This is a genomic window from Alicyclobacillus mali NBRC 102425, assembly GCF_001570745.1.
Classification (GTDB): domain Bacteria; phylum Bacillota; class Bacilli; order Alicyclobacillales; family Alicyclobacillaceae; genus Alicyclobacillus; species Alicyclobacillus mali.
This window is the reverse complement of record NZ_BCSG01000011.1, coordinates 1-56,834: the sequence shown is the minus strand read 5'-3', so window position 1 is coordinate 56,834 and position 56,834 is coordinate 1. Positions and strand designations below refer to the sequence as shown.

The 56,834-nt window shown below is 61.0% G+C and carries 65 protein-coding genes (1 of these 65 running past the window's edge); 61 read left to right on the top strand and 4 right to left on the bottom strand.

From position 1 onward, the window contains the following. Window positions 1-129, top strand: the 3' end of a protein-coding gene (locus tag AMA01_RS05030) for a hypothetical protein (protein ID WP_067848280.1). 1,263 nt of this gene lie to the left of the window's left edge; the window shows 129 of its 1,392 coding nt (coding positions 1,264-1,392); the start codon falls outside the window, past its left edge; it ends in the stop codon at window positions 127-129. Window positions 130-213: 84 nt separating this feature from the next. Here the strand turns inward: AMA01_RS05030 and AMA01_RS13895 are convergent, their stop codons facing one another. Further along, window positions 214-375, bottom strand: a complete 162-nt coding sequence (locus AMA01_RS13895) for a hypothetical protein (RefSeq protein WP_169793483.1) — start codon at window positions 373-375, stop codon at window positions 214-216. Window positions 376-507: 132 nt separating this feature from the next. Between AMA01_RS13895 and AMA01_RS05025 the strand changes: the two genes are divergently transcribed. The 29 genes from AMA01_RS05025 (at window position 508) to zapE (ending at window position 26,941) form a co-directional block, all read left to right on the top strand. Continuing rightward, entirely contained in the window at window positions 508-1,041 is a 534-nt protein-coding gene (locus tag AMA01_RS05025) for a hypothetical protein (RefSeq protein ID WP_067848277.1), read from the top strand. Between the two features lie 279 nt (window positions 1,042-1,320). Beyond that, window positions 1,321-3,966: a valine--tRNA ligase gene (locus AMA01_RS05020; protein ID WP_067848274.1), complete on the top strand. Its 2,646-nt coding sequence runs from the start codon at window positions 1,321-1,323 to the stop codon at window positions 3,964-3,966. Window positions 3,967-3,980: 14 nt separating this feature from the next. Further along, window positions 3,981-5,279 carry a bifunctional folylpolyglutamate synthase/dihydrofolate synthase gene (locus tag AMA01_RS05015; protein ID WP_067848271.1) on the top strand — a complete coding sequence of 433 codons (1,299 nt, stop codon included), beginning with the start codon at window positions 3,981-3,983 and terminating at the stop codon, window positions 5,277-5,279. A gap of 15 nt (window positions 5,280-5,294) precedes the next feature. Next, window positions 5,295-6,686 carry a UDP-N-acetylmuramate--L-alanine ligase gene (gene murC / locus AMA01_RS05010; RefSeq protein ID WP_067848268.1) on the top strand — a complete coding sequence of 464 codons (1,392 nt, stop codon included), beginning with the start codon at window positions 5,295-5,297 and terminating at the stop codon, window positions 6,684-6,686. A gap of 268 nt (window positions 6,687-6,954) precedes the next feature. Then, window positions 6,955-7,944: a 3D domain-containing protein gene (locus tag AMA01_RS05005; RefSeq protein WP_067848265.1), complete on the top strand. Its 990-nt coding sequence runs from the start codon at window positions 6,955-6,957 to the stop codon at window positions 7,942-7,944. Between the two features lie 188 nt (window positions 7,945-8,132). Further along, window positions 8,133-9,959 (top strand): phospholipase C, encoded by a 1,827-nt coding sequence (locus AMA01_RS05000; protein ID WP_067848262.1) that lies wholly within the window; start codon window positions 8,133-8,135, stop codon window positions 9,957-9,959. 147 nt (window positions 9,960-10,106) lie between these two features. Continuing rightward, on the top strand, window positions 10,107-11,075 hold the full coding sequence (locus AMA01_RS04995) for a hypothetical protein (RefSeq protein WP_067848260.1): 969 nt from the start codon (window positions 10,107-10,109) through the stop codon (window positions 11,073-11,075). 228 nt (window positions 11,076-11,303) lie between these two features. Continuing rightward, a complete protein-coding gene (radC, locus tag AMA01_RS04990; RefSeq protein WP_067848257.1) occupies window positions 11,304-12,005 on the top strand; it encodes a RadC family protein in 702 nt (233 codons plus the stop codon). Window positions 12,006-12,021: 16 nt separating this feature from the next. Continuing rightward, window positions 12,022-13,056 carry a rod shape-determining protein gene (locus AMA01_RS04985; protein WP_067848254.1) on the top strand — a complete coding sequence of 345 codons (1,035 nt, stop codon included), beginning with the start codon at window positions 12,022-12,024 and terminating at the stop codon, window positions 13,054-13,056. A gap of 23 nt (window positions 13,057-13,079) precedes the next feature. Beyond that, a complete protein-coding gene (gene mreC / locus AMA01_RS04980; protein WP_067848251.1) occupies window positions 13,080-13,946 on the top strand; it encodes a rod shape-determining protein MreC in 867 nt (288 codons plus the stop codon). Then, window positions 13,943-14,464 carry a rod shape-determining protein MreD gene (mreD, locus tag AMA01_RS04975; protein ID WP_067848248.1) on the top strand — a complete coding sequence of 174 codons (522 nt, stop codon included), beginning with the start codon at window positions 13,943-13,945 and terminating at the stop codon, window positions 14,462-14,464. Before mreC ends, mreD begins: the two co-directional genes overlap by 4 nt. A 91-nt stretch (window positions 14,465-14,555) precedes the next feature. Continuing rightward, on the top strand, window positions 14,556-15,248 hold the full coding sequence (locus AMA01_RS04970; protein ID WP_067848246.1) for a septum site-determining protein MinC: 693 nt from the start codon (window positions 14,556-14,558) through the stop codon (window positions 15,246-15,248). A 5-nt stretch (window positions 15,249-15,253) separates the two neighbouring features. After that, window positions 15,254-16,048, top strand: coding sequence for a septum site-determining protein MinD (minD, locus tag AMA01_RS04965; RefSeq protein WP_067848412.1), 795 nt, complete (start codon window positions 15,254-15,256; stop codon window positions 16,046-16,048). Window positions 16,049-16,108: 60 nt separating this feature from the next. Next, window positions 16,109-16,972, top strand: coding sequence for a peptidoglycan DD-metalloendopeptidase family protein (locus tag AMA01_RS04960; RefSeq protein ID WP_067848243.1), 864 nt, complete (start codon window positions 16,109-16,111; stop codon window positions 16,970-16,972). Between the two features lie 29 nt (window positions 16,973-17,001). Beyond that, a complete protein-coding gene (locus AMA01_RS04955) occupies window positions 17,002-17,874 on the top strand; it encodes a site-2 protease family protein (protein ID WP_231862825.1) in 873 nt (290 codons plus the stop codon). A gap of 105 nt (window positions 17,875-17,979) precedes the next feature. Further along, entirely contained in the window at window positions 17,980-18,294 is a 315-nt protein-coding gene (gene rplU, locus AMA01_RS04950; protein WP_067848239.1) for a 50S ribosomal protein L21, read from the top strand. Then, the gene (locus AMA01_RS04945; protein WP_067848235.1) at window positions 18,291-18,611 is read left to right on the top strand and encodes a ribosomal-processing cysteine protease Prp; all 321 of its coding nucleotides are present in this window, start codon (window positions 18,291-18,293) and stop codon (window positions 18,609-18,611) included. Before rplU ends, AMA01_RS04945 begins: the two co-directional genes overlap by 4 nt. A gap of 58 nt (window positions 18,612-18,669) precedes the next feature. Beyond that, the gene (rpmA, locus tag AMA01_RS04940) at window positions 18,670-18,975 is read left to right on the top strand and encodes a 50S ribosomal protein L27 (RefSeq protein ID WP_067848409.1); all 306 of its coding nucleotides are present in this window, start codon (window positions 18,670-18,672) and stop codon (window positions 18,973-18,975) included. Window positions 18,976-19,068: 93 nt separating this feature from the next. Continuing rightward, the gene (locus AMA01_RS04935; protein WP_067848232.1) at window positions 19,069-19,527 is read left to right on the top strand and encodes a Spo0B domain-containing protein; all 459 of its coding nucleotides are present in this window, start codon (window positions 19,069-19,071) and stop codon (window positions 19,525-19,527) included. 4 nt (window positions 19,528-19,531) lie between these two features. Next, window positions 19,532-20,812 carry a GTPase ObgE gene (gene obgE / locus AMA01_RS04930; protein ID WP_067848229.1) on the top strand — a complete coding sequence of 427 codons (1,281 nt, stop codon included), beginning with the start codon at window positions 19,532-19,534 and terminating at the stop codon, window positions 20,810-20,812. Window positions 20,813-20,856: 44 nt separating this feature from the next. Beyond that, window positions 20,857-21,345, top strand: coding sequence for a Mov34/MPN/PAD-1 family protein (locus tag AMA01_RS04925; protein ID WP_307188450.1), 489 nt, complete (start codon window positions 20,857-20,859; stop codon window positions 21,343-21,345). Between the two features lie 116 nt (window positions 21,346-21,461). Further along, the gene (locus tag AMA01_RS04920) at window positions 21,462-22,418 is read left to right on the top strand and encodes a GspE/PulE family protein (protein WP_067848227.1); all 957 of its coding nucleotides are present in this window, start codon (window positions 21,462-21,464) and stop codon (window positions 22,416-22,418) included. A gap of 49 nt (window positions 22,419-22,467) precedes the next feature. Beyond that, on the top strand, window positions 22,468-23,448 hold the full coding sequence (locus tag AMA01_RS04915; RefSeq protein WP_067848403.1) for a type II secretion system F family protein: 981 nt from the start codon (window positions 22,468-22,470) through the stop codon (window positions 23,446-23,448). A gap of 20 nt (window positions 23,449-23,468) precedes the next feature. Then, window positions 23,469-23,837: a competence type IV pilus major pilin ComGC gene (locus tag AMA01_RS04910; RefSeq protein ID WP_156468411.1), complete on the top strand. Its 369-nt coding sequence runs from the start codon at window positions 23,469-23,471 to the stop codon at window positions 23,835-23,837. 1 nt (window position 23,838) lies between these two features. Continuing rightward, window positions 23,839-24,315, top strand: coding sequence for a pilus assembly FimT family protein (locus AMA01_RS04905; protein ID WP_067848223.1), 477 nt, complete (start codon window positions 23,839-23,841; stop codon window positions 24,313-24,315). After that, window positions 24,303-24,650, top strand: coding sequence for a hypothetical protein (locus tag AMA01_RS13890; protein ID WP_067848220.1), 348 nt, complete (start codon window positions 24,303-24,305; stop codon window positions 24,648-24,650). The genes AMA01_RS04905 and AMA01_RS13890 overlap by 13 nt, the downstream gene beginning before the upstream one ends. Before the next feature lie 4 nt (window positions 24,651-24,654). Next, the gene (locus AMA01_RS14245) at window positions 24,655-25,059 is read left to right on the top strand and encodes a hypothetical protein (protein ID WP_195868092.1); all 405 of its coding nucleotides are present in this window, start codon (window positions 24,655-24,657) and stop codon (window positions 25,057-25,059) included. A gap of 427 nt (window positions 25,060-25,486) precedes the next feature. Then, complete coding sequence (locus AMA01_RS04890) at window positions 25,487-26,005, top strand: shikimate kinase (protein ID WP_230088268.1); 519 nt, start codon at window positions 25,487-25,489, stop codon at window positions 26,003-26,005. A gap of 15 nt (window positions 26,006-26,020) precedes the next feature. Beyond that, window positions 26,021-26,941: an AFG1/ZapE family ATPase gene (zapE, locus tag AMA01_RS04885; protein ID WP_067848218.1), complete on the top strand. Its 921-nt coding sequence runs from the start codon at window positions 26,021-26,023 to the stop codon at window positions 26,939-26,941. 4 nt (window positions 26,942-26,945) lie between these two features. Here the strand turns inward: zapE and AMA01_RS04880 are convergent, their stop codons facing one another. Both AMA01_RS04880 and AMA01_RS04875 read right to left on the bottom strand, forming a co-directional pair. Further along, entirely contained in the window at window positions 26,946-27,848 is a 903-nt protein-coding gene (locus AMA01_RS04880; protein ID WP_067848215.1) for a YqhG family protein, read from the bottom strand. Beyond that, window positions 27,845-29,563 (bottom strand): DEAD/DEAH box helicase, encoded by a 1,719-nt coding sequence (locus AMA01_RS04875; protein WP_067848212.1) that lies wholly within the window; start codon window positions 29,561-29,563, stop codon window positions 27,845-27,847. Before AMA01_RS04875 ends, AMA01_RS04880 begins: the two co-directional genes overlap by 4 nt. 110 nt (window positions 29,564-29,673) lie before the next feature. Between AMA01_RS04875 and gcvT the strand changes: the two genes are divergently transcribed. The 3 genes from gcvT to gcvPB are packed head-to-tail and all read left to right on the top strand — an operon-like array spanning window position 29,674 to window position 33,599. Continuing rightward, complete coding sequence (gene gcvT, locus AMA01_RS04870; protein WP_067848209.1) at window positions 29,674-30,777, top strand: glycine cleavage system aminomethyltransferase GcvT; 1,104 nt, start codon at window positions 29,674-29,676, stop codon at window positions 30,775-30,777. 6 nt (window positions 30,778-30,783) lie between these two features. After that, window positions 30,784-32,139: an aminomethyl-transferring glycine dehydrogenase subunit GcvPA gene (gcvPA, locus tag AMA01_RS04865; RefSeq protein ID WP_067848206.1), complete on the top strand. Its 1,356-nt coding sequence runs from the start codon at window positions 30,784-30,786 to the stop codon at window positions 32,137-32,139. Continuing rightward, window positions 32,136-33,599: an aminomethyl-transferring glycine dehydrogenase subunit GcvPB gene (gene gcvPB / locus AMA01_RS04860; RefSeq protein ID WP_067848203.1), complete on the top strand. Its 1,464-nt coding sequence runs from the start codon at window positions 32,136-32,138 to the stop codon at window positions 33,597-33,599. Before gcvPA ends, gcvPB begins: the two co-directional genes overlap by 4 nt. Here the strand turns inward: gcvPB and AMA01_RS04855 are convergent. Next, window positions 33,584-34,162 carry a histidine phosphatase family protein gene (locus tag AMA01_RS04855; protein ID WP_067848200.1) on the bottom strand — a complete coding sequence of 193 codons (579 nt, stop codon included), beginning with the start codon at window positions 34,160-34,162 and terminating at the stop codon, window positions 33,584-33,586. The genes gcvPB and AMA01_RS04855 overlap by 16 nt on opposite strands. A gap of 100 nt (window positions 34,163-34,262) precedes the next feature. On the opposite strand from AMA01_RS04855, the gene aroQ reads away from it, so the two are divergent. The 28 genes from aroQ (at window position 34,263) to spoIVB (ending at window position 56,558) form a co-directional block, all read left to right on the top strand. Continuing rightward, complete coding sequence (gene aroQ / locus AMA01_RS04850; protein WP_067848197.1) at window positions 34,263-34,703, top strand: type II 3-dehydroquinate dehydratase; 441 nt, start codon at window positions 34,263-34,265, stop codon at window positions 34,701-34,703. A gap of 27 nt (window positions 34,704-34,730) precedes the next feature. Continuing rightward, window positions 34,731-35,288, top strand: a complete 558-nt coding sequence (efp, locus tag AMA01_RS04845; protein ID WP_067848195.1) for an elongation factor P — start codon at window positions 34,731-34,733, stop codon at window positions 35,286-35,288. Window positions 35,289-35,574: 286 nt separating this feature from the next. Further along, the gene (spoIIIAA, locus tag AMA01_RS04840; protein ID WP_067848192.1) at window positions 35,575-36,582 is read left to right on the top strand and encodes a stage III sporulation protein AA; all 1,008 of its coding nucleotides are present in this window, start codon (window positions 35,575-35,577) and stop codon (window positions 36,580-36,582) included. After that, entirely contained in the window at window positions 36,579-37,091 is a 513-nt protein-coding gene (locus AMA01_RS04835) for a stage III sporulation protein AB (protein ID WP_067848189.1), read from the top strand. The genes spoIIIAA and AMA01_RS04835 overlap by 4 nt, the downstream gene beginning before the upstream one ends. 41 nt (window positions 37,092-37,132) lie before the next feature. Beyond that, window positions 37,133-37,336, top strand: coding sequence for a stage III sporulation protein AC (gene spoIIIAC / locus AMA01_RS04830; RefSeq protein WP_067848186.1), 204 nt, complete (start codon window positions 37,133-37,135; stop codon window positions 37,334-37,336). A 9-nt stretch (window positions 37,337-37,345) separates the two neighbouring features. Continuing rightward, a complete protein-coding gene (spoIIIAD, locus tag AMA01_RS04825) occupies window positions 37,346-37,732 on the top strand; it encodes a stage III sporulation protein AD (RefSeq protein WP_067848391.1) in 387 nt (128 codons plus the stop codon). A 13-nt stretch (window positions 37,733-37,745) separates the two neighbouring features. Continuing rightward, window positions 37,746-38,969, top strand: coding sequence for a stage III sporulation protein AE (gene spoIIIAE / locus AMA01_RS04820; RefSeq protein WP_067848183.1), 1,224 nt, complete (start codon window positions 37,746-37,748; stop codon window positions 38,967-38,969). After that, entirely contained in the window at window positions 38,966-39,499 is a 534-nt protein-coding gene (locus tag AMA01_RS04815; RefSeq protein ID WP_067848180.1) for a stage III sporulation protein AF, read from the top strand. Before spoIIIAE ends, AMA01_RS04815 begins: the two co-directional genes overlap by 4 nt. Then, complete coding sequence (locus tag AMA01_RS04810; RefSeq protein WP_067848177.1) at window positions 39,496-39,960, top strand: hypothetical protein; 465 nt, start codon at window positions 39,496-39,498, stop codon at window positions 39,958-39,960. Before AMA01_RS04815 ends, AMA01_RS04810 begins: the two co-directional genes overlap by 4 nt. A 24-nt stretch (window positions 39,961-39,984) precedes the next feature. Then, window positions 39,985-40,545 carry a SpoIIIAH-like family protein gene (locus tag AMA01_RS04805; RefSeq protein ID WP_067848174.1) on the top strand — a complete coding sequence of 187 codons (561 nt, stop codon included), beginning with the start codon at window positions 39,985-39,987 and terminating at the stop codon, window positions 40,543-40,545. A 223-nt stretch (window positions 40,546-40,768) separates the two neighbouring features. Continuing rightward, entirely contained in the window at window positions 40,769-41,233 is a 465-nt protein-coding gene (accB, locus tag AMA01_RS04800) for an acetyl-CoA carboxylase biotin carboxyl carrier protein (protein ID WP_082743969.1), read from the top strand. A 42-nt stretch (window positions 41,234-41,275) separates the two neighbouring features. Next, window positions 41,276-42,619 carry an acetyl-CoA carboxylase biotin carboxylase subunit gene (accC, locus tag AMA01_RS04795; RefSeq protein WP_067848171.1) on the top strand — a complete coding sequence of 448 codons (1,344 nt, stop codon included), beginning with the start codon at window positions 41,276-41,278 and terminating at the stop codon, window positions 42,617-42,619. Window positions 42,620-42,687: 68 nt separating this feature from the next. Beyond that, window positions 42,688-43,134: an Asp23/Gls24 family envelope stress response protein gene (locus tag AMA01_RS04790; protein ID WP_067848168.1), complete on the top strand. Its 447-nt coding sequence runs from the start codon at window positions 42,688-42,690 to the stop codon at window positions 43,132-43,134. After that, complete coding sequence (gene amaP / locus AMA01_RS04785; protein ID WP_067848166.1) at window positions 43,131-43,685, top strand: alkaline shock response membrane anchor protein AmaP; 555 nt, start codon at window positions 43,131-43,133, stop codon at window positions 43,683-43,685. Before AMA01_RS04790 ends, amaP begins: the two co-directional genes overlap by 4 nt. Beyond that, on the top strand, window positions 43,682-43,912 hold the full coding sequence (locus AMA01_RS04780; RefSeq protein WP_067848162.1) for a DUF2273 domain-containing protein: 231 nt from the start codon (window positions 43,682-43,684) through the stop codon (window positions 43,910-43,912). Before amaP ends, AMA01_RS04780 begins: the two co-directional genes overlap by 4 nt. Window positions 43,913-43,918: 6 nt before the next feature. After that, the gene (gene nusB / locus AMA01_RS04775; protein WP_067848159.1) at window positions 43,919-44,416 is read left to right on the top strand and encodes a transcription antitermination factor NusB; all 498 of its coding nucleotides are present in this window, start codon (window positions 43,919-43,921) and stop codon (window positions 44,414-44,416) included. Then, the gene (locus tag AMA01_RS04770; RefSeq protein WP_067848156.1) at window positions 44,406-45,395 is read left to right on the top strand and encodes a Kae1-like domain-containing protein; all 990 of its coding nucleotides are present in this window, start codon (window positions 44,406-44,408) and stop codon (window positions 45,393-45,395) included. Before nusB ends, AMA01_RS04770 begins: the two co-directional genes overlap by 11 nt. A 118-nt stretch (window positions 45,396-45,513) precedes the next feature. Further along, window positions 45,514-46,527, top strand: coding sequence for an NAD(P)/FAD-dependent oxidoreductase (locus AMA01_RS04765; protein WP_067848153.1), 1,014 nt, complete (start codon window positions 45,514-45,516; stop codon window positions 46,525-46,527). 80 nt (window positions 46,528-46,607) lie between these two features. Then, window positions 46,608-47,462, top strand: a complete 855-nt coding sequence (locus AMA01_RS04760) for a bifunctional 5,10-methylenetetrahydrofolate dehydrogenase/5,10-methenyltetrahydrofolate cyclohydrolase (RefSeq protein WP_067848385.1) — start codon at window positions 46,608-46,610, stop codon at window positions 47,460-47,462. After that, window positions 47,459-48,868 carry an exodeoxyribonuclease VII large subunit gene (gene xseA, locus AMA01_RS04755; protein WP_067848150.1) on the top strand — a complete coding sequence of 470 codons (1,410 nt, stop codon included), beginning with the start codon at window positions 47,459-47,461 and terminating at the stop codon, window positions 48,866-48,868. Before AMA01_RS04760 ends, xseA begins: the two co-directional genes overlap by 4 nt. Further along, window positions 48,819-49,058, top strand: a complete 240-nt coding sequence (gene xseB, locus AMA01_RS04750) for an exodeoxyribonuclease VII small subunit (protein ID WP_067848147.1) — start codon at window positions 48,819-48,821, stop codon at window positions 49,056-49,058. Before xseA ends, xseB begins: the two co-directional genes overlap by 50 nt. A 21-nt stretch (window positions 49,059-49,079) precedes the next feature. Further along, window positions 49,080-49,964 (top strand): polyprenyl synthetase family protein, encoded by an 885-nt coding sequence (locus tag AMA01_RS04745; protein ID WP_231862826.1) that lies wholly within the window; start codon window positions 49,080-49,082, stop codon window positions 49,962-49,964. Window positions 49,965-50,717: 753 nt separating this feature from the next. After that, on the top strand, window positions 50,718-51,326 hold the full coding sequence (locus AMA01_RS04740; protein ID WP_067848141.1) for a hypothetical protein: 609 nt from the start codon (window positions 50,718-50,720) through the stop codon (window positions 51,324-51,326). Further along, entirely contained in the window at window positions 51,323-52,162 is an 840-nt protein-coding gene (locus AMA01_RS04735; protein ID WP_067848139.1) for a TlyA family RNA methyltransferase, read from the top strand. Before AMA01_RS04740 ends, AMA01_RS04735 begins: the two co-directional genes overlap by 4 nt. Further along, window positions 52,159-52,659 (top strand): hypothetical protein, encoded by a 501-nt coding sequence (locus AMA01_RS04730; protein ID WP_067848135.1) that lies wholly within the window; start codon window positions 52,159-52,161, stop codon window positions 52,657-52,659. The genes AMA01_RS04735 and AMA01_RS04730 overlap by 4 nt, the downstream gene beginning before the upstream one ends. A 66-nt stretch (window positions 52,660-52,725) precedes the next feature. Further along, complete coding sequence (locus AMA01_RS04725) at window positions 52,726-53,523, top strand: NAD(+)/NADH kinase (RefSeq protein ID WP_231862824.1); 798 nt, start codon at window positions 52,726-52,728, stop codon at window positions 53,521-53,523. Window positions 53,524-53,537: 14 nt separating this feature from the next. Continuing rightward, a complete protein-coding gene (recN, locus tag AMA01_RS04720) occupies window positions 53,538-55,211 on the top strand; it encodes a DNA repair protein RecN (protein WP_067848129.1) in 1,674 nt (557 codons plus the stop codon). Between the two features lie 96 nt (window positions 55,212-55,307). Then, window positions 55,308-56,558, top strand: a complete 1,251-nt coding sequence (gene spoIVB / locus AMA01_RS04715) for a SpoIVB peptidase (protein WP_067848126.1) — start codon at window positions 55,308-55,310, stop codon at window positions 56,556-56,558. Window positions 56,559-56,834 lie beyond the last annotated feature (276 nt).

The following is a 56,834-nucleotide window of genomic DNA, read 5'->3' as shown; positions in this document are numbered from 1 at the left end:
CGTTGCGGCTGTTTGCCGAGCGAACTCGAGCGAGCCAACCCGTGGTTGCAGGGGCAGCCGGAGCCAGGCATGGCGCTATTGGTTCCCGAGCGACGCGCGATGATTCAGAAAGTTGTACAGCTCAATTGAGCAAAGTGCCCTACCTGTGAGAAGGAACGGGCGGGAATCGTGGCTGAAGTCGCGGTTCCCGCGTTTTTTGTGCGATCTCGACAGTCATGGGGCGCCGATGAACATGAGGAAAAAGACGAGAAACAAGAGCATGAGGATCAGGAGATCGAGCGCGCTTGGCCAGAAAATGGCCCTGAAAAACAAAAGCAAAATCGCGAGTGCGAGCAGCAGCTTCACGAAGCGGAGCAAGTTTTGGAACAATCCCACGGAGTCGACCTCCTCACTGAGCCGATACATGTATATGCGGCCCGTGGACGGAGTGGTCTTCGAGTATGCAGAAGCCGCCCGATTTGATAACATAGGGTCGTCCACATTCGCGGCACGTCTGGAGGAAGTCGGTTGGAGTCGACAGCGAACGCTTGGAAAACGGGCGTGTGGCGCGGTTGGTACTGGCGGTTCGACCTGTTGACGGTCGCCGCGGTCGCAGCGCTGGAGTGCGTCGTGTACTACGCGTCCGGAGGCAAGTACTCGTTTTTCTTCTCGGCGGAGCTCGGCACGCTCATCGCCGTGATCGCGGTGGTGCAGCGTGCCAAGGAGAAGCGGAGCCTGAACGGCCTGGTTGTGGCCGCCGTGAGCTATTTGCTGGGCTTTTTGTTTCAGTACACGCTCGGCTACGCGGAGACGCGCACGATTATCGCGCACGGAGAGGAACGCGCTTTTCTCTTGCAGAACGCGATGACCTTTGCCATCGCCCTCGTCTTCGCCTGGGTGTACGGCTGGAGCACGGACTGGTCGGAACGGCGCAGAGCGCAATTGGCGTCCGAGCGAGCCCAGAAAGAGTCGGATACGCGGGCGGGAGGGGACGAGCGGCCACGTGTGCGCATTCACCGGAAGAAAAAGCGCCGTGGGCGCGGCCGGCGGCCGAAATCTTGACAACGGATTCCGAGGTTGCGTACTATACGTACCAGATCCCATACGCCAAGGCGAAGAAGGGAAGGAGTAGGGCGTCGCCGGTTGTCCAGAGAGGGCGGGCAGAGTGCTGAAACCGCGCCCCTTCCGGCCGCTTGAAGGTCGTCCCGGAGCCGTACCGGTCATCCCGTTATCGATGTTCGAGTGCCCCGGGCGGTTTGGCGCGGGGAATTCAGGTGGTATCGCGGAGCCCTCCGTCCTGAAGGACTGGGGGCTCTTTTTCATGAGACGAGGAGGATTCACATGAGCGAACGAACGCTCTCCACGGTGTATGATCCCAAATCCGTCGAATCGCGTATTTACGAAGTGTGGGAGCGCGGCGGCCACTTCGCGCCTCGCCAAGGCACCCGGGGGACCTTTTCGATTGTCATGCCTCCGCCGAACGTGACAGGCGTTCTCCATCTCGGCCATGCGCTCGACACGACGCTCCAGGACATCGCCACGCGTTTCCGCCGCATGCAGGGCTACGAGACCCTTTGGGTGCCCGGCACGGATCACGCCGGGATCGCCACCCAGGCGCGCGTGGAGCAGGCGCTGCGCGAGCAAGAAGGGAAGTCGCGTTACGATCTGGGGCGAGAGGCGTTCGTGGAGCGGGTCTGGGCGTGGAAGGAGCAGTACGGCGGTACCATCACGAGCCAGATCCGGTCGCTCGGCGCCTCGTGCGACTGGTCACGCGAGCGGTTCACGATGGATCCAGGGCTGTCGCGCGCCGTTCGCGAGGTGTTTGTGCGGTTGTATGAGGAAGGTCTCATCTATCGCGGCAACCGCATCATCAACTGGTGCCCTCGCTGTCGCACCGCGCTCTCCGACATCGAGGTGGAGCACATTGAGGAGCCAGGAGTCCTGTATCACGTCCGTTATCCGCTCGAGGATGGCTCGGGCCATCTCGTCATCGCCACCACTCGCCCTGAGACCATGTTTGCGGACGTGGCCGTCGCCGTGCATCCGGATGACGAGCGCTACGCTTCGTTCGTCGGCAAGACCATTCGGCTTCCGCTGGCGAATCGGTCCATTCCCGTCATCGCGGACAGCTACGTCGAGCGAGATTTCGGCACCGGTTGCCTCAAGATCACGCCCGCGCACGACCCGAACGATTTCGAGGTCGGCGAGCGGCATGGGCTGCCGGCGCTCGTCTGCCTGGATCAGGATGGTCGCCTGACCGATCTCGCCGGTCGATTCGCAGGTCTCTCGCGCGAAGAGGCTCGCGAACGGGTGGTCGAGGCTCTGCGCGAAGAGGGCTACCTCGTCCAGGACGAACCGCTCGATCACGCCGTGGGTCACTGCGAGCGCTGCGGCACAGTCGTCGAGCCTTATCTGTCGGAGCAGTGGTTCGTCCGCATGGAGCCGCTCGCGCGAGACGCCTTCGAGCGCGCGCGCCGAGGAGAGCTCCGGTTCCTGCCGGACCGATTCATGAAGGTGTTCGAACAATGGCTCACGAACGTGCGCGACTGGTGCATCTCCCGCCAGCTGTGGTGGGGCCACCGAATCCCGGCTTGGTACTGCGCGTCGTGCGGGCAGGTGTCCGTGTCCAGAGACGATCTCGACCATTGCCTCCACTGCGGATCGGCGGACGTGTCGCAGGACGAGGACGTGCTTGACACCTGGTTCTCCTCTGCGCTCTGGCCGTTTTCGACCATGGGATGGCCCGAGCATACGCCCGATCTGGCGCGCTTCTACCCGACGAGCCTGCTCGTCACAGGCTATGACATCCTGTTCTTCTGGGTGGCGCGCATGGCCTTCATGGGCGTGCACTTCACGGGCCAGATGCCGTTTCAAACGGTGCTTTTGCACGGCCTGCTGCGGGACGCGAAGGGCCAGAAGATGTCGAAGTCGAAGGGCAATGGCATCGATCCGATGGACGTGATCGACAAGTACGGCGCGGACGCGCTCCGCTTCATGTTGGCGTCCAACACCGTCCTCGGCAACGATCTTCGCTTTTCGTGGGAGAAGGTCGAGGGCGCCCGGAACTTCCTGAACAAGCTGTGGAACGCCGCGCGATTCGTGCTGATGAATCTCGAAGACGGCTTCTCCCCGTTGCCGCTCGACGCCCAGTCGCTCGATCTCGCCGATCGCTTCATCCTGCACCGCCTGGCCGACACAATCCGCCGGGTGACTTCGGCGCTTGAGGCCTACGACGTGGGCGAAGCGGCGCGCGCGGTTTACGAGTTCACGTGGGACGAGTTCTGCGACTGGTACATCGAATTCGCGAAAATCAATTTGTACGGCGATAGCGCGGACAAGAAGCGACAGACCCAATCGGTTCTGATCACCGTCCTGTCGCGCGTGTTGATGCTTCTTCACCCGTACATCCCGTTCATCACGGAGGAGATCTGGCAGGCGCTGCCGAACACTACAGGTAGGTTGATCGACGCCGCGTGGCCAGAGGCGGCGGATCTGCCGCAGGACCAGGCAGCCGTGGAGCAGATGCGCGTGGCGATGGACGTCATTCGCGCGGTGCGAAACGTGCGCTCGGAGCTTCAGATTCCGCCGAAGACCTCGGTCCCCATCGTCATTGCGTGCGATTCGGAACGCGTTCGGGGCGTGGTGGACCAGGTCACGGAGATGATTTCCCGCTTCTGCAACGCGGAGCGCGTGGAAGTGGGGGCCGGGATCGACGCGCCCAAGCAGGCCGCGGTCCAGGTGGTCACCGGGGCGAAGATCTACATCCCGCTCGCAGGTCTCATCGATATGGACGCGGAGCTTGAGCGGTTGAAGAAGGAAGCGGGTCGCCTCAAGGGCGAGGTCGAACGCTTGGAGAAAAAGCTCGCGAATGAGAACTTCGTGCAACGCGCGCCGCAGGAGGTCGTCGCCCAGGAGCGGGAGAAGCTCGCAGATTACCGGGCAAAGTTGTTGACGGTCGAGGAACGCATGGCGTCGCTTGAGGGTTAAAGGGCGGAACGCACATGAACTACGCGGAGGCCGTTCGCTACATCGGCGCGCTCCGGCGGTTCGGCATGAAGCCTGGCCTTGATCGGATGCGTCGGATTTTGTCGAAACTGAATCAACCCGAAGACGGTTTGTGTTTCTATCACGTCGCCGGCACGAATGGCAAAGGCTCCGTCTGCGCCATGCTTGCGGCCATGCTCACGGCGCTCGGGCGGCGAACCGGTCTGTACACCTCGCCGGGATTGGGCGGCTTCAACGGGCGGGTCGCTATCGATGGCAAGCCCATTTCGGAGGAGGAGTTCGCGGAGCACGTGGACGCCGTGCGGCGCGCCGCGGACGCCTCCGATCCGCCGACGGAGTTTGAGGTGCTGACCGCGGTCGCGCTGCTCGCGTTTCGGTCTGCGGACGTCGAGCGCGTGGTCTGGGAGACGGGGCTCGGCGGTCGTTTGGACGCCACGAACGTTGTGTGGCCACATGTCACAGGCATCACCAACGTGTCCTACGATCACGTCGACATCCTCGGCCCGACGCTTGTCGATATCGCGCGCGAAAAGGCGGGGATTGTAAAGCCAGGCGTGCCTGTAGTCACCGCGTGTGCGGATGCCGCGTACCGTGTCATAGAGCGCACGGCGGCACGGCTGGGTTCGCGGCTCGTGAGCGTCGGGCGAGACGTGCAGTTCACCGCGGTGAAGGCGGGGTTTCAACTGGAAGGCGCCTATCGCGGGTTGCACCGGGATGCGCCCAGCGTTCGCCTCGGCCTCGTCGGTGAGCATCAGGCGCAGAACGCCGCGGTGAGTCTTGCGATGCTGGAAGTCGGGGAAGGCCAGCTCGCGAGCGACGATTGGGAGCGGGCAATCCATTCGCTTGGAAGCGTGCGGTGGCCGCTTCGGTGCGAGGTGTTCCGGTTGGCCGGCCGCCTTGTCGTGATCGACGGCGCGCACAACGAAGAGGGTGCTCGTACGCTCGCCCGCGCGTTGCATCGCCTGGGGAGTGAGACGGGAGACAGCGGGTGGCGCATGATGTTCGCGGCGTTCGCCGACAAGGACGTCCGCGGCATGTTAGCGCACATGCTGCCGTTGGCGAGCGAGGCGCTCGTCATGCGCTCGCCACATCCGCGGGGCGCGGACCCAGGGGCGTTGGCCGCCGTGGCACAGGAGATTCGGCCTGATCTTACGATTCGCGTCATGCCCTCGATCGATGGCGCGATTGAAGAGGCGATGAAGGGCAAGGGACCAATCGTCATCTGGGGAAATTTGTATATGACGGAGTTGGCGCGGAACACTATCATTGCACTTGGAGCAGAGGAATGGCAGTAAAGGACGGTGAGGCGCGTGCGCGGTTCGGAACATGTGCACTTCGTCGGGATTGGCGGCTACGGCATGAGCGCCATCGCGAGAGTGATGTTGGATCTGGGATATCGGGTTTCAGGGTCGGATGTGTCTCGTCACGAGCTGACGGAGAAGCTCGCCTCGCGCGGAGCCATGGTGTATTACGGGCATCGTCCGGAGCACGTGGAGGGCGCGGACATCGTCGTGCACAGCACAGCGGTCAAACAGGACAACGTGGAACTCGAGGCTGCGCGGTCGCAAAACATCCCGGTCATTCACCGGAGTGAAATGCTGGCCCGCTTGATGGACGATCGCGTCGGCATCGCCGTCACCGGCGCGCACGGCAAGACGACCACGACCTCCATGATTTCCTTCGCGATGGAACAGTGTGGCCTGGACCCGACGTTTGTCGTCGGCGGTGTGGTGTCGGATCTCGGGGACAATGCGAAAGCGGGCAAGGGGCCGTTTGTCGTGGCGGAAGCGGATGAATCCGATGGATCGTTTCTCCATTATCGTCCGGCCATCGCGGTCGTGACGAATGTGGAGGCGGATCATCTGGAGCATTACGACGGCAAGTTTGAAAACCTCGTGCGAGCGTACGAGACGTTCATCCGCCAAATCCCGCCGGAGGGCCTGCTGGTCATGTCCTCGGACGACGCGAAACTCCGCGAACTGCGCTCCGCGGCCCGGTGCCGAGTCGTGACCTACGGATTTGCGGAGGACGCCGACATCACCGCGCGGAATGTGGAACTGAGCGATCGCGCCTCACGGTCCGACGTGTTGGTGAACGGGGAATGTGTCGGAACGCTCCAATTGGCCCTTCCGGGCAGACACAATGTCGCAAATGCGCTTGCCGCCATCGCCGTCTGTATGGAGGTCGGGCTATCGTTCGAGGTTGTCGCGGTTGCGCTGTCGCGCTTCCACGGCGCGAAGAGGCGCTTTCAAGTGGTGGCAGACCTGGGCGGCGTTCTGATTGTCGACGACTATGCGCATCATCCGACGGAGATCCGCGCCACCATCGCCGCTGCGAAATCTACGGGCAGGCGGATTGTTGCGGTGTTTCAGCCGCAGCGGTACACGCGCACGTTCTTCTTGTTCGAGGAATTCGCGAAGGCGTTCGGAGAGGCGGACGAGGTCATTCTCTGTGACATCTACTCGCCAGCCGGCGAACGCAAGATCGAAGGCGTGTCCGCGGCGAGGCTCGCGAGCGAGATCGCTTGCATGAGCAATGCCAACACGCGCTACATCCCCACGCACGACGACGTGATTGAGTATCTGGCGCAGCACGTGCGCCCGGGCGACTTGGTCCTGACCATGGGCGCGGGCGACGTCTGGAAGGTCGCGAAGGGTTTGGCGGACCTTCTGCAGGTTCCGGAAAAACAGGCGCTCGTCTGAGGCATGCGCGGGCGACGGGGCGGCGGGGTCGGCGAAGCCGGCTGCGCCGCCCTTGTCGATTTTGCACGAAAATCTCTGTGCCCTCGTCGACATGTTTCCTGTCCATCCGCCATAGCCTTTTCTATAGACTAGAGTCAAGCTTCAGGCTGCTGAGAAAGCGGCGGCGAATGCGCTTACAGAACGTGGTTTGCAATCCCGCCGCAATCTCGTTATACTGTCCGCAGCCCAATCCCCTATCCGTAAGAAAAAAACGGAAAGAGGTGAGGGAGTGCGTCTACCAAAGTCGAAAGCCGTGGTGGCGGCCGTGACGGCGGCAGCCGTCGGCTTCGGAGGTGCGGGCACGGTCGTTGCGAGCACCTACAAAACCATCACGGTGTCAGACAATGGGCAGCGCAAGGTGTTGCGTGGGTTTTCGACCGGAACCTTGGAAGAATTCCTGGAGCAGCACGGAGTCCACATCGGCAAAAGGGACCGCGTCAGCCCGGCACTCGATAGCTCAGTCGTCAATGGCGAGATGGTGACCATCGAAAGTCCCAAAGAAGTGACTTTGGACGTCGAGGGGAAGACGGAGACGGTCTTCACATTCGCCAAGACCGTGGCAGAGTTCTTGCAGGGCCAGCACATCGAACTTACGCCGAAGGATCGGATGAACGTCAAGGCGACGGACGCCATTCGGCAAGGCGAGACCATCGAGATTCACCGGTACGTGACCGAGACCACCACCGAGACGCAGGATATACCGTTTCAGACCATACGTCGCACCACGAGCGAGCTTGTGCAAGGACATGTCCAGTACGTGACGCACGGTGTGAAAGGGTTGCTGCAAGTTCAGACGACGCGCGTCTATCGGGATGGCAAGTGCATTGCCACACGGGTGGTCAAAAGGATCGTGCGGGAACCTGTCGATGCGGTCGTAGAGGTCGGGACGGCCGAACCAAGGCCCGTGCAGGCGACGCTGGCCACGAGGTCGGCCAACCCCAACCCCGGGCTCATCCGCGAAGCCATCACGGTGATGGCCACCGCGTACGTGGCGGGTGGGACCACGGCAACCGGGGTGCCAGCCGAGCCTGGCGTCATCGCGGTGGACCCTCGCGTGATTCCATTGGGTTCACGGGTGTACATTCCGGGGATTGGCGTCTGCATTGCCGCCGACACGGGATCGGCCATCGTCGGCGACCGGATCGACATTTGTATGGCCTCGCTCTCACAAGCGGACGCTTGGGGGGCACGCACCATCACGGTGTACGTTCTGGGGTAAAAAGCAATCGGCATAGGGGTAAGGGTGATGCGGGGGGCTGAGTGCCCCCTTCTTTTTTGTGTCATTGGAGCAATCATGGCTGCTGAACACCAAATCTTTTCTCCCTCTTCACGTGAGATTCATATTCTTTCAACAATTCCCGGTTACATTCGGCTCGTGTGACCAATAGGGGAGGGGGTTCACCCACTGTGAAAGCCAGACGATGGTCTCCTGTTTTGGCGGCGTCTGTGGCCATGCTGACGGCCATGGCACCGCAAGCGCTCGCCAGCGACACGGTCTCGCCGACCGCCACGACTGCGACGCCGATTCAGCACCTCGTGGTCATTTTCGACGAAAACGTATCCTTCGACCACTACTTTGGCACATATCCGAATGCCGCCAATCCCGCAGGCGAGCCGCCCTTCTACGCCGCCCCTGACACGCCGAGTGTCAATGGCCTTTCGGGCAGCCTGCTCACCAACAATCCGAATGGCACGAACCCGCAGCGCCTGGACCGTTCTCAGGCCGTGACCCAGGACATGAATCACAACTACACGCCGGAGCAACAATCGGTCGACGGCGGCCGCATGGACAATTTCATCAACACCGTGGGCCGGGGGAATCCCATCGATCTCGACTACTACGACGGAAACACGGTCACGGCGCTGTGGTACTATGCACAACACTTTGCGCTGAACGACAACGCGTACTGCACGCAGTACGGGCCGTCCACGCCTGGCGCCATCAATCTCATCTCGGGCGATACCGCGGGGGCGACGGTGTATTCGTCCAATCAGACGACGGGTACGGCGCAAGTGTTACAGCCGGGCAGCAAAAATTTCCCGACCAATGCGGTCACCCAGAATGGCGTGGATATCGGTGACATTGATCCCTATTACGACAGCGCCTCCAAGGGTATGACCATGGCCATGTCCGGCAAAAACATTGGGGACCTTCTGAACGCAAAGGGTATCACGTGGGGCTGGTTCCAGGGCGGTTTCGCCAATCCCAATGCGAAGGACAACAACATCGCCGGCACAGACGAGACAACCGACTACAGCGCGCACCACGAGCCGTTCCAGTATTACGCATCCACTGCCAATCCCAATCATCTGCCGCCATCCAGCGTGTCGATGATCGGCCACACAGATCAGGCGAACCATCAGTATGACATCACGGACTTCTTCATGGCGCTTCAGAACGGAAACATGCCAGCGGTGAGCTTCCTCAAGGCGCCCGAATACGAGGACGGCCACGCGGGTTATTCGGATCCGCTGGACGAGCAGCGCTGGTTGGTCCAGACCATCAACCAGATTGAGGCGTCGCCGGACTGGTCCTCGACCGCCATCGTCATCACGTACGACGATTCCGATGGTTGGTACGATCACGTCATGCCGCCGCTGGTCAACGGTTCGAACGATCCGGCTGTCGACGTGCTTGGAGGGAAGCCGGTGCTGCAGAACGGCACGGACCGTGCCGGCTATGGCCCTCGCGTGCCCTTCCTGGTCATTTCGCCGTACGCCAAGCACAACTTCGTCGACAACACATTGATCGACCAGACCTCCGTATTGAAGTTCATTGAACAAAACTGGGGCCTCGGTTCGCTCGGACCTGCGTCGTATGACACGCTGGCGGGATCGCTCATGAACATGTTCGACTGGCACCTGAACAATCCGCCAGTGTTTCTGGATCCCACGACGGGTGAGCCCGTGACGCCGGACGCGCAGCCGCAGGTCGTCCGCGGTGTGACCTATCTCAGTCTCAATCACTACGCGCAGAATCTGGACGTCGTCCTGCGCGAGGCAAACCGCGTGGCTCGCTTCACGTACCAGGGACACGATGTCGCGATTGACGAGCGATCCGGCAAGGTCTCCGTCGATGGTGAACCGGTTCACTTGAAGGCGCCGCTGATGCGCTCAAACGGTGTGTGGTTGGTGCCAGTGGACGAGATCGATCCGCTCATCGGAGCTGAGATGCACACGTACACGTATGGCAATCTCACGTTCTACCTCTTTTCCCCGCAGCAAGCCGATTGAACCTCTCGCCCCTCGGAGGCGTCCCTAAGACACAGGGTTCGCGCCGAGGGGCATGCCCCTATTGAATCTCGTAAAACTCGCATACCTCCGACCGCCGGCACATAGACTAGCCGTGATGATGACGTGAAGCGGCGGGAGGCGGAGGCGTTGAACGCATCGAACCCCATTCATGGTCCCGAAAGTCGCAAGCCGCCATTACACACAGTCCGCGTCCGGATGGGGACGCAGAGCTGGACCCTCTCAGGCGAGGGCGCCGCGGCCCCACAGGCCGAAGAACCGGTGCTGCGCATCGAGCGCCGGCGCGCACCTATCACGCTCACCGCGATGCGCGCGCGCATTGAGGAGACGCGATCGACGGGGATGCCCGCTGCGGGCTGGGACCGCGTCAAGCGCGCCGTCCGCGACTGGATTCTTCCGCAAGGGGAAGCTCGTTTTCGAGCGGGACTGAAGACCGGTCTCGCGAGCGGGATGATGCTCGGAACCGTGGCGCTCGCGGGATTTCATCAGTTTGCTGCGCCTCCGGATCATGTGCCGACTGTTCAAACCGAGATGCGCGGGACATCCGCCTTTGTTGAGGCGCGATCAGCCACGCCCATCGCGTATCCGGGCTTGTCCGTTGAGGTCGCGGTGCCGCGAGGATCATCGAAGGCTTCCCCGTGGCTGGCGCTCACGCTGGTCGGCATTCAGCACTGGTTGCAAGCGGAGCATCTGCGCCCGAGTGACTACCAGCTGCAGGCAGTCGAGGTGCGCGCCGGTGATTCGATGGTTCCGGGTGTCTTCCCTCAAAGGCTGATCCGCCAAGACGAGGACGCTCTCGGGTTGGCGGAGAGCGGGCTGTTGGCGGCCATCTCCTGGGCGGCTGACGGGGGGAGGCAGGTCGATGCGGAGCGAGCTCTCCAGAACGCACTGGCCATCCCGGCGAGCGTGTGGCGCGCCTGGCCGGGCGGCGAAGGCGGCGTGGGGGCTGACTTGCATCAGAAGCTTCAGGGGCTTCTTGCGGACGTTCGCGTTGGCAATGCGCGCGATTCGGAAGCCTTGGCGGTGCAGGCGTTGAACGACTGGCTCCGATTGTGTGGATGGCCCGGTGTAATCGAGTTGTCGAAAATGAGCCATTGACGAATGCTGTCGAACATGTTCACAATAGTACCGTCGCAGTGTGGTCATGTCGCAAACACGTGGAGCGCATTGCGGCTCTGTTGCGAGGTTTCGTAGCTGTTTCGATCCGTCCGGACCGCCGGACCCTTTTTTTGGGTCTTCAACTTCCGTACCACCCTTTTTACCGAAGCCGTTTGTCCCATCCTGCTCGTTTCCGTATGCTCATGCCATCAATGCAGACGAGGTGAGATGGGCATGGATTGGGATGTCTGTGTTGCGTCGGAGTTGGAGGATGGGCCGCGCGAGCGCCTGATGCGTCTTGGGCCGGGCGCGTTGCGCGTGGACGAGCTGCTGGCCTGCATCATGCAGTCGGGCAACGGAAAGCAGAACGTGTACGAAATTGCCCAGTCGCTTTGTCGCCATTTGGGCGATCTGGACCGGTTGGCGGATCTCGAGGTGGCGGAACTGCTCAGCGTTCCCGGAATCGGGCCTGCCAAGGCCGTGCAAATCGCGGCGGCGGTCGAGTTGGGCAGACGTGTGGTGCGAAAGCCGCCCAGTGACAAACGGCAGATTCGCACTGCGGAGGACGCCGCAAAGTATGTGATGGATCGACTGAGGTATCTTAAAAAGGAACATTTTGTAACGCTTCTTCTGGACACGAAACACCGAGTCCTGGCTGAGGATATGTCGTCTGTGGGCAGCCTGGATGCTTCCATTGTACATCCGCGCGAGATCTTTCGCCGTGCGATCCGCATCAGCGCTTCGAGCATCTTGTGCATACATAATCACCCCAGTGGCGACCCATCTCCTAGCCCTGAAGATATTGCGGTCACAAGGCGTCTCGTCGAGGCGGGGCGGGTGCTCGGCATCGAGGTGCTGGACCACATCGTGATAGGCGATGGGCGATTTGTGAGTTTGCGCGCGGAAGGGTATATGGATTCCACTTCATGAGAGGAGCCACCGTTGAATGTTTTCCGTAAGGGATATGGGTGTCGATTTGGGTACGGCAAACACGCTGGTGTACGTGAAGGGCAAGGGAATCGTGGTGCGCGAGCCTTCGGTCGTCGCGATTCGCACCGATACTGGCAGCATTGAGGCCGTAGGCGCGGAGGCCAAGCAGATGATCGGGCGGACACCAGGCAACATTGTCGCGGTGCGGCCGATGAAGGACGGCGTGATCGCCGATTTTCAGACCACATCTGCCATGCTTCGCCACTTCATCCGCCAGGCGATGAAGACAAAATCGTCTTGGTCCGGGAAGCCCCGGGTGATGATCAGCGTTCCTTCCGGCATCACCGCCGTGGAGAGGCGCGCGGTCGAAGATGCGGCGCTCGAGGCTGGCGCCAAGGACGCGCAGGTCATTGAGGAGCCGATGGCCGCCGCTATCGGCGCCGGACTGCCCGTCGGCGAACCGACGGGATCGATGGTGGTCGATATCGGGGGCGGCACCACGGAGGTGGCCATCATCTCGCTCGGCGGCATTGTGACGTCGAAGTCCATCCGCGTGGCTGGGGACGAGATGGACGAGGCCATCATCCAATACGTGAAGAAGACGTACAATCTGATGATCGGCGAGCGAACGGCAGAGGACCTCAAGATTCAGATTGGCGCGGCCGACGATCTCGACGAAGAACGCTCGATGGAGATCCGCGGACGGGACCTTTTGACCGGTTTGCCGCGCAATGTGACCATCACATCTAAGGAGATCAGCGAAGCGCTGTCCGACACCGTCCTGGCGATTGTGGACGCAGTGAAGGTCACGCTGGAGAAGTCGCCACCGGAACTCGCCGCCGACATCATGGATCGCGGCATCGTGCTCACAGGCGGGGGAGCGCTGTTGCGCAATCTCGACAAGCGACTGGCTCGTGAGACGGGGATGCCCGTGCTCGTCGCGGAGAATCCGCTCGATTGTGTGGCCGTCGGCACGGGGAAGGCGCTGGACAATTACGACGTGTATCGCAAACGCTCGGCCGTCATGCGGCGCGCCCAAGGGCGAGCGTAAGGTGACAGGGAAGAGGGATATTCGTGTCCCGATACTTGACAAGTCGCCGGTTGTTCCTGATCCTCGGGAGTCTCATTGTCCTCATGATTATCGCGGGACTGACGCTGTCGCAGACGGGACGCCGCGCGACGTTTCCAGAGCGCGTGTTGATGGACATCCAGAGCGCCGTATCTGGCGTGGTATATCGGCCCGTGAGCAAACTGACCGGGTTTTTCGCGGGTCTCACCGACCTTCGTCAGATGTACGAGGAGAACGCGGCGCTCAAGCAAGAAATGGAGAATTACCAAGCTCTGCGCGCCGAACTGGCGGACGCTCAAGCGGAGAACCAGCGCCTGCAGACCATGCTTCATTTCTATCGGAAGACGGTCAATCAGTTGCACGAGATTCCTGCCGTGGTGGTGGGCCGCGAGCCCTCACAGTGGAACTCCTCGCTCACCATTGATGTGGGCACAGCCAACGGCGTTCAGCCGAACATGGCTGTGGTGGCGCCTGACGGGAGCCTCGTCGGGCGCGTGGACACGGTGAGCTCGCACAGCGCCAGGGTGGTGCTCATCACCGACACGGAACTGGGCGATGGCGTGTCCGCGCTTGTGGAAGCGAGCCACATGCAGCCGTTTGGTGTCGTCACTGGCTCGACCACCAATCCGGGCGAGCTGGATCTGGACTTTCTCGGGCAGATCATTCAGCTTCCCTCTTCCCAGCTGGTGGGAGACGAAGTCGTGACGTCCGGGCTTGGTGACGTGTTTCCTCGTGGTCTCGTGATTGGCACCATTACAAAGGTCGTCTACGGAGCGCATAACACGGCCAAATCCGCCATTGTGCAACCGTCGGCTCAAATGGATTTCTTGCAGGACGTGTTTGTCGTGCGTGAACAGGGGAGTTCGCCGTGAAGGCCGCCATCGCGTTCGCGTCTCTTTGGGTCGGATTGATCCTCCAGGCCACACTGTTCGAGATTCCGCCGATGAACGCGATTCACCCGGATTTCGTGCTGGTGATACTGGTCCTGCTCGCGCTGTTTCGGGGTCCGAATCTGGCGATGATTTTCGGGATCGCGATTGGGCTTATCCAGGACGTGTGCTATGGGCCGTTCATCGGGCTCAACGCGTTCGCGTATGGCCTGGCGGCGTATATCGCTGCGGCGGTCTTCAGCCAGTTCATGCAGAAAAATCTCGCCATCGCCTTTTTGACCACGATGGCTCTCAGTTTTGTGCATTCGTGGTTGACGTACGGTTTCATGCGCTTGTTCGAGCTGACCAGCGACTCCATTCAGTTTGCCCTATCTGCCTCGCTACAGGGGATGATCGTAAACGGCGTGTTGGCACTCGCCCTCTATCCGCTGTACCGATCTTGGTTCAACCGCCCTCGCAGGCGTCGATACGATTCGTTGCACTCTGCGGATTCGCCCTGAACTCGCTGATTTCACCGACGGGAAGGAAATCGGCGAATTCAGGGCGAATATTGCCTGTTGGGCGATCGCGCCATCCTGGAGGGAGCAGCCGTTGATTTTAGAGAGTGAGCCGCTGATGGATCATAGGCCGCCGGTGACCGTGAAGGGGACGCGCGAGGGATTGACATTTCTGTTGGACGAGCGAGCGGACGTGGAGCGCATGTGCGCGTACTTGGAGACCCTCATCACGGGCGAAACCGGCAAACTGTTCGAAGGACCGACTGTGGATGTATACGTCGATTACGGCAAGCGATTGTTGACCCCCCAGGAGACGTGGCGCATCCTCGATGTGTTCCGCAAGCGAGACAACTTTCTGTTAAAGGCCTGGGGCAGCGCCCCAGAAGCGCGAGAGATTTCGCGTCGTCAACAGGGAGTGCGTGCACAACATATCTATCACGGCTTGGTGCGGTCAGGACAGCCTGTTTCCTTTGACGGAGATGTCGTGATTATCGGCGACGTGAACCCGAGCGCCGTCGTGGAAGCGACAGGGGACATTTACGTGTTCGGTCGCCTGTTGGGCATCGCGCACGCGGGCGCGGGGGGCGATGAATCGGCGATTGTCGCGGCCGCGGAGTTCGCACCCATGCAGATCCGCATCGCGGATGTGGTCAGTCGTGCTCCGCAAATGCGGGCGACGATGGAATACGCGTATCTAGAGGGGCGTGAGATGCGCGTGGCGGAGATGAAGTACTTTCTTCCGTGGCATAAACTGCGAAAACGTTCCGGGCGTGAAGAGCGAAGGTGATGCGAGTGGGCACCGCAATTGTGATGACATCTGGAAAAGGCGGCGTGGGCAAGACCACGACCACGGCCAATGTGTCGACGGCGCTCGCCCTTCTTGGGAAAAAGGTGTGCATGGTGGACGCCGACATTGGACTCCGTAACCTTGACGTCGTGATGGGGTTGGAAAATCGGATCATTTACGACATCGTCGATGTGGCCAACGGTGATTGTCGGCTTGAACAGGCGCTCATTCGCGACAAGCGCTTCGAACACCTCGTCTTGCTGCCTGCCGCCCAGACGAAGGACAAGCGGGCGCTTTCCGTTGAAAAGATGGTCGAATTGGTGAGCGAGCTCAAGCAGTCGTTCGACTTCGTGATTATCGATTGTCCTGCTGGGATCGAAGAAGGGTTTCGGGTGGCTGTTGCGCCCGCCGAGATGGCGATTGTCGTGACGACGCCCGAGCACACCGCGGTTCGAGACGCGGATCGCGTGCTCGGCTTGTTGGAGCGGGACAAGGTCGGGGAGCCGAGGCTCATCGTCAATCGTATCCGACCGGACATGGTGAAGCGCGGGGACATGTTGGATATTGACGAGATTGTTCAGGTGCTGGGTTGTGATTTGCTCGGTGTGATTCCGGATGACGAACGAGTGATACGAAACAGCAACCGCGGGGAGCCGGTCGTGCTGGACACGTCGGTCCCTGCGTCGACAGCGTATCGCAACATCGCCAGGCGGATCCTCGGCGAATCCGTTCCCCTCATGCATCTCGAGGACAAGTCGGGGCTCTGGGGACGATTCCGCAAATGGGTTGGCGGCCGTTGATAAGCCATGGGCATACCTGTCCTCCTCGAGGCGTACAGATGTGATGAGAGGAGGACGGGTATGCCACGAAATTTGCGAGTCTGGTCGCGGAGGCGAGAGGAGCCCCCTCGGGCAGGCGATTCCACAGGGATAAACACCGATGCACGCGAAGCGCCGAGCCGGTGGACAAGCGAGCCGGAGGGCGGAGACTGGCCAGAGTCCCCGCTGTCGCCCTACGGCTACGCGGACGACGATGGCGGGATTCGTCAGGTCGAGAGCGCGGCGTGGCGCCGCCCGCTCACGTCGCGCTCTGCGCGGCAGAGCCGGGGATTTCAGCCTCACACATCGGGCGACTCGGCGGCTGTGCGCAGAACGTCCCGTCTCACGTGGCAACTGTTTGGGGCGTTCGTGCTCGTGGCAGCCGGCTACACCTTGCAACACGATCCGCGCATTCCTTCGGCGATCACCGCACAGGCTGTGAACGCGTTCGACGCGGACTTTTCGTCTCGCGTGCAGCCTGAGCTGGATCGCCTGTCGGCCTCTCTCCACCTGCATCCCCTCTCCCTTGGCGTGACCCAGGCTACCACTTTGCGTGCGCCCGTGTTCGGCCGCGTGATTCAAAGCTTCGGCCCCGACCATCCTGAAGTCTGGGTACAAGGAGATGCGGGCGATCCCGTCCAGGCGGCGGCGCCGGGCACCGTGTTGGGCGTGTATCAGACGGGGAACACGTATTTGGTCAAGATCGATCACGGTGCTGACGGCATCGCGCTTTACGGAGGCTTGGGTTCCGTCGCCGTCCATCCGGATGATGTGGTTCTCGCCGGCCAAGAAATCGGCACGCTGCCCAAACGTCCCGCCCATCCCGTGTTTCGATTTTCCATTGAGAAAAGCGGGAAATTCGAGAATCCCGAGCGATGGGTGTCGTTTTCCGGAGGCAGCGCATGACGTCGGGTCCGTTGATGAGGGCTGTAAGGGTGCGGGTGAAGATTCACCCGCTCCTTCTCGTGACGGCCTTGGCCGCATGTCTCGCGCATATGTTCCTTCAAGTCGCCATCCTGTTTGTCTGCGTCCTCCTGCATGAATTGGGTCACGCCGCGGTGGCGCGCTCGCTCGGCTACAAGGTGGATCAGATTGAACTGTTGCCATTCGGTGGAGCGGTGAGACTTTTGAATGGCGATCTCGGCTGTCAGCCACGGCACGAAGCGGTGGTCGCGATCGCCGGGCCCATGGTCAACCTAGGGCTTGGTTGGGTGGCCCTCGCGTTCGCCGCAAGCGGGCTATCGTCGTCCGAGGCGTATCAGACTTGGGTGACGCTGAACTTGTGGATCGGCGTGTTCAACCTGCTGCCCTGCCTTCCCTTGGATGGAGGTCGTCTGTGGCGGGCGAACCGGAGCCGCACGATCGGCTACGCGCGCGCAACGGAAGGAGCATACCGGATGGCCTTTGTGGTTTCAGCCCTTTTCATGGCGCTCGGCGTCATCGCCTTTTTCGCTGGCCGTCCGCACATCGGCGCCCTCGTTCTCGGCCTGTTTCTCGCCATCACAGCGTGGCAAGGACTGAGAGACGTGCGGATTGACATCATTCGTTTCTTGGACGGAAAGCGAGGGCGCTCGGGATCCACCACTCGTGTTCGTGCGCTCGCGGCACGGATGGACGCCCCAATTCGCGAGGTCGTGCGGCAATTTGCCCCCGATCGCGTCCACCTGGTATACGTGCTGGATGACGCGGGGCGCGTGGTGGACATCGTGGAAGAACGGGAGATTATCGAGGCTGTATTCTCTGGGGCATGGGATACGCCTGTGCGTGAACTGTCGAACCCGGCCGTTGTAGATGCCCCGACGTTGTGATATAATATCGCGAGTGTATCACTGTAACCGCATGTGGCCGGCTTACAAAGGCGCGCGTGTCGCAGCCTGCCGGAACAGCGAGTCTGAGTGAAGGAGCGTTGTCGGATGTACGCGATTGTGGAGACCGGTGGGAAGCAGTATAAGGTCAGCCAGGGCGACACCATCGTCGTCGAGAAGCTCGACGGTGAAATCGGATCGGAGATTGTGTTGGACAAGGTGCTTCTGGTTCAGGGCGAAGGCCAGGTCCAAGTGGGCTCTCCGTATCTTCAAGGCGCGAAGGTCGTCGCGAAGGTCGTGGAGCACGGCCGTGGGAAAAAGATTGTCGTATTCAAGTACAAGCCAAAGAAGAACTATCACAAAAAGCAAGGTCATCGTCAGCCGTATACCAAGCTGACGGTGGAGTCGATTCAACTGGCATGATTGAGTTCGAAGTCCTCCTCAGCGGGAATGAACTGGAGGGCTTTCGCGTTCGCGGTCACGCGGGTTACGCGGAAGCAGGGCGAGACATCGTCTGTGCCGCGGTCAGCGTGCTGGTGTACAATTTTATTAATTCGGCGGAGCGGTTCGCGGATACGCAGCTCACGGTGCGAGACGGCGGCGATGAGTTGGCCTGCCGCTTTCCGGGGCTCTTGAATTCGCGAGCAAAACTGTTGTTCGACAGCATGTTATTTGGGATCGAGCAGGTCGCGGAGCAATATCCTGAGCATGTGCGCATTCTTCATGGCTCAGCGCGCTGATTGCAGTGCGAATGAAGGTCCGCATGGGTTAGAAGGACGAGGGAAAGGATGATCCATGGTGTTGCGACTTGATTTGCAACGTTTTGCGCATAAGAAAGGCGCCTCCTCTACGCGAAATGGGCGCGACAGCATCTCCAAGCGGCTGGGCGTCAAGGAGCCAGACGGGAAAGTCGTGCACGCTGGCAGCATCCTTGTCCGGCAGCGCGGCACGAAAATTCATCCGGGCCGCAACGTCGGGATCGGCAAGGACGACACGCTGTTTGCGAAAGTCACCGGGCAAGTTCGCTTCGAGCGGTTCGGCAAGGATAAGAAGCGCGTGAGCGTCTATCCCGTCGCGAGCGAGGCGGAAGTCGTCGGTAAGTGAGAAAGGTCTGCGGCGAGGCAGTCTGTGCGCAACAGCGTGGCAGATTGCCTCTTTTCTGTTGAAGGCCTCTTTTCTGTTGAAGGAGGAAGGTTCGTGGCGGACGGCCTGGAGCGCGGTGCGGGTCTCGAGGCGTTTCGCCGGCATCGGCACGACGTCTTGAATCAGTTGCAGATTGTCCGGGCACTCATTCAGATGAATCGGGCTGATCGCGCCATCGCTGCCATCGACCGCATCGCGGCGTGGCTGCAGTCGCTTGGGCGCGTGCAACAAGCGGTGCCCGCCGGCGCGGAAGCTATCGTGTGGGCGCTGGCCGTGTGCCCACATATCGTCGTCGACGAGATCGACGTGCAAGGCGCGCCGCATGGCGATGCACTCGCAGAGTGGATCTCGTGTATGACCGAGCTTGAGGCGAGGCTTGCCGTAAATGGAGATTCTCCGAGGATGAAGCTCACCGTCGACGCGGAGCAGATGTGGGTACATTGCGACGCTGACTTGACACAGGTCGAAGAGTTGCAAGTCCGTTATCCACGAATTCGCTTCTCAAGGAGGTGACGATGTGTTTGTCGATCACGCTGTGATTTATGTAAAGGGCGGCAATGGCGGCAACGGGATTGTGGCTTGGCGCCGCGAAAAATATGTCCCGCGAGGGGGGCCGGCCGGGGGGGACGGAGGCCACGGCGGCAATGTGGTTCTCGTGGTGGAAGAGGGACTGCGCACGCTCGTCGACTTTCGGTATCAGCGTCACTTCAAGGCGAAAGCCGGTGAACCAGGAGGCAGCGCGAATCGTCACGGGGCGAACGGCGAAGATCTGGTGGTCAAAGTGCCTCCGGGGACCACGGTGCGGGACCGGGACACGGGTGAGTTTCTCGGCGATCTCGTTCACCCTGGAGACCGGCTGGTGGTGGCAAGAGGCGGCCGAGGGGGAAGGGGCAACGCTCATTTTGCCAACTCCGTTCGCAAGGCCCCCGAGCTTGCCGAAAAGGGCGAGCCGGGAGAAGAGCGCGTCATCGAATTGGAACTCCGCGTTCTGGCCGATGTCGGACTCGTTGGGTATCCGTCTGTGGGGAAATCCACGCTGCTCCGCGCGGTGACGCGCGCCGAGCCCAAAGTCGGTGCGTATCCGTTCACCACGCTCCATCCTGAGCTCGGCGTGGTGGAACTGTCAGACGGACGCTCGTTCGTCATGGCCGATCTGCCTGGCCTCATTGAGGGTGCTCATGCCGGCCGCGGGCTTGGCCATCAGTTTCTGCGTCACGTGGAGCGAACCCGAGTGTTGGTTCACGTGATTGACATGGCTGCGGTAGACGGGCGCGATCCCGTTGAAGACTACCGCGTCATCGAAGACGAACTCGAAAAATACCGCGCAGATCTTGCGGACAGGCCCCGAGTGGTGGCCGCCAATAAGATGGACTTGCCGAATGCCATCGAGAACCTGGAGCGGTTTCGGGCTACATATCCGGATCTTGAGGTGTTCCCGATTTCCGGCGCGACGCATCAAGGACTTCGCCCCTTTGCCGAGCGGCTGTACGACCTTATCCAGGCGGCGCCGGACCCCGTATCGGCAGATGTCGAACTCGCGGATCCAACTGCGCGCAAGGTGTATCGCCTCTCGGATGAGGAACCCGTAAAAATCCGGAAGGAAGACGGTGTTTTCGTGGTTGAGCATCCGGAGATCGAAAAGATTGTGCAGATGACCAACTTCGATCAGTACGACGCTGTGAAACGATTTCAGCGTATCATGAAGTTGCGAGGCGTGGACGACGCGCTCCGGGCTCACGGTGCAAAGGACGGCGATGTCATCCGGATTGGCGACGTGGTGTTCGATTTTGTGGATTGAAGTTCATCGCCCTGCATCATCCACACGCCACCTGGGAGACGGAGATGGGGCCTGGGATCGCCATGGACCCATTCTCCTATCCCGGCCCGCTTGGCGTGCGGGACTCGAAAACGGACGGCTTGGACGATCGTTTGGCGAGAATCACAACGAGACGAGGGGTCACCTTGTGGGTAAAGGTTTCGTCCTCCCTGCCTGGGCAATTAAGAGCCGCGCTGCGCGCCCATGCGATTCAATGCCTGCCGCACGAATGTGCTGGCTTAATTGTAATCTCCGGCAACAGGTGGTGGGCCATGGCGCTGCCTGCTAAGGTGAGCACCAAGGGATTCGCGATCGAGCCAAGTGTGTGGGCGAGGACGCTCGAGAACTTAGAACGACATCATGTTGAAATCTGGGCCACTTATCACAGTCATCCCAGCGGGCGCTTGCAGCCGAGCGGCCGCGATCACGTCCTTTGGTGGACTTCCGAACGACTTCTGCTCCTCGCCCCCGAAGGAGAGCGAATTGCCATAGCTCAATACGAATGGCGCCCCTAGCGTGAAAAATATCCCTCATGACCCTCCTCTTTTACAAAATCATCAGTTCCTTAAATTCCAGAAAAAAGGATATCGCGCTTGCTTCCCGAATTCTTCGGGCAAAGGAGCGTGAGATGATGGACCGTTTCGCCGCAGTTCAGGTTGTGGATGCTGTACTGAGCGCTGCCATTCGCATGTGTGCAAGTGACATTCACCTCCAGTTGGTGAATGGACGATTGGAGGTATCCTTCCGCATCAATGGCAGGATGGTGCCGTTCATGAGTGGACTCGCGTTTGCAGAGGAGACCGTTCGTCGCCTCAAGGCACTCGGCAGGATGGACGTGACGGTGAAGCATCTGCCGCAGGAGGGGAGCTTTCAGTGGATGGCGGACGGCAGGATGGCTCATATTCGAGCATCGTCTGTTCCCATTTTTGGCGGTGAATCTCTCGTTCTGCGCCTCTTTCATCCGGGATTCGCATCGCATCTGCTGGACGGTCTGGGCCTGTCTGGTGAATCCCTGTCTCGCATTCGTGGTTGGCTTCAACAAGACGGCGGACTCATTGCGCTCGCAGGCCGCACTGGGGCGGGGAAATCGACGACCGCTTACGCGATGCTGGAACACTTGCTTCGGCAGGGCAGGACCGTCTTTACTATTGAAGATCCCGTCGAGGTGCGGGTCCCTGGGTGTCGGCAGGTTGAGATTCAGGACAAACACGGGTTGACCTTCGGTGCGGCGCTTCGAGCCATGGTCCGCCAAGATCCCGATGTCATCTTCATCGGAGAGGTCCGCGATGAAGTGTCCGCCTCAGCCGCTTGCCGAGCTGCGATGGCTGGGAGGCTGGTCCTAGCGACGGTGCATGCTCGCAGGCCGATGAGCGTGATCGCACGTTTCCTCGATTTGGGCGTTCCCGTCTCGATTCTGGAGGAAGTGTTGACCGGCGTGGTGTTTGTGGAGATGGAAGAGAGTGGAGCTCGGACGTATCGCGCCCTGGGCATGGACCGTTTGTCTCGCCGTAACAGAGGGCCACAGGTCGTGTCGGGGCGCGTGATGAGGAGATCAGGGACGGGGAACGGGTTTGCGTCGGCGCGCTAGAATTCGACTGCGTCGCGCCCTGATGGCAAGATTGGCCCGCTTGCCGCATATGGAGCGCGAGATCGCACTTTGGATAACGGAGTTTGCGCGGATGCTGCGCTCGGGCGTGGACGTCCGCCTTGCCGCTGCCGCACTTCGTTCGAACGGCGCTCGCATGGGTGCGCTTTTGTCGCAAGCCGTCCAAGAGCAAGTGGAGCGGGGGCAGCCTTTGGTCGACGCGTTTTCCGAATGGATTCGAGAGGTGGATTGGATAAGCCTGGCCGCCGCAGAGCGCGCGGGGGTGTTCGGGGAGGGGATGGAGCGCATCGCGAGTCGGATGATGGAGCGGGTGCGTTGGCGTCAAGCCCTTTTGAAGCAATTGGCTTACCCGACCATCCTCTTGTGCGGAACCTATGGGCTCTTTGTCTTTATGATGCTCGCGGTTCTTCCCACGCTGCGCAGACTTACGTCAGTGGTTTCGGCGGCCGGCGTGCACCAGGGCATCAATCCTGAAATCGTTTCTGGTACCTGTTTGTTCGTGGTCACGGCGGCGCTCGTGACGATCCCGCTCGCGCACTTCGTTAAGCGTCGTTGGCCATCCATTCCTATCCGCCCTCCGTTTGAGCGATTGACGCGTCGCATTCGCACAGAACGACTGGCGGATCAACTCGCGTCGCAACTCGAGGCCGGCATTGGAGCCTGGGATGCCGTGGCTTGGATGGCGGATCGAAAAGGTGATTTACAGCGCCACATGGACCACGTGAACCATCGACTGCGGCAGGGCACTTCGCTCGTTGAAGCATTCCGTACCGTTGGCGAGGTGCTCGACCCCCTCTTTCTGACGCTTGTCGAGGTCGGAGAAGTCACAGGTGAAGTCGCGGACTGTCTGCGAGAAGGGCAGCGCATCATGCAGTTGGATATTGCTTACCGATTGGAATCCTTGGCGCAACTGGCCGAACCCATCGCCGTCGGCGTGATGGGCATCGTGGTCGGTGTGTTGGTGTATAGCATCATGGTTCCGATGTATCAAGCTATCGCTCGGATCTCATGACTCGCAGGAGGTGTTCGAACGTGTGGCACATCGCACGAGTGGTGGGTCGGCGCAACGGTCGTAGGACCTCGGGATTCAGTTTGATCGAGATCATGATTGCCGTCGTGATCATCGGCATCCTGGTTGTGATGATCACGCCGCAGTTGTTGCGAGCCTCCGGAAGAGCTCAGAACACGGCATGTGGAGGCAACGTGCGCACCATTTCAGCTGCACTGGCCGAATACCAGTTGATCCACGGTCAACTGCCGTCGGGCAACTCGGCCCAACAGATTCAGGCGCTCGTCTCCGATGGCCTTCTCACCAATGACGCATTGTCGGGAAACTACACCATTCAGGATTCGGACGCGAACAACATCTCTGTGACGTGTCTGTCCCCTGGAGGGATGTGACGTGCTCGACGGCACATTCGCTGAATATCGCCTGCGGCCAGAGCGCGCGGGATTCTCGCTGCTGGAGGTCATGGTTGTTGTATCCATTTCCACAATATCTCTTTCGATTTTTACGGTCGCGCTTGTTTCGCTGGAACGAGGTATGGCGTTACGCGCTACGTCCACGCAGCTTTTGGCAGACATGCGGGCGATGCAGAATCTTGCTTGCACGAGCGATGTGTTCGCGGAAGTCTGGTTGGATCCCTACGACACAGGTTACCGGCTGATACAAGGTACGAACACGCTCGAATGGGACTCGTTGGCGCTCGGCGTGAACTACGTAGATGGGTACCTGCAACTGCCGGTGCACGTCATCTCCTATGACAATCTTGGCAACGCCCAGGTCGGTGGCGTGATCCGCTTGACGGACGGGCGGCATGAAGACGATGTGAATCTCTACCTGGGCGCAGGATGGCAAACGGGAGGATGGTTCTCGTGACGCTGTGGGAGAACCTATTTGCCTCGCTCATTTTGGCCCTGCTGGTCCCGGCAATCTGGTTGTCTCAGACCCACGCCTATCTCGTCCTCGAGAAGACTCTGTGGATGCAGAGGGTCGAAGCCGGGGAGATACGTGTGATGGAGGATGTGATGCATGGTAGCGCGATTCCCCAGAGCGTGCAGGAAGGCGGTCACGTGTACGGGGTCCGAGTCACGCGGAAACCCGACGCTCAGGCGCCCGCGTGTCAAGACCAGCTGGTTACGCTGGACGACGGTGAAAGTGCCGCACAGACGGTCATCCTTCCCTTGTGCACCCCGGGGATTTTCACTTCTTGAGACAATGGTATCACTTTCCATTGCATCCCTTGTTCTGTTGACGTGCTCGATGACGGCCATTGCGTTGCTCCGTGGAGCAGGTCGCGTAAGCCAAGCCGCAGAGGACTGGGCGGTTCTCGATAGTGTGCGCCGCGTGACAACGGAGGATGGCCATGCGGCGACAAGCGCCAGCGCCTGGGGACAAAGCCTTGTGTTTCGGGAAGTGAGTGGGGCAATCTACACATACTATCTGAATTCGAATCACCAACTTGTCCGCGTGAGGGCGGGAGGAGGAACGGCCGTAATTGCAACCGGCGTCCGAGCCTTCTCGACATCTCAGTGCCCCGCATCCACGGGCTGGTTGATTTCGATATCGGTCCAAACCCTGGACGGTCACAGCCTGTCTTGGGATGTCGGCAATGGAGGATGATGCGGTGTGATGGGCCTTCGCAATGGATTGCCCGAAGCTGCAGGGTTCGCGGTATGGTACGTCTTGGCCTGCACCGCAGGGCTGTCCCTCATTGCGCTAGCCACAATGGCGACCGGTTCGCTCGCATTTCGTTCGGAAGCGAGAAACCTGAGCTTTCTCCAGTGTCGAGCCATCGCGTCCGCGCTTGCTCATTCGGCGGAGTCAGCGGTGGCGAAAGGCGCACAATTGCCAGCTTTCATTCAAATGCAGGTGGCAAGGCATCCTGTTTGTGTAACAAGTTCCTCGTCGGGAGGTCAGATTCGGGTCACCATCCGAGTGACAGAGGGTACGGTGTCGGATACAATGTCCTTTGTGTATGACACGAGCGCGCATGACGTGGTATCGTGGCAAGACAACGGCCCTCGGTCATGATGGAGTGATGAGAACGTTGCAAGCGGCACGTGTGGCATTGGTGGGCTTTATGGGGTGCGGAAAGTCGACTGTGGGTCCGGTCCTTGCGCGCCGACTTGGTTATGGTTTTGTCGATCTCGATTCAGATATTCAAGCGACGGCTGGTAGGACCATTCCGGAGATTTTTCAGCTGGATGGCGAGGCTGCATTCCGAGCGCTTGAGTCAGCGTGTTTGGCGAGGTGTGCTTATCAGTCTCGTTTGGTGCTGGCACCGGGCGGCGGCGTCGTGATCGCGGTGGAAAATCGCCGCCTGCTGCGCAATCAGTTTCACGTCGTCTATCTTCGTGCGTGTCCGGCAACCATCGCGGAGCGCCTTCGTGGGGAGGCCGAACACCGTCCCCTTCTGCGCGGGCATTCGCTTGAGGAGAGAATTGAGCGGTTGATGACGGAACGGGCTGCGTTTTACGATGAAGTGGCGTCGCAAATTGTCGATGTCGATGGGAAATCCCCAGAGGCCATCGCTGAAGAAATCGCGTGTGGCCTGAAATCGACCTGAAGGGGCGAGAGCCACATGCAGCACATTGACGGAATCCTCCCCCATCCTCACGCCTCGGCCGAGGGCTACGATGCTTCCTTCTTTCTTCGAGAGATTCCGGAGATCGGTGAGTCGTCGGTGGACGAAGAGACCATTCTGCGTCACGGTGCTCTGCTTTATGAGTATTTGCGCCAGAAGCGAATCTGCGAGCAGTGCAAGGGCTTCGAACGGTGCGGCAAGGCGGGGGATATGCGGGGGTTTGAGCAAGTTTTAGAAATCACGCCACGCGGCTTGGCAACCCGAGTACGGCGCTGTATGCCGTTCCGGGAGTACGTGGTTAAAGACCGGGTGCGAAGATACGCGCAGCTCGCGGGCGTCACGGAAATCGGCGACGAGTTTCGTTTTGAGAACTTTCCCGACGAGCAGGCTCAAAAGTATCCGAAGGTATTCCGGTATGCGCAGGAATTCGCGCGGAACTGGGGTCCGCAAGAAGCTCCTAGAGCCGGGCTGTACTTGTTCGGACCTCCAGGCGTCGGAAAGACTCATCTCATGTTCGCCGTATTTCGGGAGTTGCAGCTGCGCGGCGTGCCTTCTCTCGTGGTTCGTTCAGATTCTCTGTTCGATCACATGCGACACGTCATCGCCGCTGGGGAAGACTTGGAGCCGTTCCTTGAGACGCTTTCAACTGTGCCCGTTCTGGGTATCGACGAGTTCGCTCAGGAGCGCGCAAATGAGTTCAGCATGGAGAAGCTGTTTCGGATCGTCAATTACCGCTTTCATCACAAACTGTCGACGTGGTTTACCAGCAATTTCAGTCCTCCAGATGCGTATCGGCGGGGAGGCGACGATTTGCTCGACACAGTCGCGCCGCTTCGTTCTCGCGTCATGAGCATGTGTATCCTGGTCAAGATGGACGGCCCTGACGCCCGTCAGCGCCGTCTCCGGACCTTGGTATAAGAGCTCAATGACTGAGCTGGCGCACCTGTTGAACACGAAGAGCTACGAGGGCCACCTGTTGCACGTGACACTCGACACGTGGTGTGCTCTTTTGAATGAGAGCCACCTCTTTCCGCTCCTGCTCCAGTCGCATAAGCGCGCGTTCGTCATCCGACAGTTCATTCCGCAAGCTTTCGTAGTACGCTGACAGTTGAGCGAGGTCTCCGCGGAGTCGAGCCATCGCTTCTTCTGCCCAGCCGTCGTCCTGCGCGGCCGCGTGATCGGCGAGGGCGCGCTGAAGGGCGCACCAGGCTTCTTGGAGGGTGTGACGGCTGTCGCGAAGAATGTCTGATGCGGACGTTCCGCAGAGGTCTCGGTGCTGAATGCGCTCATAGAACCGGTCGACTATCTGCAGGTTGTCCAGGCATACAGCGTATGAAAACCATTCCTCGCGGTTGAGATCTGCCGTGTACGCAAAAACGCCGTTCACCATCATCCATGGCACGATCTCGCCGCGCGATTCTTCTCGAACGCAGGCCAACCGGCCGCGGTGGGAGGCACTCAACAGGACGCGGTCAAAGAGAGGGCTACCGAAGTCAATCAGTTCGACGCGCCGTTTGGCTGCCCACGGGAAGCTTCCAACGGGCTGCTCTGCGTTCAAACGGGCCTCCTCTCGCGCGTGTGCCTCTGCGTCGAATGCTAGGCGCAGGATGGTCGGTTCCACGGGTTGTCTCGTGGTTTCGACCCACATCCAGTAGAAGGGCCGATGGATGAGTTCCTTATCCACATCAACGGGGAGCTCGTATTCGCGGTACATGGGTCGGGCGACGAGCGTGCGAGCACCCACCGAAGCGAAGTACCGATCGCAGAACGACAGCCGCTCGTCTGATGTCCTCAACGGCGCTGGGGACGTGAGGGTAGCGGTCAAAGGCGACGTGCACCTCCTTTCGGCGCGACGAGATCTTCCACTCGAATGGCCTTGAGTTGTTCTACCAACTCTTCATCGTCGCGGCTTGTCATGGCTGCCTCGAAAATCCGTTTCTCCCACAGATCGAGACGGACATCGTTGACAATATCGTCGAGCTGCCCGATGACAGCTTCAAACATGCGCACTTTCTCCTGCAGTATTTCCATCACATGCTCTTCGATGGTGTTTTGGGTCACTAAATGGACGATATGGCAAGCCTGCGTTTGGCCCAAGCGATGGATGCGTCCGATGCGCTGCTCGAGCCGCATGGGATTCCAGGGTAGATCGTAATTGATCATGTGGTGGCAAAACTGAAGGTTGATTCCTTCTCCTCCGGATTCGGTGGCCACGAGTACGCGAATTTTCTTTGAGAACAGTTCTCGCATCCAATCCTTTTTGCCCCGGCGAAAGCCGCCTCGGAAAGGGACTGAACTGATGCCGTGTTTTTTCAGGGTGTACATCAGGAAATCCTGAGACGCTCGGTACTCCGTGAAGATGATCACCTTTTCCGGAGCATCGTCTAACAGTTCGAGAACTGCGTCCACCTTGGCGTAGGACGGGATGGACGTTCCTTGCTCAAGGAGCGACTGAAGTTGTCGTGCCAACTCGGGATCGCGAGTCTTCTTCAACATCTTTTCGAGGGACAGGAGCGCGGCATAGGTAGAACTACAGATTTCCCGCTGCAAGGTGATGAGCGGGAGAATAGAAGTGCGGGAAGTCTGCGAGCGCTCGTATTGGCTCCGCAAAAACGCCTGAACGGCCTCATAAAACTCGCGTTCTTCCGGCGTGAGCTCGACGCGCACAGCGCGCACGTGGCGTTTGGGCAACTCCAGAGCTCCGTCCTCTCGGCGGTTGCGAATCATCACGCGGCTGATGGTCTGGCGTAACACCGCGGGGTCCTTCGGCGTCCTAGGGCTGGAGACGAAACGTTCTGCGAACTCTGCGGGATTGCCAAGTTCCCCTGGCTTGAGCAACGTGACCAACGTGTGCAGTTCCTTGAGCTGATTCTGGATGGGCGTGGCCGTGAGCAACAGCATGAACTTGTGTTGCAGCTGATTCAAGAGTTTCCAGTTTTTCGTGCTCGGGTTCTTCAGCTTATGTGCTTCGTCGACGATAATCAAGTCCCACCACTGCTCGCGAACCCGATGGACATGGGGAGGGCGTTTGGCCGTGTCCAGGGACGCGACAATGACACCCTCCGCGGACCACGTCCACTCGTCTCGCTGCGGAATGGCGTCAATTCGGAACTTCTGGTTCAGCTCCTTGGTCCACTGTGTCACGAGGGAAGCCGGCACAAGCACGAGCGCCCTGCGGACAAGCCCCCGGACGAGGTACTCCTTGAGCACGAGGCCTGCTTCGATGGTCTTGCCGAGACCAACCTCGTCCGCAAGGATGGCCCTGCCACGCAAGTCGCGCACGACACGGAGCGCGGTCTCCACCTGGTGTGGCAACGGTACAAACTGCACATGTTCCAGAGCGAGCAGTTGGTCCAATGCCGGCGCAATGCATGCCTGTCGCGCCATCGCGCCGAGGCGGAAGAGCTCCCAGTCGGCATCACGGGTTCCACGGCCCATGTGAAGAAGTGCATCAAGTTCGGCCTCCACGTCCAACCCAACGATGGAAAACGACCACGGGCGATCACCCGTGCTTACCGCTTCATTCGCACTCTGTCGCACGTCCACCCCTCCTTAACACCTGAGCGCGGATGTCGTCTTGTTCTGCTCGCTGCAGTCATGTAGTATGTGACAGGTGATATCGATTCTTGCGCCCAAGGACGGTGGCGATATTGGGAAAGCGAACGCCGCTTTATGATCTCCACCTTCGTTACGGGGCTCGAATGGTGGAGTTTTCCGGATGGGAAATGCCCGTGCAGTACACGAGCATCTTGGATGAGCACCGGGCGGTTCGCACGGATGTCGGGATGTTTGATGTGTCCCACATGGGCGAGATCGAGGTGGCCGGGCCTGACAGCTTTTCGTTCTTGCAGCGGCTTTTGACGAATGATCTCACTCGCCTGAAGCCCGGGCGGGCGATGTACACGCTCATGACCGACGAGCGCGGTGGCACGCTGGACGACCTGCTGGTGTATCAGCTTGGAGACAGTCGCTTCATGCTCGTCGTCAACGCTGCCAACCGGGAGGCGGATGTGGCCTGGCTCCGGGATCACATGACAGGAGTCAACGTGACCATGACCGACCGGTCGGATGACGTGGCGCTCGTCGCCGTGCAGGGCCCGCGCGCGGTGGACCGCCTTGCGCAATTGGGGATCGAAGTTGACTTTTTGCGTGCCTTTTCGTTTACGAGCGCTCGCTTTCAACAGGGAGAGGTTATCGCCTCTCGCACAGGCTACACAGGAGAGGACGGCTTCGAGCTGTATACCGATGGCGATACGGCCTGTGCGCTCTTCCAAGCGTTGCACGATCTCGGCGTCAAGCCTTGCGGCCTCGGGGCGCGCGACACCCTTCGCCTGGAGGCCTGTCTTCCGCTTTATGGTCAGGAACTGAGGCGGGACGTTACTCCCATCGAGGCTTCCCTCGCTCCATTTGTGAAATTCGACAAAGGCGATTTCGTTGGCCGCGAAGCGCTCCTTGCGCAGTCGGAGGCGGGACCAAGACGGCGACTCGTCGGGGTGGAGATGGCGGATCGCGCGATTCCCCGCACGGGTTACAAGATACTTCAGGGGGAACGGAGCGTAGGCGAGGTGACCTCGGGAACCATGTCGCCCACGTTGGAGCGACCCATCGGACTGGCGCTTGTGGAAACGACATCCGCAGCCGTCGGCGCGGCGCTCGAGGTGGAAATCCGCGGCAAACGACATGCGGCGCGTGTGGTGCCTACCCCGTTTTATCGGCGCCCGAAGGTGCGCTTGTCAGCCGCCAAGGAGGAGTGATGATCGTTGTCGCGTTTCGGCTATCTTCCTCACACGGACGAGGACCGCGCTGAGATGCTGCGGGCACTCGGCCTGGAGCGCATTGAGGAGTTATTTGTAGACATTCCGCCTTCCCTTCGACTGAACTCCGCGCTCGATTTGCCGAAGCCCATGCCTGAACTCGAGCTCGGCAAGCATATGGAGGGGCTTTCCAGGAAAAACCGGCATCTCGGTCAACTGGTATCCTTCCTCGGCGCGGGTGCGTACGAGCATTACCAGCCAAGCGTAGTGGATGCCATTATCTCCAGATCCGAGTTCTACACCTCCTACACGCCGTATCAACCGGAGATGAGCCAGGGCTTGCTCCAGGCCATTTTCGAATACCAAACGATGATCGCGGAACTGACGGGAACCGATATCGCCAACGCGAGCATGTACGACGGCGTGACCGCGCTGGCGGAGGCTGCGCTCGTAGCGTGTCAGCACACTCGTCGCGAGAAAATTGTGGTTTCCGGGACGTTGCATCCCGAGGCTCGGCGCGTGTTGCAGACGTACGCGAACGGGCAGGCGATTCGGATGATCGAGGTTCGGCACGACGGCGGCCTCGTCGACACGGCCTCGCTCGCTGCGTCCGTCGACGAGGAGACGGCATGCATCTGCATCCAGTATCCCAATTTCTTTGGGGGCATCGAGGATGTGCGTGAGATTGCCGAGCTTGCGCACGCCCGGGGAGCGCTCCTCGTCGTGCAGACGTACCCAATTGCGCTCGGTCTCCTGGAGGCACCCGGTGCGATGGGCGCGGACATCGTCGTCGCGGAGGGCCAACCCCTGGGCATCAGCCTTTCATACGGCGGGCCGTACCTCGGCGTGATGGCAGTCAAAGAACCGCTCATGCGCAGAATTCCCGGTCGCCTCGTCGGCGAGACGACGGACGCGCAAGGACGGAGGGGGTTTGTCCTCACCCTTCAGGCGCGCGAACAACACATTCGCCGCGAAAAGGCAACTTCGAACATATGCACAAACCAGTCGCTCTGCGCCATCGCAGCTACCGTCTTCCTTGCCTATATGGGAAAGGAAGGGCTGCAGGAACTCGCCCGGCAGAATTACCACAAGGCCCACTACTTCCGCGCTCGTTTGCTGGAGGTTCCGGGTGTGGAGCCGCTGTTTGACGCCCCCTTTTTTAATGAGTTCACGGTTCGCCTCTCTCGTCCAACCGCGGATGTTCAGCGCGACATGCTCGATCGCGGCTATCTGTTCGGGTACGACCTCGGGAAAGACGATGCTTCCCTCGAAGGAGGCGTGCTGGTCGCGGTGACAGAGGTGAGGACACGCGGGGACATGGACGAGGCCGTCGCCGCCATCAAGGAGGTGCTCGCGCAATGACGATTCAGCGGGAAGGTCTTGAGCCCTTGATCTTCGAGCTGAGCCGCCCTGGCAGGCGGGCGTATGAACTTCCCGAGTTGGACGTTCCGGAGGCGGATATGTCCGACATCGAGCCGTATGTGCGCCGCGAGGCCGCTCGCCTGCCCGAGGTGAGCGAGGTGGATGTTGTGCGGCATTACACGGCGCTCTCGCAAAAGAATCACGGCGTGGACAGCGGATTCTATCCGCTCGGATCCTGCACCATGAAATACAATCCGAAGCGGAATGAGCGCTGGAGTCGGCTGGACGGATTTGCCCGAATTCATCCCCTGATGCCGGAAGAACTGGTGCAGGGTTCTCTCACCCTGCTGCACGAACTGGGTGCGCACCTGGCGGCCATCACGGGCATGGACGCGGTTAGCCTGCAGCCCGCGGCAGGCGCGCACGGTGAGTGGACAGGTCTCATGATGATCCGCAAGTACCACGTGGACCGCGGCGAGATGGCGCGCGATGAGGTCATCGTCCCAGACTCTGCGCATGGCACGAATCCGGCAAGCGTGAGCATGGCGGGACTGCGCGCAGTCACCATTCCGTCTCGCGCTGACGGCCGCGTGGATTTGGAGGCGCTGCGCCAGGCGGTGAGCGAGCGCACGGCCGCGCTCATGTTGACGAATCCGAATACGCTTGGGCTTTTCGAGCGGGACATCGTCGAGATCGCGCGGATTGTGCACGATGCTGGAGGACTCCTGTATTACGACGGCGCTAACATGAATGCCATCCTGGGCTACGCGCGGCCGGGAGACATGGGCTTTGACGTGGTTCACCTCAATCTGCACAAGACCTTTTCCACGCCGCACGGAGGCGGAGGACCGGGTGCGGGACCCGTTGGCGTCAAGGCGTTCCTGGAGCCGTACCTGCCAGCGCCTGTGTTGGAAAAGCGCGGTCAGCAGTATGTGTGGAATTGGGATCGGCCGAAGTCCATTGGCAAGGTGAAGGGCTTCTTTGGCAATTTCGGGGTGCTGGTGCGCGCCTACGCGTACATTCGCACGCTCGGAGCCGAAGGGTTAAAGCAGGTCTCGGAGGCGGCGGTGTTGAACGCGAATTATCTGCTGCATCAGTTGAAGTCGGACTTCGAGGCACCCTATGAGGGGCCGTGCAAGCACGAGTTTGTGCTCTCCGGCAAACGGCAAAAGGCCATGGGGGTGCGAACGCTCGACATGGCGAAGCGCCTGATTGACTTTGGTGTACATCCGCCTACCATCTACTTCCCGCTCATTGTCGAGGAGGGCATGATGATCGAGCCGACGGAGTCGGAGAGCAAGGAGACGCTGGACCGCTTTGTGGAGATCATGCGGGAGATCGCGCGCGAGGTGGAACAGGACCCGGAGGTGGTGCGAACGGCGCCGCATCGGACCATCGTGGGCAGGCTCGACGAGGTGAGGGCGGCACGGCAGCCGCGACTGCGTCATCCATTGGACTGACGCAGTCCGGAAAGGTCGGCCAAATGGGGCGTCTCGTTCACGCCGAGAGCGTGAAACGTGTCTCCGAGAACGGAGATCCGGGTCACGCTCGTGTTGTCGATGGTGGAGAAGTCCACGCCCATAAAACGTAGAACAGAGCGCACGACGCCCCCGTGGGTGGCGACGAGCACGCGCCCGTGCGGATGCTCGCGGGCAATCTCCTTCAGGCATCGGATGATCCGTTCCGTGGCGCGATCCGGCGGCTCGCGATCCGGCGCTCCATTCGGGAAGCGCCTCAGGCTTTCCGCGCGGAGCAGTCCCTCGGCTTGCCCGAAATAGTGCTCCCTCAGGCATGGCCGCACCGCGATGGGGGCGCCGGTGGTGCGGCTCACGCGACGTGCGGTCTCGAGCGCGCGTTCGAGATCGCTCGAGTAGATGCGGTCGATATGGACGGACCGGAGCCACGCGGCCAGCCGGTCGGCCTGCCGCTTGCCGAAGTCGTTGAGCGGCACGTCGGTCCAGCCTTGCACGCGCCCCTCGACGTTCCAGTCCGTCTCTCCGTGGCGAACGAGCCAGATTTCCATCGTGAGGCCTCCTTCACGACCAGTATAGCAAGGCTTTGCGCGGCTGTGTTACAATGGGAGCGGTTTTTGGCTGGAACGGTTGGGACAAGGGGGGCGCGCTATGGCGGATCGCTATATCCTGCTTGTTCACGGGCCCAATCTCAATCGGTTGGGCGTGCGGAAGCCGGAGGTATACGGCCAGCGCACGCTGGCGGACGTGGTAGAGTTGGTCCGGAGCACGGCCCTCCCGCTCGGCTTTGACGTGATGGACCGGCAGTCGAATCACGAAGGCGATCTCATCGACTTCCTGCAGCAGTTCGGGCCCGGGGCGCACGGCATCATCATCAATCCGGGGGCGTTCGGGCACTACAGTTATGCGCTGCGCGATTGTCTGGAAGACATCGATCGGCCGACGGTCGAGGTGCACATTTCCAACGTGCATCGACGCGAGCCGTTTCGGCACCAACTGGTTCTGAGTGACGTCGTCACCGGCCAGATTGTGGGGCTTGGCCTCGAAGGCTACCGGCTGGCGACGCTCGCGCTCTGCCAGCCGAAGCCGTGAGATGACAAACGTTGGAGGGCTTATCGCATGATTTCAAGCAACGATTTTCGCAATGGGACGACCATTGAATACGATGGATCGGTTTGGCGCGTGATCGAATTCATGCACGTGAAGCCCGGCAAGGGCTCGGCGTTCGTGCGGACCAAGCTGAAGAACGTGAAGACGGGCGCGATTCGAGAGATGACGTTCCGCGCGGGGGAAAAAGTGCCGCGCGCTCGAATTGAAACGCGTGAGATGCAGTACCTCTACAACGATGGCGAGAACTACACGTTCATGGACACCGAGACGTACGAGCAGATCAACATTCCGCGAGCCCAGCTTGAGTACGAATTGAACTTCCTGAAGGAGAACATGAATTGCTTCATCGTTCAATACCAGGGCGAGATCATCGGCATTGACCTGCCCAACACCGTGGAGCTTGAGGTCACCGATACGGAGCCGGGCATCCGTGGCGACACGGCGACGGGCGGGAGCAAGTCCGCGACGGTTGAGACGGGCTATACGCTCCAGGTGCCGTTCTTCATCAACGTGGGAGACAAAGTCGTGATCGACACGCGTTCCGGCGAATACGTGTCGCGCGCGTGACACGCAGAGCGCGCCGAAAAGGCCCGTGCGGCAGGGGATATGCGCCTCCCGCACGGGCCTTCTCATGCCTTCTTTCGCATGAGGCTGAACACGAGCACCATCAAAAGCAAAAAGATCACCAAGAAGACGACGATCCATCGGACCAAGAGAGACAGATCCACCATCGACCCTCCTCGCTCCTCTCCTCATTCAATGCAAAGACCTCTCTGGCGGTGCAGACCAATTGCCAAGTCGCATACAGGCGCACGCCCGTCCATATACATGGACTAGGCAGGGGGTGGCGCGTGTGTCCGTGGCGAATTCGAACCGGCCGAAAGTTGTCATCGAGCAGGTGCTCGCCGTGTTGCCCCTCGAAGTTGCCCGATGGCTTGAAGCCCTGAGCGACGTTTGGCTGGACGAACTCGAGGAAATTCGCCTGCGCGTCGGGCAACCGGTCGAGTTGTGCTTGCGCCAGCGGTCTGCCTTTTTGGGTTCGGATGGAACTCTCGCTCAATCGCTGGACGCATCGATGCGCATCTCCGCCGGCGCATTGGCGCAAGTTCTGCAACGCCTGACCCAGTTTTCTCGTTATGCGGTGGAAGAAGATATGCGCCAGGGGTACGTCACTTTGCCGGGCGGTCACCGGGTGGGTATCGCGGGCCGGGCCGTCGTGGAGGCTGGGCGCGTGCGGGCCTTCCGCCATGTCACTTCGCTGAACATTCGGATCTCGCGCGATCGCCCCGGGGTGGCGGCGTCTGTGCTGCCCGCGTTGTACGATCGCGCATCGCGCCGCCCGCTGTCGTCGCTCATCGTGTCGCCGCCCCAGTGCGGCAAGACGACGCTTGTCCGCGATGTCGCGCGGAGATTCAGCTATGGCGGCTTCGCACCAGGCGATCACGGCATGAAGGTGGCCGTGATCGACGAGCGATCAGAGATTGCGGGCAGCGTCGACGGCATCCCGCAGTTCGATCTCGGCCCTCGCGCGGACGTACTCGACGGATGTCCGAAGGCGGAGGGCATGATGATGGCCATTCGGAGTCTATCGCCGCATGTCGTCGTCACCGACGAGATCGGCCGAACGGAGGATGCGGAGGCGGTGCTCGAGGCGTCGCTCGCCGGCGTGGCCGTGGTGGCGACCGCGCACGCAGCGTCGCTCGACGCGTGGCGCCGCAGGCCGTGGATGGAGCGATTGTTCCTTGCTCGGGCGTTCGACCGTTACGTCGTCCTGAGCCGGCGCAAGGGGCCGGGCACCGTTGAAGCGATTCTGGACGCGGAAGGACGCGTCATCGGTCGTGGAGGCGTGGAGGCGAGATGAAGCTTGCGGGGGCCAGCCTGGTGCTCATTGCGTGCGCGCTCATTGGGTTTCGGGTCGCCCAGGGCTATCGGGATCGCCCGAAGGCGCTCAGGAAGTTGCTCCAGGCGCTCATCGAGCTCCAGGGCGAGGTCGAGTACCACGCCACGCCGATCCCGGCGGCGCTGCGGACCGTGGGCACGCGGCTCGGAGGATGGTGCGGCGGTTGGCTCATCGATCTGGCGACCGCGCAGAGCCGCCCGACCGACGCAGGAGAGCTCGTGCTTCAAGGCGTGTCGCTGGCCGCGGCGACGGACGGTGTTCTGAACGATGCGGATGCCGAGCCGTTCGTCCGCTTGCTGCGTTCCATCGCTGTGGCGGATCGGGACCATCTGCAGCAGCCGTTTCTGGCAGCGCGCGCGGACCTGGAGGAGGCCATTCGAGCGGCGCAAGACGAGGCGAACCAAGGTGCACGCCTGTGGCAATACATGGGTGTTCTTGCTGGGGTATTTATTGTTCTATTGCTTTTGTGAACGGCGGGCCTTGCCATGGTGCGCGAAAGAGGGGATGCGTGATGTCGCCCGAGATTCGGGATTTGTTTCGGATATTTGCCGTGGGCTTTGTCGCAGCGATCTTTCACACCGTGTTGAAGCAGAGTGGCAAAGAGGATTTTGCACACTGGGCCACACTCCTTGGCTTGGTGGCGGTGTTTGCCATTGTCATCGGATACGTCGATCATCTGTATCACGAAATCACCAGCGTGTTTCTCCTGCAGTAGGTGAACGTCGTGCACATCGTTCAGATTATCGGCATTGGCATGACGGCCACGGTGCTTGCGACACTTCTTCGGCAGCAGATGCCGTCCTTTGCGACGCTGGTCAGCCTCTTTGCGGGCGTCCTGATTCTGCTGCTATTGGTGCGTTCGATTTCGACCGCGCTTGGCACGTTTCAGCAACTGACAGCGGCGGCGAACATGAGCCCGATGTTTCTCCAGACGCTCATCCGCATCCTTGGCATCGCGTACGTCGTGGAGTTTGCGGCCGACGTCGCGCGCGATGCTGGCGAGACGGCGCTCGGCGGGCGTATCGAGCTCGCCGGCAAGATCGGGATCGTTCTCTTGGCGCTCCCCATTTTCAAGGATGTGCTTGACGTGATCGTTCACATGATTCCGTGAAGGGGCGAGGCTCGTGGTGATCCCTTGGCGCTTGTTCATCGCCCTCGTGACTGCCCTGGTGGTGCTGGTCGGCCTTCCGCTTTTGGCGCGTGGCGATCCAACCAGCGGCGGGGTGACGCAATCGGCTGAGCAATCCGCCGAACAGATGCTGCAATCCACCGCACAGAGCGAGCTCGATCACGTCGACACACAGTCCATTGATGCCTACTGGCGTCAGCTTGAAACGCAGTACGGTGGCTTTCTTCCGCACACTCAAGGCCCTTCGCTCATTCAGTCGGTGCTTGAACACGGAGGACCATCGTTCCACGGCATCGTGTCCGGATTCATGCATTACTTCCTCCAGGAGGTGGTTGACGATCTCGGCCTTTTTGGCGGCATTCTCATCCTCTCTGTGGCGGCGGCCCTTCTGCGCATGATGCAGGCGTCGTTCGCAGAAGAGTCCGTGGGCGAAGTCGCGCAAATGGTGGTGTCGTTCGTGCTCGCCGCGCTCGTGACGAGATCGCTTATGGAAACATTCGGATCGGCGAGGCAGGCCATCGAGTCCATGAATCACTTCATGCTGGCCACGATGCCGGTGTCCATCGCGCTGCTCGCCGGGTCGGGATCGTTTGCGTCGGCGGCGTTTTTTCAACCGATGCTCATCTTTTGTGTGCACTTCGTCTCGAACGTCGTCTTTCTGGTTGTTTTTCCGCTTGTGTTCCTCGCCGCCGTTTTGGAACTGGCATCCTCCCTGGCCCCGCGGTATCCGCTGACGCGGCTGGCCTCGTTGGCGCGGACAGCGGGTCTCGCGGTCCTGAGCTTTGCGCTGGTGGTGTTTGTGGGTGTGACGACCGTACAGGGCACGGGACGCGGCATCGCGGACGGGCTGGCGCTTCGCACCATGAAATTCGGCGTCGGCACGTTTGTGCCCGTGGTCGGCAAGGCCATCTCCGACGCGGCTGAAACGGTGCTCGGTGCGTCGCTTCTCGTGAAGAACGCCGTAGGCATCGCGGGGCTTGTCGTCATCGCGCTCATTGCGGCGTTTCCGGCGATGAAGATCCTGGCGGTTTCCGCGATGTATTCGGCAGGCGCTGCCGTGATGCAGCCGGTTGGTGAAACGCCTATCATCGCCTGCCTGGGAGCCCTCGGCAAGACAATGTTGCTCGTGTTTGCTTCGGTGGCGACGGTCGCACTGATGTTCTTCTTCGCCATCTGCATCCTGCTCGCGGCGGCCAATTTGGCGGTGATCACGGCGTGAACGGGCTCGAAGAGTGGCTGAGGCAAGTGGTGGCCATCGCGCTCGTCGGCGGGATCGCGGAGATGATGCTCCCCTCCGGCGGTCTGCTGCGCTACGTGCGGATGACCGTGGGGGTGGCACTTTTGGCGACACTTCTTTCTCCGATTCTGCCAGCGCTTCGCGGCGGATGGGCGGACGAAGCGGCAAACCGTGCGTCCGACGTGCTGTTTGGCAACGCAGCGACGACCACGGCCTCCGTGGGACGAGGTGCCGCACAGGACTATGCCCAGGCGCTCGGTCAGGTGGAAGACGAGGACGCCGCCAAGTACCTGGCGGAATGGGCCGAGGCGTCGTTGCCCGATCCGCTTCGCTCGGAGGTGGTTAAGGTGTCAGTCGAACACCCCACGAGCGCCGATCACATGGCGGTGATGGTTTGGGTTCGGCCCACCGGGGTGGTGGATGCTGTCGAGATTCGGCAGAGCATCGCGGCCCAATTGGGCGTGAAGCCGAGTCAGGTCGAGGTCCTGGACGAGGGAGGCGGGCCCCAGTGAATTGGAATCTTCTGCTCAAACAGCGCGGGCTCGTCGCCTTGGGGGCCCTCGGCGTGGTCTTGTTGGCATTCAGCTGGTTGTGGCCTGGGACTCGCTCGCAGCCGACCAGCTCTCCGTCGCCCGAAAACGCGGGCATCACGAATTCGGCGTGGCCTTGGAACGTCGCGAACGCCGACCAGGGGCCTCAAGGTGTGGTCTCTGTCTCGTCGTACTACGAAGGCGAGTTGCAGTCGATGCTCGAGAAGCTGCCCGGCGTGAACGCCGTGTCCGTGCTGGTGACGCTTGCGCAGAACGGCCAACTCGCGAGCGGGAGTTCCAATGGCGTCGGCGTCCTGGGCGTGTTGGTCACGGTGGATGCCGAAAACTTTTTCCAAGCGAAAACAGAAATCGTGGACGCAATTACGAATGTGTTGGACGTGCCTGCATATAAGATTACTGTCGAACCTCAAAAGGGTGAATAGACGGAGATTAGGAGGATGCATGCGATGGTGAAACGGCAGACGGTGTGGTTGTCCACGATGATGGTGCTGAGCCTGATGCTGATTGGCTACTACACGATGAACAACCAGACCAGTACCACGTCGACGAACCCGTCGAACTCGACGACACCCACGGTGACGACGAGTCCCACCAATGCGACACAGGTCTCGAATCAGACGCAGGCGACCACTGGGTCGAATGTGTCCAGCGCGGATGATTGGTACAACGCGCTGCAGGCTTCCGTGAACAACGAGATCAGCCAGCGGATCAGCAATGATCAGGCGATCATCGCGAACAACAACGCCTCGCAGTCGCAGATCGCCGAGGCTCAAAAGCAACTGGGCGAAGAGGAAGCCCTGTACAACAGCCTGCAGCAGGCGACGCAGGCCGTGATCGCAGACGGTTACAAGAACGCCGTCATCGCTCCAGACAAGAACCAGACGACATTCACCGTGTATGTGGAAACAAACCGTCTCTCCAAAGCCGATGCGGTGAAGATCATGAACATCGTCAGCCAGCAGTTGGACACGTCGATTTTCAACATCTCAGTCAAACCGCATGCATGAAGCGGCATCGGGCGGGGAGGCGTTCCCAACGCGCCGTGCGAAGGGAGCGCCCCCAGCGTTTCATTTACCGACTCGGGAGGGGCTGCCCCTGCGCCGTACAGGCGACGAGGGACAGTCCCTTCTACGTTCTTCCATTCCCTAGAACGGTAGGCGTCCCTGTGGTATACTCGTGAAGACCTTGTTCAGATGGATTTGGAGATCCGGATCGGGGAGAGACGATGGGTTGCTGACGATGGAAGAAATTCGAGAACTGATTCGCTTGCTCGACGATAGCTCGCTGACCGAGTTGGAACTCGAGTTTGAGGACGGGAAGGTGAGATTGGCCAAGCGGGCGGAGGTCGTGTCTTATGCCGTGCCGCAGGTGGCGATGCCAGTGGCGCAGGCCGCGCCTGTATCATCGGCTGCGCCCCAATCGGGGAGTTCAGCCCCTGCGGTGGAGGACCCGGCGCTGCACGTAATCACTTCGCCAATGGTGGGCACGTTTTATCGCGCGCCCGCCCCGGATGCCCCTCCCTTCGTAGACGTCGGCTCGCAGGTCGGGCCGAAGACGGTTGTGTGCATCATTGAAGCGATGAAGTTGATGAACGAGATTGAAGCTGAGATTTCCGGTGAGATTGTGGAGATCTTGGCCGAAAACGGGCAGTTGGTGGAGTACGGTCAGCCGCTGTTCAAGGTGCGCCGCACCTGAAGGCGTGGGGCCGAAAACTGACTGGGTGAAGGAGAGCCGTGGATGTTTAAGCGCGTGTTGGTCGCGAATCGCGGCGAGATCGCGGTGCGCGTGATCCGCGCCTGCCGCGAATTGGGGATCGAGACGGTCGCGGTGTATTCGACGGCGGATCGCGATGCACTGCATGTGCGCATGGCGGACGAAGCGTATTGCATTGGTCCGGCGCCCGCCAAGATGAGCTACCTCAATATCCCCAGCGTGATGTCGGTGGCTACGCTGTGTGGTGTGGACGCGGTTCATCCGGGATACGGATTCCTGTCGGAGAACAGCGACTTTGCAGAGGCGTGTGAGGCGTGCGGCATCACGTTCATCGGCCCGAGCCCGCGGGCCATCGAACGGATGGGCGACAAATCGACGGCGAAGATGACGATGCGCAAGGCCGGCGTTCCGACGGTGCCAGGCAGCGAAGGACTGGTGGAGTCGCTCGAAGAGGCGCTCGGCATTGCAAACGCCATCGGCTACCCGCTGATCATCAAGGCCACCGCGGGCGGCGGGGGCCGAGGCATCCGGGTGGTGCGAGACGAATCGGAACTCCGGAAAGCATACGATCAGGCGCGCAGGGAAGCGGAGGCTTCGTTCGGGAATTCGGGTATTTACATTGAGAAATATATTGAACGCATGCGCCACGTCGAAATTCAAGTCCTGGCGGATCGGCACGGCAACGTGATTCACCTGGGGGAACGCGACTGTTCCGTGCAGCGCCGCCTGCAGAAGCTCGTCGAGGAGTCGCCCTGCCCCGTCATGACAGAGGAGAAGCGGCAGGAGATGGGCGAGGCGGCTGTGCGAGCCGCGCGAGCGGTGGATTATGTCGGCGCCGGCACAATCGAATTCATCTATACGCCAGACGGCGATTTCTACTTCATGGAGATGAACACGCGCATCCAGGTCGAGCACCCGGTGACCGAGTGGGTGACGGGGGTCGATCTCGTCCGCGAGATGATCCTGGCGGCGGCCGGGGAGCCGCTCTCCGTCAAACAAGAGGACGTTGCGCTGCGCGGACACGCCATTGAATGCCGGATCAATGCGGAGGATCCTTACCGCCAGTTCGCGCCGTCGCCGGGCACCATCCGCTCATACTTGGCGCCGTCAGGCCCCGGGGTGCGCGTGGATTCCGCCTGCTATCCTGGCTATACCATTCCGCCCTATTACGACTCCATGGTGGCGAAGCTCATCGTGTGGGCGCCGACCCGGGATCAGGCCATCGCGCGTATGGTGTCCGCGCTAAGCGAGTACGAGATTGAGGGCATTCAGACGACCATTCCGTTTCACATGGCGCTCCTGCAGAACGAGCGTTTTCGAAAAGGGGATGTGTCGACTCGATTTTTGGAGGAAAATCCAATACTCTAAACGAAGAACGTTCACATTCCGTTCCATTCTCACAGGAAGCCTGACGAAGGCGAAGGAGGAAGATGGAGATGGCGGACATGGAATACGAGTTGACAGAACGCGGTTCGGTGCACATTTCGGACGAGGTCGTTCAGATCATCGCGGGTGCAGCCGTGAACGAGGTGGATGGCGTCCTGGGCACGAGTGGTTCATTTGCCGGCGGGATCACCGAGTCCATCACGGGTCGGAAGAATCTGGCGAGGGGTGTCAAGGTTCAGTTTGATGAGGCGTCACGCGCTTGCACTGTGGATGTTTGGGTTCAGCTCCGGTTCGGCGTGAGCATCCCCGAGGTCGGGTATCAAATTCAGGAACACGTCAAATCCTCCGTGGAGACGATGACAGGCCTTCGCGTCCATGCGGTGCACGTACATGTGGTCGGGGTGGCGTTCCAGACGGATGCGGAGCGCGCGCAGGATGCCGATCAGATCGGTGCAGCTATGGACGGGGAGGCGCGCTCGACAGGAGGGATTGGATGAACGTCGGCGATCGATTCCTCTTGTTCGTGCTGTCGCTCGTGGGTCTGGTGCTCGGCGTCCTTCTCGCTCTTCTCGGCGCAGGCGTGATGTCGGTGACGTGGGCCGCGAGTCAGCTCACGGTCCAGCCGTGGAACGACGTGTGCCTGGTGGTGGGCGTGGTCTGCGCGCTGTTGTCGATTCGCTTCCTTTTTTACCGTTCTCGCCGCCGTGGCTCGGGCGTCCCCGCGGAGTCCGTGCTTCTGGCGGGCGATCACGGCCAAATCCGCATCTCCTACGAGACGTTGCGCCAACTCGCGAACCGGCGGGGTTCCCAGCTCAAAGGAGCCGAGTCGTTCGACTCGCGTGTGCGCCAGGGGCGCGAGGGAATTCTCATTGCCTGCAAGATGCAGGTGTTGCCGGACATCGATATCGCGGCGCTGACGCGTGAGGCGCAGACGGCCGTGAAGGAGTATGTCGAACGGACCGCCGGTGTCCAGGTCGAACGCGTGATCGTGCATGTGACAGAACTATCGCCCAGCGGGCATGCCGGGAAGGCGTGGAACGGTGCATGAACGGCCTGGAGCGAGCGTGGCAGTGGTTCATCGGCCGTCCGCGCCGATATCATGGATTGGCCGCGGGAGTTTTGTTTTGGATTTTGTGGATGATCTTTGGGTTTTGGCGCGTGCTGCTGCTGTTCGTTCTCGCCGGCGTCGGGTACGCGGGAGGGCGCGCGTGGGAGGAACAACAGTCCTGGCGGCGCATCTTGGAACGCCTGTTGACAGATCGATATACGGAGTGAAGTCGATTGACCCGACATGAAGCGAGAGAGTGCGCGCTCCAAGCTCTGTGCGTGCTCGACGTTCAACCCGATCTCGGCTCTGCCGAGGCGATTGCGTCGGTCCTGGCCGAGCGCGGCCTGGACGCCGCGGGAGACGGGGCCTACTTGGAGACCCTCGTGGATGGCACCCGCCGCAATCTGGGCGAGATTGACGAATTGCTCGCCCGTCACATGGAGCGGTGGTCGCCCGAGCGCATCGGGCGCGTGGAGCGAAACGTGCTGCGTCTCGCCACTTACGAGCTGCTCTACGAACCGGAACTCCCCATCGCCAGCGCAATTGACGAGGCTGTTCAAATTGCCAAGACGTTTGCTACCGAACAATCGGGCCGATTTGTGAATGGCGTGCTGGCGAAGCTATTGCCTGCTGTGACACAGCAGCGCGCCGAAGTCATTCTCGAAGCCAAGCGCGAGGCGCCGAGAGATGAGGCCGGTGGCTGGCGGGAGGGCGTGGAAGATGGCGCGTGAAACCCCTCTCGTCCTGGGTATAGATACCAGCAACTATACGACTTCCGTCTGCGCGGTGGACGCGGGGGATGGGCGCCTGGTGGGCGAGGCGCGCAGACCGCTTCGCGTGCCGAGCGGAGAACGCGGCCTGCGCCAGAGCGAGGCCGCGTTTCAACATGTGCAGAACTTTCCCGCGGTGATGGCGCAGCTCGCGGACAGGTTGGTTGCGCAAGGTGTGCGCCCCGCATGGCGGCGCGTCGCCGTGTCTGTGCGGCCAAGGCCGTGGGCATCTTCTTACATGCCCGTCTTTCAAAGCGGGCTCGCTGTTGCGGCGTCGCTCGCGCAGAGCCTGGGCATCCCGCTCACCCGCACGTCGCATCAGGAAGGCCATCTCGCAGCGGCGGAGTATTTCGTGCCCATGCCCGCTTTGCCGTTTGTCGCCGTTCATATGTCCGGCGGCACGTGCGACGTCGTGATGGCCCGCCGAACGGTGTTCGGGTACTCCATTGCGCGCCTCGGCGAGTCGCTGGACCTTCACCCGGGGCAGTTTGTCGATCGCGTCGGCGTCGCGCTCGGACTCCCATTCCCAGCAGGGCCGCATCTTGAGCAGCTCGCTTCACATTGTGGAACATCCGTCGGAGAATTGGTGCTGAAGGCGCCTGTTCGCGGCGCCAGCATGAGCTTTTCAGGCCCGCTCACCGCCGCACTGCGCGCTGTGGAGGCGGGCGCGCCAGCCCACGAAGTGGCGCGGGCGGTGGAGGCGTGTGTCGCGCGCTCGGTCGCGAAGGCCGTGGAGTACGCCGTGCGGCGCGAGCAGGCGGTACGGCACGTCCTCATTGCGGGTGGTGTTGCTTCAAATCAGTTCATTCAATCTTCCGTTCGCGCTCGCCTTGAGCGCCGTGTGCCGGGCATCGCGGTGGCCTTTGCGCCCGCGGAGTTTGCGAGGGATAACGCCCTCGGCGTGGCGACCATCGGCTATTGGCGAGAATGCGCCCGCTGATGCAACTGCAAAATGTCGAACAGAAAATTGTCGACAAAGCACATGGGCATTGATAGTCTTTTCGGACCTATCTTGCTATAATGGGGCCCGTAGTGTCGTAAATGAAGGAGGTTCTGCGTTGTCGGAGAACGTGCAGGTCCAAGAGAATGTCACAGATATGCTGATCATCGGGGGCGGCCCGACCGGTCTTTTCGCGGCGTTCTATGCGGGGATGCGCAACTGCTCATGTAAAATAATTGATAGTCTTCCTCAATTGGGAGGACAACTTTCCATGCTCTACCCCGAAAAGTATATTTACGACGTCGCTGGATTTCCGAAAATTCGCGCGCGAGAGCTCGTGGATCAGCTCGTGGAACAGGCGATGGCGTTCAAGCCAGGTGTCCATTTGAACGAGTCCGTGCAGCGGTTGGTCAAGCGCGAGGATGGCCTGTTTGAACTTCATACCAATCAGTCGGTGCACGTGGGTAAGGCGGTCATCATCTGCGCTGGTATCGGTGCCTTCACGCCGAGACCGCTTCCGGCAGAATCCGCCAAGCACTTCGAGGACCGGGGTGTGGCTTATTATATCGACAAGATCGATCACTACCGCGGTAAGCGCGTGTTGGTCGTCGGCGGCGGTGATACGGCGGTTGACTACGCACTGATGCTCGAGGAGGTCGCGGAGTCGGTCACGCTCATCCACCGCCGCGACGGCTTCCGGGCGCACGAGGACAGTGTGCGCAAGCTGTTCGAGTCTCGCGTGCACGTGAAGACCTTCTACGAATTGGTCGATGTGCAGGGTGGAAACTGGGTCGAAAAGGCCGTGATCGTCAACAACCAGACGAAGCAGCAGGAAGAGCTCGAGGTCGACGCAATTGTGAGCGGTCTCGGATTTCACGCTTCGCTTGGACCCATCAAGGAATGGGGACTTGAGATTGAGAAGAACGATATTGTGGTAAATTCGAAGATGGAGACGAACATTCCCGGGGTGTACGCGGCTGGGGATATCGTCACGTATCCGGGCAAACTGAAGCTCATCGCGACGGGCTTCGGTGAAGCGCCCACGGCGGTCAACAACGCGAAGACCTACATCGACCCGAAGGCGAAACTGTTCCCGGGTCACAGCACGAGCATGACGAACCTCGGGCATTGAGGATGGCGGACAGGCTGTTCGGCTCCGTGGAGCGGACAGCCTGTCGCTTTCTGCCTTCCAGTTGGAGGCGTGGAGTGAAGATGGCGCAGCAGTTGGACGGAAGGCGAGCTGCGAAGCGCGTGCAAGAATCCTTGCGGCGTCGCGTTGAAGCGCTCGCCTTGCGAGGTGTCGTGCCCAAACTAGTGATGTTGGTTTCCGAGGCGGACGAGGTGTCGCTCGGGCACGTGCGGCGAAAGGCTCGTTTTGCGGAAGGGGCGGGGCTTGCTGCCGAGATCCGCACCTTTCACCCAAGTGATGGGGTGAAATCCCTCGAATTGGCGATTGGGCGTCTGAACGAACAGGACGACGTGGATGCGATTCTGGTTCAACTTCCACTTCCGGCGGGCTGGGACGACGTCGAAATGATGCGGTACATCCGTCCGGATAAGGATGTAGACGGGCTTCACCCAGACAACCTGGGCTTGGTGGCGTACGGGCGTCCTCGCATTTGGCCGTGTACGGCGCGAGGCGTGGGTGAGCTTTTGGACCAATACGACGTTCCGGTCCGCGGCAAGGTGGTATGTGTCGTCGGAAGAAGCGCCTTGGTGGGCTGGCCCATCGCGCAGTACTTCATGGCGCGTGGTGCGACCGTGATACAATGTCATCGACAGACGTCGTCCATCGGAGGTTGGACTCGGCAGGCAGACATCGTGGTGAGCGCGGCGGGCGTACCGGGACTGGTTCGGCCAGAGGAGGTCCGCCATGGTGCGGTCGTGATCGACGTGGGGCTGACCTACACGCCGGACGGCCCTCGAGGAGATGTCGATCCCGGCGTTGTGCAGCGAGCCGCGTGGTTCACGCCGGTTCCGGGAGGCGTGGGTCCCATGACGGTCGCGATGGTGGCCCAAAATGCTGTCGATCTGTGCGCCATTCGGCGAGGGGGCGAACGAGGATGAACGCGCTGACGCGCGCGGCGGCCGAGGCGGAGGCCGTGCTGACCGTCACCGAACTCAATCGGCGCATCAAGGAGCGTTTGGAGTCGGATCCGCGGCTGATTCAGTGCCGTGTCGTCGGCGAGATTTCAAACTTCAAACACCATCCGAGCGGCCACATGTACTTCACACTGAAGGACGAAGCCAGCCGAGTCCGCGCGGTCATGTTCAGCAGTCGAAATCGGCGGCTGCAGTTTCAGCCAGAGGACGGCATGCGGGTGATTGCCTTCGGGTCAGTCGGCGTGTTCGAGCGAGACGGTCAATATCAGTTGTATGTCGAGGATCTCGAGCCTGACGGACTGGGAGCCCTGTATATCCGTTACGAGCAGCTGCGCAACAAACTCGCCGAGGAAGGGCTGTTTGCTCCGGAGCGGAAGCGGCCGCTCCCCCGCTTTCCGTTGCGCGTGGGTGTCGTCACGAGTCCGACGGGGGCGGTCATTCGGGACATTTGCACGACCATCGAACGACGGTATCCGCTGGCGCGGGTCATCCTGGCGCCGGCGCAGGTGCAGGGGCCAGACGCGGCGCCGACGATTGTGCGCGCGCTCGAGGTATTGTACGCGCTCGAACCGAAGGTGGACGTCATCATCGTCGGCAGAGGCGGAGGCTCGCTTGAGGAGCTTTGGCCCTTCAACGAGGAGATGGTGGTGCGGGCCGTGGCGAGATCGCCCGTGCCTGTCGTGTCGGCCGTCGGTCACGAGACCGACGTGACCCTGTGCGATTTCGCGGCGGATGTGCGCGCCGCGACGCCAACCGCCGCGGCCGAGATGGTCTGTCCCCACCAGGCAGAGCTGCGCGCCTACTTGGAACAGGCGTCGGCTCGCGCGCGGAAGGCTGTGTTGGTCAAGGTGGCGTGGGGGCGCGAGCGGCTGCGGGATTTGGCGGGCAGGCCTGTGTTGCGCGAACCAGCGAGGATGGTCGCGATGAGACGGCAGCTGGTCGACTACCTGGAGACGCGGGTGCGCGAGGCTCAGCGCCGCCCTGTCGGCTTGCGCCGTCGTGCCCTGGCGGATCTCGAGCGAAGGCTTCAGCGTGTGGAACTCAGCGGGACGATTCAAGGGCGCAGACGAGATCTGATGCGCCTCGAACACCAGCTGCGGTCGCTCACGGAGCGCCAGTTGCTCGTGCAGGGTCGCAAACTGGAAGGCGTGATCGGCAAGCTTGAGGCGCTCAATCCGTTGGCGGTCTTGCGGCGCGGATACGGGGTGATTCTTGACGCGGATGGAAATTCCGTCATCACCTCGGCGCAGTCGCTCGTCCCGGGCAGGCGCATCGGGATCCGCATGCACGACGGCACCGTGGAAGCGGAGGTGAAAGGGCGTGGAGGAGACGCAGGCAGCCGGGCGGAACAGCTCCGATTGGACCTTTGAACAAGCCATGCGGCGGCTCGAGGAAATCGTGCGCCAGCTCGAGGCGGGAGATCTGCCGCTGGACGCGTCCATCCGGGCGTACGAGGAGTCCATGCGGCTCGTGAAGTTTTGCCGGGAGCAACTCGACAAGGCAGAGTTTCAACTGGAAAAGCTCGGTCAGGAACTGGCGGACGAATCGGTTTCGCCGTGATCGGCCTTGTCCAATTCGGGGGTGGATGCGTTGCAGACGTACCTCGAGGCGTGCAAGGAGGAGGTCAACGCCTATCTCTCGCGCCTGTTCGAACCGACGGGCCTTCACGCTCGGCTGAAGGAAGCGATGACTTACAGCCTGATGGCGGATGGAAAACGGCTCCGACCGGCCCTTGTCATCGCGACGGCCGAGACCTTCGGTGTGGCACGGCGTCTCGTGCTACCTGCCGCTGCGGCGGTCGAACTTATCCATTGCTATTCCCTGATTCACGACGACCTTCCATGCATGGACGACGACGATCTGCGGCGCGGGCAGCCCACAAATCACGTGGTGTTTGGCGAAGCCATGGCCTTGTTGGCTGGAGACGCGTTGTTAACGGAAGCGTTCCACCTGCTGGCTCGCCCGCTCGCGGGCGTCCCTGCCGAGCGACAGTTGGCGATGATCCGCGCTTTGGCGTCGCGCGCCGGCGTGGATGGCATGGTCGGTGGGCAGGCCGTCGATATTGAACGGACGGGCGGCCAGGGCACTCTTCAAGATGTCGAATTCATTCACCTCCACAAAACGGCTCGATTGATTCAGGCGTGTGTGGAGATTGGAGGGTATTTCGCCGATCTCGACGACGAGGTGCGCGACGCGCTTTCGCGCTACGGCGAGTGTCTGGGACTTGCGTTTCAGATGATCGATGACGTGCTGGACGTGACGGCCTCCACGGAGCAACTCGGCAAAACGGCCGGGAAGGACGTCGAAGAGGGAAAGCTGACCTATCCGAGATTCGTCGGTGTGGAGAGGACACGTCAGATGGCGCGCGAGGTCATCCGCCACGGCGAGCAAGCGCTGGCGGACGTGGGTGTGAAGTCGGAACCACTCGCAGCGCTTCAGTCGCTGATCGTGGACCGGGATCGTTGAATGACTCGCGCCGATGGCCGCGGCTCCAGCGTCTCCCTCTGCGGGCGGCGCGGTTTCTGTGGTATAATGTCAGCTGACGAGGTCTGACGAAAGGTTCCTGCGGGTGGCGCAGTATTCTAGTCAACCGTCCGCGCCTGAAGACGGGGCTAAAAATCCGTCGAAGGGCACATCGATGAAGTTCCTGGTGTGGGCTTGGGGTGCCCAGCCCTGGGCTCATGCTGGGAGTTAAGAAGGTTGGGCAGCCCGCAATGGCATGCGGGACGTGTCCCAGCCTTCGCGGAGGCCCAAGTTCGTAGCTGGAACCATGGTTTTTTGCTATGGCTTGGGGTATGAACCTGCATGCGGAGGCAATCTGTGTGCAGCGTAGCCTGCCTTGAGTGGTACTGAAGGATCCCAGGAATTCAGGTGGTCGGCCGCGGCCACGGCGCGACCACCGGTGCTGGGTGAAATCCGTGCTGCAAAAGAGGCTAGGGCGCGGGAGCGGTTGCCGCGGAAAACGCCTAGACTGTTCGCCACGAGGCGAGGCTCCCTGAGGATTATAGTGTGGACTAAGTGGTAATCCAGTCTGGCTGTCGGCGACGCGGCCGAGGCGCTCTGAAAGGGAAACCGCCGGGATGGCGACGTCTCGGTGAGTGCTTGGGAAAACCTACTGGACCTAAGCCACAGCGTTTACTCAGGGAGTTGCCACCCACGCATCGATACATACATGCATGAAGGGCGCTGCCGCGCCTGCGGCGCGCCGAGGGAGCGCGCGTGAGAAAGACGACTTCGAAAACCGCAAATTACGCGTTTGCGTTGACGATTGCCGCACTGACCTTGCCCATCAGTGCGGTTTTCGATACCTCGACCATTTTTTTGAACGCGGCGCGCTGGTACGTGGGCGCGTCGATTGTGGTCGTGATCGTCCTGGTGGGCGCGTTGTTCGATATGCTCGGCATGGCGGCCGCGGCTGCGCGCGAGACGCCGTTTCACGCCATGGCCGCAGAGCGCGTGTTTGGCGCTCGCCGCGCGATTGTCATCGTGCGCAACGCCGAAAAGGTGTCGAGCGTATGCAGCGACGTAATCGGCGACATCGCAGGTGTTCTGAGCGGCGCAGGTGCGCTTGCTGTGAGTGCTCAAGTGATTCAGGCGATTGAGGCCCATGGATGGGCTCCTGAGGCCCTTCGCATTGGCATCACAGCGGTCATCACCTCGCTCACGGTCGGAGGCAAAGCCATTGGAAAGACCGTCGCCATTCACTCACCCACGCCCATCATCCTGTTTGCGGCGCGGGTGTGGGAGTCGTTCTCCGTCCTCGTAGGTCGGCGAGACCGATCGCGGAAGCGCAGGATGCGGCGGGCGGATCGGGGGCGGGACGCATGAACAAGATGAGGCTTGATCTCCTGCTTGTGGAGAAGGGTTTGTACGCGAGCCGTGAGGCGGCGAGGCGTGCCATCATGGCCGGGCTTGTGCGTGTAGACGGATTGCGCGCGGAGAAGCCGGGCGCCAGAATTGCGGAGGATGCGCAAATCCATGTCGATCGGCCGAGCCAGGAATATGCGTCGCGCGGCGGGCTGAAATTAGAACGGGCACTCGACACCTTTGGAATTTCGGTCGCAGACCGTGTCGCGATTGACGTCGGCGCATCGACGGGTGGCTTTACCGACTGCCTGCTGCAGCGCGGCGCTCGCTTGGTGTATGCGGTCGACGTGGGCTATGGTCAACTCGCCTGGCGGCTGCGGCAGGATACGAGGGTACGCGTGATGGAACGTACCAACTTTCGGCATGTGGACGCGGCGTTGTTCGATCCGCGCCCGGATCTCGCTGTCATGGACGTATCCTTCATCTCCATCCGCCTGCTGTTCCCCAAGTTGTCCGAAGTGTGCATTCCCCACGCGGATATCGTGTCGCTGATCAAGCCGCAGTTCGAAGCCGGGCGGGACAAGGTGGGCAAGGGCGGCATTGTGCGCCATCCAGAGGTTCATCGGGCCGTGCTCCTGGACATCCTGAAGAGTATCGAGTCGATGGGGTGGTGCTGCCGCGGGCTCACGTATTCGCCCATCACGGGAGGCGACGGCAACGTCGAATTCCTCGGATGGTTTCGGATGCACCCAGATCCAGACGAGACGCTTCGATGGATGAATGAGTGCGATCGCGTCGTTCAGTCCGCGTGGGCCTCGCTGAAGAGCGGCACGCACCCGAATGGGGGCGCGGGATGATCTCGGGATTTGCGCTGGTGTGCGCCTTGGTGGCGCTGGTCGTCTTTCTGCAATGGCTCGTCGGATTCATTTGGCGCCGGGACGAGCAGATTCCGGTCGACGGGCTCAAGTCCATGGGGCGGAGATGGCTCGAGGCAAACGGATACGAACTCCTCAAGCGCAGTGAAGGGGTCACCCATGTGACTCGCATGTCATCCGGTCAGTGGTCAGGCTTGCTACGTCCCGATTTTATTGCGCGCAAAGAAGGGCGCGAGTATGCTGTTTTTGTTCGGACGGAACCGGTGTCGGAGCAAGAGTTACATGAGCGGTATGCGTTTGTCGCGCTGTTGCATGGAGCGAATGGGGTCATCGTGGTCGATGTGATGCAGGAATCGGTTCAGACCGCGGTGTACGAGTGGAAGCGCCCGCGGCACGTTCGCCTGCGAGAAGCCGCGCGGCGCCTCATGTGGGCCCTCGGGGGCGCGCTCGCGGCGCTCGTCGCTTGGAAGCACGGCTGAGGATGGGGGAGGACGTTGCGCCAGATAGGGTTGTTGTACAATGTGCATAAGCAGGAAGCGTGCTCGGTGCGTAGCGACATTTGCCGCCAAATGGAGAATACGGGGATTCGCGTGCTCGACGTGCCGATTGATCACGATACGGCGATTGTCGAGTCGCATCCGGAACTGAAATCGTGTGAACTCGTCATCGTCCTTGGCGGAGATGGCACGCTGCTCGGGGTGGCCCGCCAGCTGTCTCCGTTTCACGTCCCGATGTTTGGTGTGAACATCGGCCACCTAGGCTTCTTGACGGAGTCGGAACCTTCGCAACTGGAGCTTGCGTTGGAGCGGATTGTAGCGGGCGAATACAACTTGGAGACTCGCCTGATGCTTGAGGCGTTTGTGTACCGCGAGCTTCTCGAAATCGCGCACTACACGGCGCTCAACGACGTCGGCGTGGGCAAAGGTTCATTTGCGCGCATGGTAACGCTCGACGTACACGTGGATGATGTCTACGTGGACACCTACACCGGCGATGGCGTGATCGTCGCGACGCCCACGGGTTCCACTGCGTACTCGCTGTCGTGCGGCGGTCCTATCGTGAGTCCGCACCTGCAGGTGATGGTTTTGACGCCCGTGTGCCCACACACCCTGTTTTCAAGGCCGTGCGTGATCGACGCATCGTCGTGGGTCAGGCTGTCCGTGCACGCGCGGCACGGCGATGTGGAGATTGCGGTAGACGGACAGGAGGGCATGCAACTCTTCGCCGGGGACGAGGTGCTGATTCGGAGGGCTCCCTTCCAGGCGACGTTGGTTCGCCTGCCGGACCGCGAGTTTTTTGGCGTGCTGCGAAGCAAACTCCACGGAGATCCATCCTCCATCTGAGGGGGCGTGGCGACATGCTGCAGGAATTGTACGTCCGCCACTTCGTCCTGATCGACGAGCTGCGGCTGCAACTGGATGGAGGTCTGCACGTGTTGACGGGTGAGACGGGCGCCGGGAAATCGCTCGTCTTGGACGCAACGCGCGCCATCCTTGGCGGGCGGGTCTCGGGCAACGCGGCATCCGACGGCTCGCCGGCGGTGGTGGAAGCGGTGTTCGACATCGAGACCAACGAGGCGGCCGATCGTCTCCTCGCCTCCTGGGGCATTGACCACAGCGGCGAGATCGTCGTCTCGCGCACGTTCCATTCGAACGGGCGAGCGCAAAATCGCGTGAACGGCCGGTCCGTGACGGTCCAGATGCTCCGCGAGCTAGGGGATACGCTGGTTGAGTTGCAAGATCAACACGAGTCGGTGGCGCTCATGACCGCGCCGTATCAGCGCCGGTTGCTCGATCTGTACGGACAGCACGAAGAACTCGCGACCTCGTGTGCAGATGCGTATCGGGCATGGCAGGAGGCCCTGCGCTTGTTGCGCGAGGCTCAGGTATCGGAGCGCGAACGCGCGCAGCAGATCGATCTGTATGCGCTTCAGGTGCGCGAACTGGAGGAGGCTGGGCTGCGGCCCGGAGAAGAGGAGGAGCTGCGGGCGGAGCGGGATCGGCTCAAGCGCGAGCGGCAAATCGCAGAGTCCCTGGCCCAAATGGCCGCCCTCCTCGACGACGGGAGGAGCGGCGCCATCGCGAGGCTGCATGAGGCGGAGCGGATGGCAGGGGCGCTTTCGGCGTCGAGTGACCGAGCGGATGAAATCGCAACATTGCTCGAGACGGCCCGCGTTCATGCAGAAGAAGCGTCGTTCATGCTTCACCGTTTTCTGTCTCGCCTTTCGCACGATCCGGCCCGCCTGGACGAGATCGAGGAGCGCCTGGCGATGATCCGCAGTCTTTCGCGCAAATACGGATCAACCACCGAAGAGATGCTCGCCCACCTGGAACGCGCGCGAGCGCAACTGGAGGCGTGGTCGAAACACGAAGATCGCCTCATGCAACTTCAGGCTGAGGTGGAGGGCCGCGAAGCCGCGTACCGAGCGATTGCAGACCGCCTTCACGAGGCGAGGGTTCGGGCGGCGAAATCGCTCGGCGAGGCAATATCCAGTTCGCTCGCTCGGCTTTCCATGGCTCATGCGGAATGCGAGATCGAAGTGCGCCCGCGCGTGGACGCGCCGACCGAACATGGCTGGGACGAGATCCGCTTTCTCTTTCGAGCAAATCCGGGACAACCTTTGATGCCCTTACAGAAAGTTGCATCCGGTGGCGAGCTTTCGCGCATGCTACTTGCAGTCAAGGTCGTGATCGCCAACCTCGAACGCACGGAAACGCTGATCTTCGACGAGATTGACCAGGGTGTGAGCGGCGAAGCGGCTCTGCGCGTGGCGGAGATGCTGCGCGAACTGGGGCAGGACAAGCAGGTCATCTGCGTCACACACGCGCCGCAGGTGGCCGCTGCGGGGCATGTTCACTATCTCGTCGCGAAGGAATCGGAGGCCGATCGCGCAATTTCCCGTGTTGCGCGCTTGGATGACGATGGCCGCATTCAAGAGATCGCGCGACTTTTGGGTTCGGATTTGTCGGACGAGACCGCCCGTGTGCATGCCCGCGCCCTGTTGGAAAGCTTCCGAAGACAGTCCACCTGACGGCGGTTCGGGGAGCTTTTTGCGGTCATACGACCACCCGCCGGGGGCACCTTAGATGCACGCACGAGGTGTTACTCACGGGAAGGGGGATGCACCATGGCGGGTTGGCTTCGCGCGCTCAAAGTCGCCGTGCTCGTGGCTGCCACAGCGCTTCTCTGGACTCCGCCGGTTCGCCACTTGGTGGAACTACCCACATCGGTCGAGATTTCCACGGACGACGAGATTGCCCTCCCATCGTTTCATCCCTTCTCCATACGCACATGTGTCCGGCCGGTCGATCTGCCGGAAGCCGTCACGGTGACGGCGGATGCGGGAGATTTTGACGTGACGGATCGCGTCTTCGGCTTCATTCCGTGGCGCACAAGGGTTCACGTGCAGCCCAGTGAACGAGTGATCGTGGGGGGACAGGCCGTGGGCATTCGCCTGATGTCCGACGGTCCGATGGTGATTGGCTACCGACGCGCGGCCCAAGGCATCAGTCTTGCCGAGGCTCATCACATCGAGCTTGGCGACGTGATTCTCTCGGTCGATGGCGTCCCGGTGCACACCGCCAAGGATTTGCAGGCCGCGCTGCGCGGAAAGCGAGCCCCATTTCGCTTGCTTGTGGCGCGTGGCGATAAGCTGCGCGAGGTCGAAATTCGCGATGTGCACGGTGCGCCAGAGCTCGGTGTCTACGTGCGCGACAAGGCGGTCGGCGTGGGAACACTCACGTTTTACGATCCGGCGACCGGCCGATTCGGGGCCCTGGGGCATCTCGTGACGGATGCGGACACGGGTCAGCCCATTCAAGGGCGCGGTTCGCTCTATGAAGCGGCCATCACCGGCATTCAGGCGGGGAAGGCTGGGTTGCCGGGCGAAAAGAAGGGGGTGTTTACCGGCGCAAGTAAAGGGGTGGGCGAGATCGACGAAAACACGCCGTACGGCGTGTTCGGGCGGATGGATGCCTCTTTTGCGACGCGCACCTCGCCCTTGGCTGGGCCGATTCCCGTGGCGCTGCCGGGACAGGTACACACCGGTCCTGCCGTGATGTACACGGTGCTCGGCGGGCAGAAAATCCAAGCGTTTCAGGTGGTCATCGAGCATACGGCTCGGCAGATGACCCCTTCCACCAAAAGCATGATTATCCGCGTCGTCGATCCGAAGCTGCTCGCAGCAGCGGGCGGCATTGTCCAGGGCATGAGCGGGAGTCCCATTGTTCAAGACGGAAGACTCGTGGGCGCCGTCACGCACGTGTTCGTGTCCGATCCCGTCCGCGGCTATGGGGTGTACGCGTATTGGATGCTGCACCCGAACAAACACGAGCTCACCTTCGCCCCGACGCAATCCGAGCAGGCACAGGCGGCTTGATGGACAAGGGCCTCGCGAACGCGCGGCCCTTGTCGACTTTTGTCGAAAAAGGTGACATAAAGGCGAAATTTTTTACATAGTTTTGACAGGAGTCTTGGGCTTGGCGTCGAATTGGTATGTCCGGAGGATTGCAGAGGGGGTATGGTTGTGTCGATACGCATGAAGGTTCTCTTGGCCGATGATCACCATGAATTCGCGGAAATCTTGAGCGAATTCATTTCCGGACAACCGGATATGGAGGTCTGCGGAATTGCGCACAACGGCACGGAAGTGCTG

Excerpts from the sequence above, each read along its gene's own strand:
- AMA01_RS05020 (WP_067848274.1), top strand. The coding sequence starts at position 1,321 with ATGAGCGAACGAACGCTCTCCACGGTGTATGATCCCAAATCCGTCGAA.
- AMA01_RS05015 (WP_067848271.1), top strand. The coding sequence starts at position 3,981 with ATGAACTACGCGGAGGCCGTTCGCTACATCGGCGCGCTCCGGCGGTTC.
- radC (WP_067848257.1), top strand. The coding sequence starts at position 11,304 with ATGGGCATGGATTGGGATGTCTGTGTTGCGTCGGAGTTGGAGGATGGG.
- AMA01_RS04985 (WP_067848254.1), top strand. The coding sequence starts at position 12,022 with ATGTTTTCCGTAAGGGATATGGGTGTCGATTTGGGTACGGCAAACACG.
- AMA01_RS04960 (WP_067848243.1), top strand. The coding sequence starts at position 16,109 with ATGCCACGAAATTTGCGAGTCTGGTCGCGGAGGCGAGAGGAGCCCCCT.
- rplU (WP_067848239.1), top strand. The coding sequence starts at position 17,980 with ATGTACGCGATTGTGGAGACCGGTGGGAAGCAGTATAAGGTCAGCCAG.
- AMA01_RS04945 (WP_067848235.1), top strand. The coding sequence starts at position 18,291 with ATGATTGAGTTCGAAGTCCTCCTCAGCGGGAATGAACTGGAGGGCTTT.
- AMA01_RS04925 (WP_307188450.1), top strand. The coding sequence starts at position 20,857 with ATGGGGCCTGGGATCGCCATGGACCCATTCTCCTATCCCGGCCCGCTT.
- AMA01_RS04920 (WP_067848227.1), top strand. The coding sequence starts at position 21,462 with ATGGACCGTTTCGCCGCAGTTCAGGTTGTGGATGCTGTACTGAGCGCT.
- AMA01_RS04915 (WP_067848403.1), top strand. The coding sequence starts at position 22,468 with ATGGAGCGCGAGATCGCACTTTGGATAACGGAGTTTGCGCGGATGCTG.
- AMA01_RS13890 (WP_067848220.1), top strand. The coding sequence starts at position 24,303 with ATGGTTCTCGTGACGCTGTGGGAGAACCTATTTGCCTCGCTCATTTTG.
- AMA01_RS14245 (WP_195868092.1), top strand. The coding sequence starts at position 24,655 with ATGGTATCACTTTCCATTGCATCCCTTGTTCTGTTGACGTGCTCGATG.
- zapE (WP_067848218.1), top strand. The coding sequence starts at position 26,021 with ATGCAGCACATTGACGGAATCCTCCCCCATCCTCACGCCTCGGCCGAG.
- gcvPB (WP_067848203.1), top strand. The coding sequence starts at position 32,136 with ATGACGATTCAGCGGGAAGGTCTTGAGCCCTTGATCTTCGAGCTGAGC.
- AMA01_RS04855 (WP_067848200.1), bottom strand. The coding sequence starts at position 34,162 with ATGGAAATCTGGCTCGTTCGCCACGGAGAGACGGACTGGAACGTCGAG.
- aroQ (WP_067848197.1), top strand. The coding sequence starts at position 34,263 with ATGGCGGATCGCTATATCCTGCTTGTTCACGGGCCCAATCTCAATCGG.
- efp (WP_067848195.1), top strand. The coding sequence starts at position 34,731 with ATGATTTCAAGCAACGATTTTCGCAATGGGACGACCATTGAATACGAT.
- AMA01_RS04835 (WP_067848189.1), top strand. The coding sequence starts at position 36,579 with ATGAAGCTTGCGGGGGCCAGCCTGGTGCTCATTGCGTGCGCGCTCATT.
- spoIIIAC (WP_067848186.1), top strand. The coding sequence starts at position 37,133 with ATGTCGCCCGAGATTCGGGATTTGTTTCGGATATTTGCCGTGGGCTTT.
- AMA01_RS04805 (WP_067848174.1), top strand. The coding sequence starts at position 39,985 with ATGGTGAAACGGCAGACGGTGTGGTTGTCCACGATGATGGTGCTGAGC.
- accC (WP_067848171.1), top strand. The coding sequence starts at position 41,276 with ATGTTTAAGCGCGTGTTGGTCGCGAATCGCGGCGAGATCGCGGTGCGC.
- AMA01_RS04790 (WP_067848168.1), top strand. The coding sequence starts at position 42,688 with ATGGCGGACATGGAATACGAGTTGACAGAACGCGGTTCGGTGCACATT.
- amaP (WP_067848166.1), top strand. The coding sequence starts at position 43,131 with ATGAACGTCGGCGATCGATTCCTCTTGTTCGTGCTGTCGCTCGTGGGT.
- AMA01_RS04780 (WP_067848162.1), top strand. The coding sequence starts at position 43,682 with ATGAACGGCCTGGAGCGAGCGTGGCAGTGGTTCATCGGCCGTCCGCGC.
- AMA01_RS04770 (WP_067848156.1), top strand. The coding sequence starts at position 44,406 with ATGGCGCGTGAAACCCCTCTCGTCCTGGGTATAGATACCAGCAACTAT.
- AMA01_RS04760 (WP_067848385.1), top strand. The coding sequence starts at position 46,608 with ATGGCGCAGCAGTTGGACGGAAGGCGAGCTGCGAAGCGCGTGCAAGAA.
- xseA (WP_067848150.1), top strand. The coding sequence starts at position 47,459 with ATGAACGCGCTGACGCGCGCGGCGGCCGAGGCGGAGGCCGTGCTGACC.
- AMA01_RS04735 (WP_067848139.1), top strand. The coding sequence starts at position 51,323 with ATGAACAAGATGAGGCTTGATCTCCTGCTTGTGGAGAAGGGTTTGTAC.
- AMA01_RS04730 (WP_067848135.1), top strand. The coding sequence starts at position 52,159 with ATGATCTCGGGATTTGCGCTGGTGTGCGCCTTGGTGGCGCTGGTCGTC.
- recN (WP_067848129.1), top strand. The coding sequence starts at position 53,538 with ATGCTGCAGGAATTGTACGTCCGCCACTTCGTCCTGATCGACGAGCTG.
- spoIVB (WP_067848126.1), top strand. The coding sequence starts at position 55,308 with ATGGCGGGTTGGCTTCGCGCGCTCAAAGTCGCCGTGCTCGTGGCTGCC.